Source organism: Benzoatithermus flavus (assembly GCF_037908215.1).
GTDB classification, from domain to species: domain Bacteria; phylum Pseudomonadota; class Alphaproteobacteria; order Geminicoccales; family Geminicoccaceae; genus Benzoatithermus; species Benzoatithermus flavus.
On record NZ_JBBLZC010000038.1, the window covers coordinates 1 to 43,201 of the forward strand.

Sequence of the window (43,201 nt, forward strand, 5' to 3'; positions counted from 1 at the left end):
ATCCTGGGCATCGCCAACCCGGTCTGGATGCTCGTCCTGCTCACGGCGCTGTTCGGGCTGATCTTCAACTTCTCGCCCTGGGGCCGCCACCTCTACGCCATCGGCGGCAACGAGAACGCGGCGCGGCTCACCGGCGTGCCGGTCGACCGGATCAAGCTCCAGGCCTACCTCGTCTCCGGCCTCACGGCGGCGATCGCCGCGATCATGATCGTGGGCTGGCAGGGCTCGGCGATCAACGCGCTGGGCCAGGGCTACGAGCTGCGGGTGATCGCCTCGACCGTGATCGGCGGCGCCAATCTGATCGGCGGCGAGGGCGGGGCCTACGGCGCCTTCATCGGCGCCGCACTGATCGAGGTGATCCGCAACAGTCTCCTGATGGCCGGCGTCGATGCCAACTGGCAGGGCACGTTCGTCGGCGTGTTCATCGTTCTCGCGGTCCTGCTCGAGCGGGTCCGTGGCAGGCGGTCGGGCTGAGCGAGACGCGAACGGCCGCCACATCGTCAGGTGCATGAAGGGAGGTCAAGGGAATGAGGAAGCTGTTCTGGGGTGGCGCTGCCGTGGCGCTGCTCGTCGCCTGCGGCGGCGCGCCTTCGCTCCAGGCCAAGGAGTACACCTTCGCGCTGGTGCCGAAGAACATGAACAACCCGTTCTTCGACCAGGCGCGCGACGGCTGCATGAAAGCGGAGAAGGAGGCCGCCGGCAAGTTCAAGTGCCTCTACATCGGCCCCGGCGAGCACGGCGGCGGCGAGGAGCAGGTCCAGGTCGTCAACGACCTGATCGCCAAGAAGGTCGACGGCATCGCCGTCTCGCCCTCCAACGCGGCCGCGATGGGCAAGGCCCTCGAGAAGGCCAAGGCCGCCGGCATCCCGGTGCTGACCTGGGACTCGGATCTTCTCGACAAGGACAAGGGCCTGCGGATCGCCTATGTCGGCACCAAGAACTACGACATCGGCGTCAACCTCGCCAAGCTGGTGCAGCAGATCAAGCCGAACGGCGGCACCATTTGCATCCAGTCCGGCGGTGCGGCGGCCGCGAACCACAACGAGCGCATGCAGGGTATTCGCGACACGCTCTCGGGCAAGAAGAGCGACAAGGCGCCGGGCGAGCGGCTCACCGGCCAGAACGGCTGGACCGAGGTGGACGGCTGCCCGCTCTACACCGACGACGACTTCCCGCGCGCGGTGCAGCAGATGGAGGACATTCTCGGCAAGTACCCCAAGCTCGACGCCTTCGTGCCGACCGGCGGCTTCCCGCAGTTCATCCCGCAGGCCTACGCCAAGGTGGCCGAGAAGCACAAGGCGCGGATCGAGGACAAGTCGCTGGCGCTGGTGGTGGCCGACACGCTGCCCGTGCAGATGGATCTCATGAAGAAGGGCCTGTCTCTGGGCCAGGTCGGCCAGCGGCCGTTCGAGATGGGCTACAAGAGCATGAACTTCCTCTACGAGATCGTGCACGACAAGAAGATGCCGGCCGATCCGACCTATACCGGCCTCGACGTCTGCACGCCCGAGACCGCCGACACCTGCATCGGCGGCTGAGCGCCCGCTTTTCAGCTTCTTCGCCCGACGCCTCCGGGGTCGCCCCGGAGGCGTCTTCTTTGGAGGACGACCGGTGGCGCCACGGACCTTGCGCGCTGGCGCGCTCGAGCTCGTGATCGACGCCGAGCGGGGCGGCTCGATCATGCGCTTGCGCGACGAAGACTTCGACCTGATGCGCGCCTGGGACGGGGTGACGGACAGCCCCCTCGCCTATGCCTGCTTCCCCCTCGTCCCGTTCTCCGGGCTCGTGGACCATGCCCGCTTCACCTTCGCCGGGCGCTGCCACGAGCTCGAGCCGGACCCGGCGCACCGCCCGCATGCGATCCACGGCGACGGCTGGACCTCGCCCTGGCGCCTCGTCGCGGCAGGCGCCGACCGTGCCGTGATCGAGCTCGTCCGGGATCGGCCGGGCTCCGCCTTCCGCTACCGTGCCGAGCAGCGCTTCGCCCTCCTCGCGGGCCGGCTCGAGGTCGGGCTTTCGGTCACCAACCGGGCGGAAGCGCCGATGCCGTTCGGGCTGGGTCTTCATCCCTGGTTCGACCGGCGGCCCGGCACCCTGCTCTCGGCCGAGGTCGGCGGCGTGTGGCAGCCCGATGCCGACAACCTGCCGCGCCGGCGCGAGCCCGTGCCGGTCCCCTGGGGCTTCCGCCTGCGCCGCCCCGTGGCCGAGCTCGCGCTCGATCACGAGTTCGAGGGCTGGAGCGGCACGGCCCGGATCGACTGGCCCGATGCCGGCCGCGCGCTCGAGATCGAGGCCAGCGGCCTCTTCCGCCACCTCGTCGTCTACGTGCCGCCCGCGGCTTCGTTCTTCTGCATCGAGCCCGTGAGCCACGTCGCCGACGGCTTCAACCTGATGGCTGCCGGATTTCCGGACACGGGCGTGCGGATCCTGGCCCCCGGCGAGACCATGAGCGGTCTGATCCGCTTCGTGCCCCTGCGCAAAAGCTGGAATCCGCTACTCATCGGATGAATCACGCGCGCAGTTTCTATCGTTGAGCGCAATCTTCCCTTCGCTTCGGATACCGGGTATGTCGTTCAACCAGAAGTAACATCCCGGATCGTCGAGCTCGAGAGGCCCGTCACCGCCGGGGTGAGAAGGGTCCAGGAAATGCCTCATCATCGTGCCGGAGCGGTCCGGCGCGGCGGGTCGGTGCTCGCCGTGATGCTCCTCCTCGCGACCGGAGCCTCGGCCGGGGAGACGAGCACTCCCGATCTCGCATCCTCCGCCTCGCCCGAGAGTGTCACCGTCGATCTGCGCCGGCTACCCGTTCCGTCCACCGTCCGGCCGGACACACCGCCGGTCGAGATCCTGCGCCGTATCGGGCCGAAAAGTGCTGCCACGGCGCCGGCGCAGCCGGCTTCATCGCCTCCGTCGGAGGCTGCCGCGTCCGGCCGGCTGCCGCTGGGTCCTTCGGCCTTGCGGGCCGGCGTGCAGGTCGACGGGTTCTCCTATACCGGTGTCACCCCGGCCGATCCGGTGAGCGCGGTGGGCCGGAACCACGTCGTGCACGCCGTCAATGCCCGGCACGGAGCGCTGATCGCCGTCCACGACAAGAAAGGCCGCCGTCTGGCCGGGCCTTTCCTGCTGTCGGAGCTGTTCCCGGACCGCTCGGCGGCCTGCGCCACCGCGACGATCGGCGACCCGGTGGTCGCCTACGATGGGCTCGCCGACCGCTGGGTGCTGAGCGAGGCCGCCGAACGCCGGCCCGGTGGCGCCTTGTGCATCTATGTCTCGCGGACGGGCGACCCGATCACGGGCGGGTGGCACGCTTACGCGTTCGCGATGCCGGAATTCCCGGACTTCGCGAAGCTCGCGGTCTGGCCCTCGGCCTACGTCGTGACCACGAACGAGGCGGCGCCCACCGTTTACGCTCTCGACCGGGCGCGGATGCTGCAGGGAAAGACCGCCGGCCTGCAGCGCTTCACCGTGCCCCGGCTGAGCGGCTTCTCGTTCCAGACCCTCACCCCGGCAGGCCTCTCCGGAACGACGGCGCCGCCCGTCGGCAGCCCGGCCTTTCTGATGCGCCAGCGCGACACCGAGGTGCTCGGCGGGGCTGACGCCCCCGGCAAGGATCTGCTCGAGCTCTGGGCGCTAGCACCGGACTTCTCGCGGCCGGCTCGGTCGAGCCTGCAGCCGCTCGCGCCGATTCCCGTGCCCGACTTCGACTCGGCGCTCTGCGGGCTCGAATCGTTCGCCTGCATCCCGCAGAAGGGCACGACGACGCGCCTCGACCCCTTGCGCGAGATGGTCATGTTCCCGCTGCACTATCGCCGCTTCGCCGATCACGAAGCGATCGTCGGCAGCTTTCAGGTCGATGCCGACGGCAAGGATCGTGCCGGCATCGCCTGGTTCGAGCTGCGCCGCGCCGGCACCGGCGGCTGGCGCCTGCACCAGAGCGGCATCCATGCCCCGGATGCGCTGAGCCGGTGGCTCGGCGCCATCGCCATCGATCGCATGGGCGGCATCGCCTTGGGCTTCAACGGCTCGGGCGCGACCGAGCTGCCGTCGATCAGGATCACCGGGCGGCTACCCGGCGATCCCCTCGGCCGGATGCGGGCCGAGCTCGTCCAGACGCGCAGCCTCTCCGCCCAGACCGGCAGCAGCCGCTGGGGCGATTATGCCGCCATGACGGTGGACCCGGCCGACGGCTGCACGTTCTGGCTCACGACGATCTACGTGGCCGCCGGCGGCAACTGGCGCACCCGGCTCGCGAGCTACCGCCTCTCCGCCTGCAAGGCCGCCTGACGGCAGGCCGGATACACGCGGTCGTGCCGTGCGCAGTCGGCTTGCTCCCGACATCCCGAAGAGCGAGGATCGTCCCGTTGCCGCTGGTCGCGCTTCGGGACGAAGACCATGGCGTTCGACATCGTCGGATCGGAACGGCACAGGCCGGACCGCTCGCCGAAGCACCCTGCCGTGCGGCAGGGCAAGGGTGCGCGACCGCCGCTCATCGAGCGGCGAGCCACCGAGGCGGCGGTCTACGACCGCCTGGCGCGGCTTCTCCTCCTTCTGGGGCTCGGCCTCGTCGTGCTCACCTTTCGTGACTACGGCGTCACCTGGGACGAGCCGGGCCTGCGCACCTACGGGCGGATGCTGGTCGACTGGTACGCATCCGGCTTCACCGACCAGCGTGCCTTCGAGTTCGCCAACCTGCGCTATTATGGTGGCGCCTTCGACATCGTCGCGACCCTGCTCGAGCCCGTGACACCGCTCGGGCCCTACCAGCTCCGCCATCTCCTGGGCGGACTGATCGGGCTTTTGGGCCTTGCCCTCACCTGGCGGCTCGCCCGCCGGCTGGGCGGGCCGCGGGCCGGGCTCCTGGCGCTCCTCCTGCTCGCCACGCTTCCCGGCTGGTGGGGGCACATGTTCTTCAACTCGAAGGATGTGCCGTTCGCGGTCGGGATGCTGGCCTCGGTGCTGGCCTGGGCACGTTGCCTCGAGGAATGGCCGCGGCCGCGCCTGCGCACCGCCCTCCTGCTCGGCCTCGCCGTCGGCCTCACCATGGGGATCAGGGTGGGCGGCGTGCTGCTCGGCGCCTATTTCGCCTTGCCGTTCCTGATCCTGACCGCCGTGGATGCGCGTCGGCTCGGGCCGGGAGCTGCGGCACGCCGGCTCGGCGGCGGCGTGGTCCGGCTCCTGCCGGCCGTGCCGGTGACGCTGCTCGTCCTCCTGCCGGCCTGGCCCTGGGTGATGCTGGACTGGCGCAACTTCTTCGCCGCGCTCGCCTATCTCGGTCACTTTCCCTATGGCGCCGACACCATCTTCGCCGGACGGCTCTATCCCGCCGAGGCCCTGCCGGCCCTCTACTGGCCGACCCTTCTCGTCCTGCAGCTCAGCGAGGTGGCGCTCGCCGGCCTGCTCGCGGCCTTCCTCCTGCTGCCGGCGGCGGCACGGGAGCAGGGGGGGCGCCGCCCTCTCGTGCTGCTCCTGATCGCGATCGCCGGCCTGTTTCCGCTGCTCTATGCCGTCCTGGCGCGGCCCACGGGCTACAACAACATCCGCCACTTCATCTTCGTCCTGCCGCCGCTCCTGGTGCTGGCAGCGCTCGGCCTCGACCGGGTCACGAGCCTCCTGCCGCACGGCCGGCGCCGACTCGCGGGTGCAGCCATAGCAGCGGGCCTTCTCCTGCCCGTGGCGCGGATCGTCCAGCTCCACCCTTACGAGTACGTCTACTTCAACGACCTGTCGGGCGGGGTGAAGGCGGCCGAAGGACGGTTCGAGCTCGACTACTGGGGCACCTCGTTCGGCGAGCTCGGCCGTCTGGTCGAGGCGAAGCTGCCGCACCTCTACGACCGGCTCGGTCTCCTGCCGGTCCCGGCCCGGATCTGCGGCCCGTTCGAGACCGCGCAGGAGGTGTTGCCGCCGAGCCTGCTCCCGGTCTACCACACCTCGCCGGGGAGGCTCGCCATCGCCGAGGCGATGTTCTTCTGCATCGAGCCGCCGCCGGAGCGGGAGATCGCCCGCGTCGAGCGGCTGGACGTCGTGCTCAGCCGTGCGTTCGTGGTGCGCGACGGCGAGGTGTTCACCCGCTTCAGGACCCCCTGACGGACGGCCTCACACCCAGCCGCCGTCGACGATGTAGCTCTGGTTGGTCATGGCGCTGCTGTCGTCGGCGGCGAGAAACAGCACGACCCGTGCGATGTCGTCGGGGTAGAGTTTGCGCTTCAGGCACTGGCGCGCCATCAGCTCCTTCTCACCCTCCGGCGTCAGCCATAGCTGCTGCTGGCGCTCGGTCATGATCCAGCCGGGCGCGATCGAGGTGACCCGGATGTTGTCCGGCCCCCAGTCGCGGGCGAGGCTGCGGGTGAGGCCCAGAACGGCCGACTTGGCGGCGGTGTAGGCCGCCATCCCGCCTTGGCCGATCATCCAGGAGGTCGAGCCCATGTTGATGATCGACCCGCCGCCCGCCTGCTTCATCATGGCGTGGACCGCCTGGGCAGCGAAGAACTGGTGCCTCAGATTCACGGCGAATCGCTCGTCCCAGTATTCCGGCGTCACGGTCTCGGCCGCGTGGCGGTCGTCGCGCGCGGCATTGTTGACGAGCACGGTGATCGGACCGTTGGCGTCGGCGGCCTCGCGGATCGCGGCGCGCAGGCGCTCGATGTCGCGCAGATCGCACGGGATGAACAAGGGCGCCGTCATCCCCTCGCCGGCGACCGCGTGCACCAGCGCCTCGCTGGCACTACGGTCGATGTCGACGAACGCCACCTTGCTGCCCTGCTCGCAGAACCGGCGCACGATCTGGGCGCCGATGCCCGACCCGCCGCCGGTGACGAACACGGATCGCCCTTTGAGGCTCGGATAGATCGCCCAACCCGTCATGCTGTTCCTCCCTGACGTCGTGCCCGAAGCGGCATACCCGTCCGCCAGCACCTCGACAAGCGGGCAGACACCATCCGGGTCGCCCCACCGGTCACGATGGTCGGGAAAGCTGCGGACACCGGGAACTTGTCGGAACTCTCCACGCAGAGGGCCGTTTTCTTGCCGGATGGCCAGAAAGAAGAGCGGGCAGGCCGCCTTGCCCGATCGGCCTGGGTGCGGAAGAGAACGGTGACGCCGCCTCGGCCCGGTCGCCTGGACGTTGCAGGACTCGTTCGGACGATGGATTCGTGTGTGGTCGATAAATTTTAGCGATTTTTTTATGGTAATTCTTATGTCGCACGTGCGCCGCCGTACAGCGCACGGCAGGTTACCGGAATGTTGACCATGCCGTGAATCCGAGCAATCGCTTATTGACGGCTTATCCAACTTTTCTAGACTACAGCAAGGCATGAAGGGGATGAGCATGCGCCGGTCGCGGAGCTCCAAGCGGCCGCCCCGGTGTGTGCTGTTGGGCAACGAGGATATCGGCATTCGCTGCTCCTGCCTGTTTTCCCTCTATCGGGGCTGTGCGCGAACCTTGGTTTGTGGCTTCAGCCTCATGAACCTTCGTTCACCCCTCGACGTTCTTTCTTGTAACAAATGGTTGGATCCGGGACAGGTGCCGCAGGCCGAAGGCGGCGCAGGCCCTCGGGTCGGATTTGTTCCTCGAGGTTAACGGCGAATTAGTAGGTCGCGCCGAAGATGCGGTAGTCCAAGGCCAAGGGAAGTGCTGCTGACGTCCACGCTAGCCAGCGAGGTTTGTGCGCATGCCGGGTGACCCGATCGATTTTGCCTCCATCATCGAGCAGGACCGCACGGAGCGGCAGAAGCTCGAATGGCAGGGGACGTTCCTGCAGTATCTCGATCTCGTGAAGGAGCGGCCGCAGCTCGCCGACCTCGCCCACAAGCGCATGTACGACATGCTGGTGGCGCCGGGCTTCACCGAGATCGACGTCGAAGCCGACCCGCGCGCCAAGCGCGTGTTCGGCGACGAGTCGGTGAAGATCTACAACTTCTTCAAGGACGAGTTCTTCGGAATGGAGCGCACGCTCGAGAAGATCGTGCGCTACTTCCACTCGGCGGCGATGGGCGGCGAGGAAGCGCGCCAGGTCCTCTACCTCATGGGCCCCGTGGGCTCGGGCAAGAGCTCGCTGGTCGAGCGCCTGAAGCGGGGCCTCGAGGAGCTCGACCCGATCTACGTGATCGAGGGCTGCCCGATCTTCGAGCAGCCCCTGCACCTGATCCCCCGGCACCTGCGCAAGGCCTTCGAGGACATGCTGGGCGTCAGGATCGAGGGCGACCTGTGCCCGGTCTGCCGCTGGCGTCTCATCAACGAGCACGCCGGCAAGTACGAGAACGTGCCCGTCCGTACCATGAGCTTCAGCAAGCGGGCGCGGCGCGGTATCGGCGTGGTGCCGCCGGTCGACCCCAACAACCAGGACACCTCGGTCCTGATCGGCTCGGAGGACATCAGCAAGCTCGACCGCTACAGCGAGGGGGATCCGCGCGTGCTCGAGCTCAACGGCGCCTTCAACGTCGGCAACCGCGGCATGGTGGAGTTCATCGAGGTCTTCAAGAACGAGACCGAGTATCTCCACACCATGATCACCGCGACCCAGGAGAAGTTCGTCCCCGCCCCCGGGCGCCACGGCACGGTCTACGTCGACACCTGCATCATCGCGCACAGCAACGAGGCGGAGTGGCAGAAGTTCAAGGCCGACCACACCAACGAGGCGATCCTGGATCGCATCGTCGTGGTGAAGGTGCCCTACAACCTCCGCCTGTCGGAGGAGGTGAAGATCTACAGGAAGTTCCTCGAGCGCTCGAAGTTCAACGCCAGGATCGCCCCGCACACGCTCGAGGTCGCCTCCATGTTCGCCGTGCTCTCGCGCCTCGAGCCCACGCCGAAGTGCGATCTCATGACCAAGCTCAAGATCTACAATGGCGAGGAGGTGCTCGAGAAGGGCCGGCCCAAGAAGCTCACCGTGCACGAGCTGCGCGAGGATGCCAAGCGCGAGGGCCTGTTCGGCATCAGCACGCGCTTCATCATGAAGGCGCTCGATACGGCGCTCACCCGGAACAACGGCTCGATCCACCCGATCAACGTCCGTGAGGCCCTGATCGGGATGGTCAAGGAAGCCGACATCGCCGAGGACACGAAGAAGCAGTATCTCGAGTTCCTGCAGGACACGCTGCACAAGGTCTATCTCGAGATGCTCGAGAAGGACATCACCAAGGCGTTCGTCTACAGCTTCCAGGGTCAGGCCGAGACGCTGTTCCACAACTATCTCGACCACGCCGAGGCCTACGTCACCAAGACCAAGGTGAAGGACCCGGTCACCCGCGACGAGATGCAGCCCGACGAGGCGTTCTTGAAGTCGATCGAGGAGCAGATCGCCATCATCGGCCCTGCCGCCGACGGTTTCCGCCAGGAGGTGATCGCCTATCTCTGGGCCGCGACGCGGCGCGGCGAGAAGGTCAGCTACGCGTCCTACGAGCCTCTGAAGGAAGCGATCGAGAAGAAGCTGATGAACTCGGTCCGCGACATCAGCCGAATCATCACCAAGGCACGCACCCGTGACGACGAGCAGCGTCAGAAGTACGATGCCATGGTGGAGAACCTGCTGGGGCAGGGCTATAATGAGGACAGCATCGACACGATCCTGAAGTATGCCGCCAACCACCTCTGGAAGGACTGAGGGGATGGCGGCCCGTCTCGGGGCCGCCCTTCCCGCCTGGGCATGAGCACGATCTTTCGACCCTATTCCGAGCAGGAGGCGCTGCGGTCGGACCGCAGCGCCGGGGACCGCAAGCGGCACCGGGAGAAGCTCCGGCGCTCGATCCGCGAGAACATCGCCGACGTGATCGCCGAGGAGAGCATCATCGGCCGCGACCGCGACCGCGTGATCAAGGTGCCGATCCGGGGCGTCAAGGAGTATCGGTTCATCTTCGGCGACAATGCCGGCGGGGTCGGCACGGGCGACGGCAGCACCGAGCCCGGCCAGGTCGTGGGCTCGGCGCGCGGACGCGGCGAGCGCGGCCAGGGTCCCGCCGGCAGCGACCCCGGCATGGACTATTACGAGACCGAGATCACGCTCGACGAACTGATCGACATCATGTTCGAGGACCTGGAGCTGCCGGACCTCGAGCGGAAGATCCTGAAGCAGGCCACTGCGGAGCGGGTAGCCAAGCGGCAGGGCTATCGCAAGGCCGGGATCCGCGTCCACCTCGACCGGCGGCGCACCGTGAAGGCCAAGCTGCGCCGCAAGATCGCCTCGGGCGTGCCGCTCTCGACGCTCGCGGAGGAGCCCGGCGAGGGCGAGGACGAGCGGCCGAAGTTTCCCTTCCGTAAGGAGGACCTGACCTACAAGCGTCTCGTCCTCGACGAGAAGGAGGAGAGCAACGCGGTCGTGATCTGCATCATGGACACCTCGGGGTCCATGGACCGGCTGAAGAAGTACCTCGCGCGCAGCTTCTTCTTCCTGCTCTACCAATTCCTGTGCACGAAGTACAAAGCGGTCGAGATCGTCTTCATCGCCCACCATACGCAGGCGAAGGAGGTGACCGAAGAGGAGTTCTTCCACAAAGGCGAGTCGGGCGGCACCTTGATCTCCTCGGGCTACAAGAAGGCGCTCGAGGTGATCCAGGCCCGCTACCACCCCGAGCACTGGAACATCTACGCCTTCCATTGCTCCGACGGCGACAATTTCGAATCCGACAACGAGGAGGCGATCAAGGCGGCGCGCGAGCTGTGCGAGATCTGCAATCTGTTCGGCTATGGCGAGATCAAGCCGATGGGCTCGCACTACTACGAGAGCTCGATGCTCGAGCGCTTCCGTCGCATCGACGCCGAGAACTTCCAGTCGGTGCTGATCGAGCGCCGCGAGGATATCTGGCCGTCGTTCAAGGCCTTCCTCTCCCGCGATCCGGCCGCGGTCGACTGATCGGCAGCGGCCGCTTTCAGCCGCCGCTACCCGCTGCGCCGGCGAGCCTCTTCACCAGAAAGTAACGCCGGTGGCCGTTCGGAAAACCGGTGAGCTCGCCGAACAGCTCGAAGCCGTGCCGCTCGTAGAACGGCCGGGCCTGAAAGTCGTAGGTATCGAGCCACGCCGAATGGCAGCCGCGGGCCACGGCTTCCGCCTCGGCGGCCGCGAGCAGCCGCGAGCCCAGCCCCTGTCTCCGCCAGCCCGCGTCGAGCCAGAACAGGTCCACGAACAGGAAGCCGCGCCCCGTCTCGCCGATCAGGCCGCCGACGAGATCACCCTCGCGGCGGGCGAGCACGGCGAGCTGCCGGAAGTCGGGCCGTCCGAGGAACGGCTCGTTGAACGCGACGAGGCCGCGCAGGAGGGTCTCGACATCGGCTGGTGCCGGCGCCTCGGTGACCTCGAGGACGGGCGCCGTCATGGCGCTCAGGTCACGGGCTGCGGGAGGGTGACGGCGTGGAGGCCGATACCGGCCTCGGCGAGCTCGAGCGCGTCGATCTGGACGATCTCGCGCTCCGGCCAGACCTGGGCGAGCATGCGGCAGGCAGCGCCGTCGGTCGCATCGCCGAAGCCGGGCACGATCACGGCACCGTTGACGAGGCAGCAGTCGAGATGCGAGGCCACGAGGCGGCGGCCGTCGCGGCCCTTCTGCGGTCTAGGCTGCGCCAGCGTGATCACCTCGAGCTGCCGCGATCGCGCGTCGGTGGCGGCCCGCAGCACGTCCAGGTTCTCGGCCAGCCGGTCGAAGTTGGCATCGCTTCGGTCGTCCGTCGCGAGCGCCAGCACCGTGCCGGGCCTCGCGAAGCGGACGACGCTCGCGAGCTGCCCGCCGGCCTCGGCATCGGCGAGACCGTGCGGAATCCAGATCACGCGCTCGACGCCCAGCATCTGCTGCAGCGCGCGCTCGGCTTCCTCACGGGTCAGGCCGGGATTGCGCCGGGGATCCAGCACCACGGCAGCGCCGGCGAGGCAGGTCCCCTCGCCGTCGACCGCCACCGCACCGCCTTCGAGCACGATGGGCCCATCGTAGCAGCGCGCTCCGACATGCTCGAGCAGCCGCCGCGCCAGCTGCGCGTCCTGACCGTGGTCGGGATGGAGCTCGCCCCAGCCGTTGAACTTCCAGGCCACACCGGCGAGAGCGCCTCTGCCGTCGGTCAGAAAGCTCGGGCCGACGTCCCGGATCCGGCCATCGTCCTGCGGCATGGGCCGCACGGTGATGCCCGGCCCGCACTGCAGCGAGGCCGTGGCGACGAGCTCGGGCCGGGCGATCACGGTCACCGGCTCGAAGCGGACAATCGCCTGCGCCACCTCCGCATAGATCCGGCGCAGCCCTTCCAGCCCGACGCCCGCCGCCGCACGACACGGCCAAGCCATCCAGCAGCGTGCGTGGGGCGCCCACTCGGGCGTTGCCGCGAAGCCGTCGTCGCGCGGTGTGCTCAAGGGCCGTTCCTCGTGTCGTGGAGCCGGTTGCGGGCGATGGGCCACGTCGCCCGGTAGCATCAGGGTGCGCGAATCGACAGCCCGAGGCAACCTGTCATCGCCGCATGGCGTGGGCGGCAACGGTGCTGGTCCTTCGTCGATCCCTGCCCTATCTTCGCCCCATCCAGGAGAAGCAGCGGGAGAAGCCCATCATGGCCACGTCGATCGCCGAACGTCTCGCCGAGCTCGGGATCGAACTGCCGACCCCTCCGGCGGCGGCGGCCAACTACGTGCCGGTGCGCCGGAGCGAGAACCTGCTCGTGGTCTCGGGCCAGCTACCGATGGAGGGCGGGCAGGTCCGCTACAAGGGCAAGCTCGGCGGCGGCGTCAGCCTCGAGGAAGGACAGGCCGCGGCCCGGCTCTGCGCCATCAACATCCTGGCCCAGGTCAAGGCACATTGCGGCGGCGACCTCGATCGGATCGTTTCCTGCGTGCGGCTCGGCGGTTTCGTCGCCTGCACGCCCGACTTCACCGACCACCCGAAGGTGGTGAACGGCGCTTCCGACCTCATGGTCGAGGTCCTGGGCGAGGCCGGCCGGCACGCCCGTGCCGCCGTCGGCGTGCCGAGCCTGCCGTTCGATGCGTCGGTCGAGGTCGAAGCCATGTTCGAGCTGCGGTGAAGCCATCCTGCGAGCGCACGCTGCAGGCGCGGACCGTCCGCAGCATCGGCGAGATCGCGGCCGACGACTGGGACCGGCTGGTTCCGCCCGACAATCCGTTCCTGTCGCATGCCTTCCTGCGCATCCTCGAGGCGAGCAACTCCGCCAGCGCCAGGACCGGCTGGCAGCCCTGCCATCTCGTCGTCGAGGACGAGGGCGGGCTCGTGGCCGCGGCCCCGCTCTATGCCAAGAGCCATTCCTACGGCGAGTACGTGTTCGACCATGGCTGGGCCGAGGGTTATCGCCGCGCCGGCGGGCGCTACTACCCGAAGCTGCAGGTGGCCGTGCCGTTCACGCCGGTGCCGGGTCCTCGCCTCCTCGCCCGCGACGACGCTGCGCGCATCGTCCTCGTCCGGAGCCTCGCGGCGCTCACCGACCAGCTCGGCCTGTCCTCGCTGCACGTCACGTTCTGCACCGAGAAGGATGCCGCCAGCTTGCGCGAGGCCGGCTTCCTCGAGCGTCGCGGCATCCAGTTCCACTGGCACAACGATGGCTATGGCAGCTTCGAAGACTGGCTCGGGCGCCTCAGGAGCGCCAAGCGCAAGATGGTCAGGAAGGAGCGCGAGCAGGTATGCGCCGCGGGGATCACGATCGAGACGCATCACGGCGCCGATCTCGACCCGGCACTGCTCGATGCCTTCTACCCGTTCTATCGCGCCACGGTCGACAAACGCTGGGGCAACGCCTATCTCACCCGCGACTTCTTCCGCCGCTTGGGCACGGAGCTCAAGGAGCGCGTGGTGCTGGTCGTGGCCCGGCACCGGGGCAGGATGGTGGCGGGCGCTCTCAACCTGATCGGCCAGGAGACCCTCTACGGGCGGCAGTGGGGCTGCCTCGAGGAATTCGCCTTCCTCCATTTCGAGGCCTGCTACTACCAGGCGATCGCGTTCGCGATCCGCCACGGCCTCTCCCGCGTCGAGGCGGGTGCTCAGGGCATCCACAAGCTGCATCGCGGCTACGCCCCGGTCTGGACGCATAGCGCCCATTACCTCCCGGATCCGGCGTTCCGCGATGCGGTCGCCCGCTTCCTTGCCGCCGAGCGCCGTCAGCAGGAGCTGGAGATGGAGGAATACCGCTCCCTTCTCCCCTACCGCCACGCGCCCTGAAGCGAGCGATCGTCGGAGCACCGCCCGAGGGCCGTGCTCGCGGCAGCGACCCGATGCGCATGCGCCGCGGTCACGGGATGGAGACGATCCCAGAACGGCGCCCCGTCGCAGCAGGGAGCGCCGAGGCAGGGATCCACGATGTCGCGAAAACCGGCGGCCGGATCCGCAAGCGGACGGTCGGCCAGCTCGAGCACGTCGAGGCGCACGATCCCGCCCCCGCTGCGCCGCTCCGCCACCGCGGCGAGCGCACGGCCGAGCATCTCGTTCGGAACCCGGGCGAGCCGTGGCGGCCCGGCATTCTCTGCTCCGGCTCAGCTCATGCGGCGCGTGCGCTTGAACGCGTATTCCTCGTCGGAGGCCGAGAGCTCGCCGACCCAGGGATAGCGCGCGCGCTCCTCGGGCGTGTAGCCCAGATTGTGGGTCGTCGGGCTGCGCGGCACGTCGCGCTGCCGGTCGTAGAGCGTGCCCAGAATGCGGTCCCAGAGATTGGTGGTGATGCCGTAATTGCCCTGCTCGCTGTGGAAATGGTGCGCAAGGTGCCGCCGCTTGATCTCGCGCAGCCAGCGATTCTGCGGCGTGAACGGCAGGTGCTGGACGCAGTGGCAGAACTCGTAGCCGGCGAAGGCGAGAAGGGCCGTGGCGAGCGCCGCGAAGGCGGCGGAAGCACCACCCACGAGCCAGCCGAGCGGCAGGCTCAAGAGGAAGATCGGCGGCAGCGTGGTGTAGAGCGCCCCGAACAGCACGGAGAGATCGTGCGGATTCTGGTGGTGGTCGTAGTGGATCCGCTTCCAGACCTTGGCCGTGAGCGGGTTCTTGTAGAGGAAGCGGGCGTGCAGCACCCATCGGTGGAGCGCGTACTCCGCGAACGGGTAGACCAGGAAGACGAGGCCCACGCCCAGGAGCGGCTGCCACCAGTTCGGCGCCACCCGCACCGCGAGCACGATCGCGATCACGGCCAACGCCAGATAGACCATGATCGAATAGTGCGTGAAATAGGCGATCACGAGCTCCCGCAAGGTCATCCGGTCCAGGCGGTATTCGCGTCCGGACCAGGAGCGGATCGATGCCAGCATGCGATGGTTTCCCCGAAAGTGCGAACCGGCTGAGCGTTCGACCTGGAGCCCGCCCGCCCCATCGGCGTGTAACGCCGGGCGACATGGAAGAGCGCCGTCGGGCTGCGGAACAAGCTAGAGCTAGTGTCGCCATGGCCGGGTGTCGAGACCCGGCAGCGCCGGCATGGCCGTGTGCGGCCTCGCTGATGCTGCGACACAACAGAGCAGGGCGGCCGAGGACCGGGCCCGCGGCACCCCGAGGCCATGGATCAGGCCGCTGCGCCTGCGTTCTTCGCCAGCATGAAGACGGCGACGGCGACGATGGCGGCGGCGAAGACCCAGTTCAAGGCGGCACGCCGCCTGGCGAGACGCTGGGCGACCGCCGCCCCGATCCAGCCGCCGGCCACCCCGCCGCCGATGAAGAGCAGCGCTATCCGCCATTCGACCAGGCCCGAGGCCGCGTAGTTGAGCGCGGTCGCGAGCCCGAACGAGCCGACCGAGACCAGGGACGTGCCGATCGCGTGGAGGATGTCCATGCCGGTGGCGAGGATCAGCCCCGGCACGATCAGGAAGCCGCCGCCGATCCCGAAGAACCCGGCCAGAAGCCCGGCAGCGCAGCCGATCAGCGCCAGACGGATCAGGCACACCCTGCCCTCGCAGACCGGTCCGGCCGCGGGCCGCTTCGGCCGCACCATCAAGAACGCTACCACCAGCATCAAGAGCGCGAACAGGCTCAGCAGGCGCTGTCCGTCGACCAGCTTGCCGGCGGTGGAGCCCAGGAGGGCGCCGATCACGCCCGCGGCGGCGAACACCACGGCCTGCCCCCAGCGCACGTTGCCGGCCCGGCTGTGCGGGACGAGGTTCGCGAACGCGTTGACCGCGACCGAAAGGGCGCTCGTCCCGATCGCGAGATGCGGGCTCTTCACGCCCACGACGTAGAGCAGGAGCGGCACGGCCAGGATCGAGCCGCCGCCGCCGATCAGCGCCAGCGAGAAGCCGACGAAGCTGCCGGAGAGCACGGCCAGGGCGTTCTGGGCATGAAGGGCGAGATCCATGGCTGCCATGTCCGAGCCTCAACGGGCCGACACGCCAGGGGGGCGGGACGGATCGAACGCGCAGGCCGCCTGCGCCTCGTGGGTACCCGGTGCATGCGGCAGGAGTTGCGGGCCGGCCAGCCACTCGTGGCCCTTCAGCATGAGCTCGAAGTAGATCGTCGGCAGGAGCTTCTCCTTGAGCAGCCAGGCGAGCCGGCTGGGCCTGGTCCCGTCCAGGAACGGGAAGGTCGGCAGGAGTTTGCCGCCATAGCCGAACTCGGCCAGCCCGATCTTGCCGCGCTCGACCGTCAAGGGGCACGAGCCGTAGCCGTCGTAGATCGCCCGCGGCGCCTCGCCGTCGAGGATGGCGAGCACGTTCGTGGCCACCACCGGCGCCTGCTTGCGCACGGCGGCCGCGGTCTTGGCGTTGGGCGCCGAGCAGGCGTCGCCGAGGCCGAAGATGTTGCCGAAGCGGACGTGCTGCAGCGTTTCCGGGCCGACCTCGACCCAGCCCGCCGCATCGGCGAGCGGACTCTCGCGGACGAAGCGGGGTGCCCGCTGCGGCGGGCAGACGTGGAGCATGTCGAACGAGCGCTCGACGATGCTCACCGCACCATCCGCCCCTTTCACCTCGAACCAGGCCTTCCTTGCCGGTCCGTCCACCGCTTTCAGGTTGGTGGTGAAGGCGAGCTTCGTCCCGTACTTCTCGACGTACGCCATCAGCGCCGGCACATAATCCTTGACGCCGAAGAGAACAGCGCCGGCGGTCAGGAACTCGACCTCGATGCCGGGCAGGACCCCGCGCCGCAGCCAGTGGTCGCAGGCGAGATACATGGCCTTCTGCGGCGCGCCGGCGCACTTGATCGGCATGGGCGGCTGGGTGAACAGCGCCCGGCCACCACCGCGCAGGCTCTGCACGAGCTCCCAGGTATAGGGCGCCATCTCGAAGAGATAGTTCGAGGTGACGCCGTTCTTGCCCAGGGTCTCGCGCAAGCCCTCGACGCCGGCCCAGTTCAACTCGATGCCGGGGCTGACGACGAGGCAGCGGTAGCCGAGCCGCTCGCCGTCCTCGAGCACGACCTGGTTGTGCTCGGGCTCGAAGCCGGCCACGGCCGTCTTCACCCACTTGACACCCTTCGGCATCACCTGCGCCATCGGCCGCTCGGTATCGGCGCGGCGGAACACGCCGCCGCCCACCAGCGTCCAGCCGGGCTGGTAGTAGTGCGCCTCACGCGGCTCGATCACCGCGATCCCGAGGCCGGGGCGCCGCTTCAGGAGGCTCGCCGCCGTGGCGAGCCCGCCCGCCCCGCCGCCGACGACGACCACGTCGAAGACGACACCGTATCTCTCTCGCACCTCGCCGCCGACCCTGGCGCTCACGGGCTCGGCGGCACGGCTGCTCGCCTCCAGCCGGGGCCGGAGTGCGGCGAGATCGTAGCCCGCCTCGGCCGCGGTGCGCAGGATGGCATCGGGATCGAGGTGCCAGGCCTCGCTCAGTGCCCAGAGCGTGGTCGAGCGGGTGCCGGTGCGGCAGAAGGCGAGCACGGGCCCCTTGAGCTCGCTCAATTCTTTGGCGAACGCCGCCACGTCCTCGTCGGTCACCCTGCCCGAGATCACCGGCAGGTGGCGGTAGGCGAGGCCCAGCCGGGCGGCCGCGGCCGCGAGCGCCTCGCTCGTGGGCTGACCCTCGCCCTCGCCGTCCGGGCGGTTGTTGACGACCGACTTGAAGCCCTGCGCCGCCAGCACGCCGAGATCGGCCTCGCTGATCTGCGGTGAGACGTGAAGGAACGGGGTGAGCTTCCTGATCTGCATCGGGCTCGTCTCCAGGACGTGCGGGACCGTGGCGCCCTGCGGCGCGAGCACGAGGCGCCGTGAGGCGCCCTCGCTCAGAGCATGTCGAGCGGGATCTTGAGGTAGCGCTGGCCGTTGTCCTCGGGCGGCGGCATCTGGCCCGCGCGCATGTTGACCTGCACCGAGGGCAGGATCAGGCGCGGCATGCCGAGCGTCCTGTCGCGTGCCGTGCGCATGGCGACGAACGCGTCTTCGCTGACACCCTCGTGCACGTGCACGTTGTAACGCTTCTCCTCGCCGACCGTGGTCTCCCAGCGATACTCGTCACGGCCCGGTGCTTTGTAGTCGTGGCACATGAACAGACGGGTCTCGTCGGGAAGGGCGAAGATCTTTCGGATCGAGCGGTAGAGCTGACGGGCATCGCCGCCCGGGAAGTCGCAACGCGCCGTGCCGTAGTCCGGCATGAACAGCGTGTCGCCGACGAAGGCGGCATCGCCGATGACGTAGGTCATGCAGGCCGGGGTATGGCCCGGCGTGTGCAGCGCCCTGGCCTCGATCGAGCCGAGACGGAAGGTCTCGCCATCCTCGAACAGGTGGTCGAACTGGCTGCCGTCGCGCTGGAACTCGGTGCCGGCGTTGAAGATCTTGCCGAACACGTTCTGCACGATGGTGATGTTCCTGCCGATGCCGAGCTTCCCGCCGAGCCGCTCCTTGAGATAGGGCGCGGCGGAGAGGTGATCGGCATGGACATGGGTCTCGAGAATCCATTCGACCTCGAGTCCGTGCTCCTGGACGAAGGCGATCATCCGGTCGGCCGAGTGCCGGTCGGTGCGGCCGGATGCGGGGTCGAAGTCGAGCACGGAATCGACGAGCGCACATTTGCGGGTAGCCGGATCGGCCACGACATAGCTCACCGTGTTGGTCGGCTCGTCGAAGAACGCGGTCACCTCGGGCTTCTGCACGACACCTCCTCCGAATGGCTGGGTTCTCTGGGACGAGGCTGTCCGAGGGCAACCAGCATACCGCAACCTGCATCTCCCGCCTCTTTTATTAGTTATATCTTATTTAGGTTTCGTGCAAGTATCGAGCCGCACGCGAGGTGTGGCAGTCCGTCGCACCGGCGCTTTCATCGGCCCGAAAGCAAGAAGCGCCGGAGGGACGGATCTCCCCTCCGGCGCTTCCTGGCGACAACGGCTCGGCGGCCGATGCTCAGCCGACCGGCTCGAGCATCTGCTCCTCGCCGGAATCCTCGTCCGAGAGCTCGTCCGGTGCCGCCAGCAGCGGCGTGTCGCCCACCGGGGCAATGTGGAAGGCGGGCTTGCCGTCGGCGATCGTGACGTAAACCTTGCCGCCCTTGGCGAGCCGGCCGAACAGGAGCTCGTCGGCGAGCGGCCGCTTGATCTCCTCCTGAATCACCCGGGCGAGCGGGCGGGCGCCGTAGAGCGGGTCGTAACCCTTCTCGGCGAGCCACAGCTTCGCCTCCTCGTCGAGCTCGATCGAGACCCGCTTGTCGGCGAGCTGCGCGCCCAGCTCCTTGATGAACTTGTCGACCACGTTGCGGATGATCTCGGGCGTGAGCCCGCGGAAGGCGATGACGGCGTCGAGCCGGTTGCGGAACTCCGGCGTGAACAGGCGCTTGATCGCCTCCGAATCGTCCCCCTCCCGCTGCACGGCCTTGCCGAAGCCCATGACGGGCCTGCTCATGTCCGACGCACCGGCGTTCGTGGTCATGATCAGGACGACGTTCCGGAAATCGACCGTCTTGCCGTTGTTGTCGGTGAGCTTCCCGTAGTCCATCACCTGGAGCAGGATGTTGAACACGTCGGGATGCGCCTTCTCGATCTCGTCGAGCAGGAGCACGCAGTGGCGGTGCTGATCGATCGCATCGGTCAGAAGGCCGCCCTGGTCGAAGCCGACATAACCCGGGGGTGCGCCGATCAGGCGGGAGACGGCGTGCCGCTCCATGTACTCCGACATGTCGAAGCGGATCAGCTCCACCCCCATCACCTTGGCGAGCTGCTTCGCGACCTCGGTCTTGCCGACACCGGTGGGGCCGGAGAAGAGATAGCAGCCGATCGGCTTCTGCGGGTCGCGCAGGCCCGCCCGGCTGAGCTTGATCGCCGAGGCCAGGGCGTCGATCGCCGCGTCCTGGCCGAACACGACCGCTTTCAGGTCCTCGTCGAGAGTCCGGAGCGCCTCCTTGTCCCGCGCCGTCACGGTCTTGATCGGCACACGGGTCATCTTGGCGACGATCTCCTCGATGTCCTTGGCCTTGATCGTCTTCTTGCGGAGATGGACCGGCCGCAGCATCTGCGCCGCACCCACCTCGTCGATCACGTCGATCGCCTTGTCCGGCAGCTTGCGGTCGTGGATGTAGCGGGTCGAGAGCTTGACCGCGGCTTCCAGAGCACCGCCCGTATAGCGGACCTGATGGTGCGCCTCGAAGCTGGGGCGCAGGCCCTCCAGGATCTTGATCGCCTCGTCCTCGGTGGGCTCGGGGATGTCGATCTTCTGGAAGCGGCGGACGAGCGCCCGGTCCTTCTCGAAGTAGTTGCGGAACTCCTTGTAGGTTGTCGAGCCGATGCAGCGGAGATCGCCGCTGGCGAGCGCCGGCTTGAGGATGTTCGAGGCATCGAGCGAGCCGCCGCTCGTCGCGCCCGCGCCGATCACGGTATGGATCTCGTCGATGAAGAGGATCGCGTTCTTGTTGGCCTCCAGTTCGGAGAGCACGGCCTTGAGGCGCTCCTCGAAATCGCCGCGATAGCGCGTGCCGGCGAGAAGAGCACCCATGTCGAGCGCGTAGATGACGGCGTTCTTCAGGATGTCGGGCACCTCGCCCTGGACGATGCGCAGGGCCAGCCCCTCGGCGATCGCGGTCTTGCCGACCCCGGGATCGCCCACGAACAGAGGATTGTTCTTCGAGCGCCGGCAGAGGATCTGGATCGTGCGCTCGATCTCGGCCTCGCGGCCGACCAGGACGTCGATCCGGCCGTCGCGCGCCTTCTGGTTCAGGTTCGTGCAGTAGGCCGAGAGCGCCTCCGTGCCCTCGCGCTTCTCCTGCCCTTCGGGCTCGTCCGCACCGCGCACGCGACGCTCCTCACTCATACCGGGCTTCTTGGCGATCCCGTGCGCGATGTAGTTGACCGCATCGAGCCGCGTCATGTTCTGCTCCTGCAGGAAGAACACGGCGTGCGATTCGCGCTCGGAGAACAGGGCGACGAGGACGTTGGCGCCGGTGACCTCCTGCCGGCCGCTCGACTGGACGTGGATCGCAGCGCGCTGGATCACGCGCTGGAAGCCGGCGGTGGGCTTGGCGTCGACCGCGCCCTCGACCGCGAGCCCGGAGAGGTCGTGGTCGAGGAAGTCCATGAGGCTCGTTCGCAGCCGCTCGACGTCGACCGCGCAGGCTTTGAGCACGGCTAGAGCGTCCTGATCCTCGGTCAGCGCCATGAGCAGATGCTCGAGGGTCGCGTACTCATGCTGGCGGGCATTGGCGAGCGCCAAGGCCCGGCGCAGCGTCTTCTCGAGTGTCCTCGAAAGCATCGGCATCACCTGTCGTCCTCGAGAGAAGCCAAGCTCGTGGTCCCTGCCATCGGCGTGCGGCCGGTCACTCCTTCTCCATCATGCATTGCAGCGGGTGCTGGTGCTGGCGGGCGAACTCGATCACCTGCGCCACCTTGGTCTCGGCGACCTCGAACGTGTAGACGCCGCAGACGCCGACCCCGGTGTGATGCACGTGGAGCATGATCCGAACGGCATCCTCGTGATTCTTGTTGAAGAACCGCTGGAGCACCGTGACCACGAATTCCATCGGTGTGTAGTCGTCGTTGAGCAGCAGGACCTTGTACAATGAAGGTCGCTGCGTTTTCGTCCGGGTCTTCGTGACCACCTCGCCTTTCGGCGCGTCGCCCCGGAAGGTCGGCTTGTCACTCATGTGCAACCCACGCAACCCCGACATCTCACCGATATCCGGAATCATAGTGCAATCGGGCATCTGAACAAATCCCAAATTCCCGCGCCGCACGGCCGTGCGACCACCCGATCGGGCCGTCCCCGCAAGGCTCGGCAACCGTATCGCCGGCCGACCGCTCGCCCTCGGCGACAAAGACGCGTATCCAAAGATGCCCTTCTGCACCATAACCGGGCTCGCCCACTGCTCGGAAGATCAACAGAATGCGCCTCGAACGGATCCTTGCCTTCTCGCTGGCACCGATCGTCGTCGCCGCGCCGGCGCAGGCCGCCGAGCCGGGTTATCATCTCGACGGTGCCGCCCTCGGCCTCGGCTGGGTGCTGCCGTTCGCAGCCGTCCTGCTCTCGATCGCCGTGGGCCCGCTCGCTGTCCCCGCCCTGTGGCACCGCCACTACGGCAAGATCTGCGCCGGCTGGGCCGCCTGCTACCTCCTGCCGCTCGCGGCCCTGCACGGCTTCGAGGCCGCTCTCTACCAGGTGGCCCACACCGTCCTCCTCGAATACCTGCCCTTCATCGTCCTCCTGCTGGCATTGTTCACGGTCACGGGCGGCCTCGCGGTGGCGCTGGACCGCCCGGCCACGCCCGCCTTCAACACCGGGCTCCTCGCCACCGGCACGCTGCTCGCGAGCTGGATGGGCACCACGGGTGCCGCCATGGTCTTGATCCGCCCCTTGCTCCGCGCCAATGCCTGGCGGCGGCGGCGCGCCCACGTCGTCGTGTTCTTCATCTTCCTCGTCGCCAACATCGGCGGTGCCTTGACCCCGCTCGGCGATCCGCCTCTGTTCCTGGGCTTCCTCAAGGGCGTCCCGTTCTTCTGGCCGACACGGCACCTGCTGCTGCCGACGGCGCTGACGGCAGGGCTGGTCCTCGCCGCCTTCTTCGTCGTCGACAGCTTCATCTACCGCAAGGAGCCGGGGCCGGCACCGGCGGCACGGGAGCGCAGCGGCGAGCCGCACATCACGGGCGCGGTCAACATTCTTCTTCTCGCCGGGATCGTGGCGGTCGTGCTCGCGAGCGGGATCTGGCACCCCGGCGTGAGCCTCGAACTCTTCCACGCCGCTCTGCCGCTCGAGGATCTCGTCCGCGACCTGCTCCTCCTCGCGATAACGCTCCTCTCCTGGCTGCTGACGCCCGTGGCGACGCGGCGCGCCAACGGGTTCGGCTGGGGCCCTATCGTCGAGGTGGCGAAGGTCTTCGCCGCGATCTTCGTCACGATAGCGCCCGCCATCGCCATCCTCCGGGCCGGGTCGCGAGGCGCCCTCGCGGCCGTGGTCGATCTCGTCACGGCACCGGACGGCACCCCCTTGAACGCCATGTATTTCTGGGCGACGGGCATCCTCTCGAGCTTCCTCGACAACGCGCCCACCTACCTCGTGTTCTTCAGCATGGCCGGGGGCGATCCCGCCGTGCTCACCGACCCACTCGCCACGACGCTCGCGGCGATCTCGACTGGTGCGGTGTTCATGGGGGCCAACACCTACATCGGCAACGCACCGAACTTCATGGTGCGCGCCATCGCCGAGGAATCGGGCGTGCGCATGCCGCACTTCTTCGGCTACATGGCATGGTCGGGCGCGGTGTTGATCCCGATCTTCCTGCTCGTGACCTGGATGTTCTTCCGCTGATCCGGCCACCTTTCAGTGCGAGACCAGGACGGGTGCTTTCACCCGGTCGAGCAGGAGCGTCGTCGTGGCGCCGAACAGCCAGTCGCGCCAGGAGCGGCGCCCGTAGGCGCCCATCACGACGAGCGCAGGCTCCAGCGTCGCGAACGCCTGCAGCAGCGCCTCGCCGACCTCCGCCACGCCGGCCACGAGGCCGTGCGCCTCGGCGGCGACGCCATAGCGGGCCGCGAGCGCGACCGCGATCCCGGCCGTGCGCGAGGCCTCCTCCTCGCTCGCCGCCACGCTCACCACGTGCAGCGGCCGGTCCTGGGCGAGGCCGAGCTCGAGCAGCGCGTGCAGAGCCCGCGCGGCACCGGGACTCGCATCGTAGGCGACGGCCACGGCCCCCGTCGGACGCAAGGGCTCGCTGTCGGCGAGCAGGATCGGGCCGGGCACGGTCTCGATCAGGTGATCGAGACGCAAGGCGTAGTCGAGCTCGACCGCGTCCTCGTCGCGCCGTCGCCTGAGGGCGGAGGACAAAACGAGCAGATCGTGCTGCTGCGCCTCGAGCGCCACCTCCTGCTCGGCATCACCTTCGCGCACGTCGAGCTCGCACACGATGCCGGCGGCAGCGAAAGCCTGCTCCACCTCCGGGCGGATCGCCGCGAGCGCACCCCGCAGCTTTCCGAGCAGCGCCTCCTCGAGATGGGCATGATGGGCGACGCCACCGACCCCGACCGCCTCGGGCTCGGCCACCCGCGCGGCGTCGACCGTGAGCAGCACCTTCACCGCACAACCATGCCGCTCGGCCAGCATGATCGCGCTGACGACCGCCGCCCGATGATCGCTGATGCCATCGAGCGCCAGAAGAAGACTCTTCAACATCGGGCCGTCCCGCGGAGCCTGTTGCGTCCGTCGACGGCTCAGCCGTCCGCGTCGGAGGCCACCTGACGCAGTGGCTTCAGCCGCAGTCGCTCGCGGCGGGGTCCCGTGCCGGCCGCAGGGGTCGTGCCGCCGGCCATGGCCGGCTCGTCAGCGGACCGCGAGACGCGAAGCCGCAGGCGCGGACGCGCGCCGTTCTCGCGTTCCTCGGCGCCTTCGTCGGCAAGGGACGCCCGCGCGGCCGCACGCTGCTCCTCCTGCTCCTGCTCCATGATCTGCGCCACCTGGAGCGGCGGTGGCGGCAGCGGACCCGGCTCCGGCGTGGCGGAGGCGGCCGCAAGCCGGAGCGCCACCTCGCGCAGCCGGTCGACGCCCACGACCTCGACCGGCTTCACCTGCACCTCAGTGCGCGGCTCGGGCGAGAGACCGGCCTCCTCGGCATCGGCGATCGTGAGCTTCAGGCGGGCGAGCTGCTCGAAGAACTCCTCGCGCTGCGCCGGCGGCAGCCGGTCGACCATGCGCTCGTCCACGAGACGGTTGGCCTGGGCGAGGATGTTGCGGGCATGGACGAGCTGGCCCGACATCTTGGTGTTGCCGGCGAGCACCTGAGCCAGGGCCTTGGTGGTCGGCTGCAGCATCGGCAGGAGCTCGGCGGCCGAGCCCGGCACGCGACGGCCGGCGCCGTTGCCGCCTCCCTCGTGGTGGCGTCTGCCACCACCGCCCTTGCCACGCTTCTTCGGACCGTTGCGGCGATAGGGAAACATCGATTGGTTCTTCATCCAGCAGCTAGACCTCACGGCGACGTCGGCGCGACACGCATGATCGGATGCAGCGCCCGCACGGGGTGCGCCACAAGCAGGCTGAACGGCGGATGTCGCTCGCTCACGCGACTGCCCAACCCCGCGGGAACAAAAGGTGGTTCAGACCGCTACGTCGACCCGGCATCGACCTGGCCGCCGCCCCGAGCCGTCCCGATTGCAGGCCAGCGGCAGTGCGACGAATGTGCACGGCAGTTGCTCGTTGTTGTAGCAGGAGTACCGTTGAACGCCGGAAAATCAACAAAAAAGTTTCACAGACCTCGTCCGGCGGGCGATCCGACCCGGGATCCCGCCGAACGTCTCGCGCGAAAGGCGATCTGATCCCATCCTGGAAGCCTATGCCTCCCCGGCTCCTGTCACGACCCACGCGCGGGACCAACGGATCGCGACGATTCCCGGTTCCCTCAGGCGCAGCTCGCCTCCCTGGCGAGCCGCCATGCGCTGGGCCAGCTCGATCGCGAGCAGGCCGACGCCATCGGCTCCCCTCATGTCATCATGCCCCAGCTCGAGTTCAAGCCCCCCGTCGGCGGGACGCGCGGCGGCCGCGAGCGGCCGTGCCGCGACGGCATCGGGCCAGATCAGATAGGTCCGGCAGAGCGCTCCCACCTGCCGCCAGGCCGCGGGCCGGCCGAGCACGACCGGCGGCGCACCCCCTGCTCCTCGCAGCTCGAACCCGAGCCCGCGCAGCAACCTGCCGAGATCGACCGCCTCGACGCTGCCGGCCGCCTCCGGCGCCGCGAGCTCCAGCAGCAGCCGGCAGACCTGCTCCAGAGCACGGCCGGCGCGGGCGATCTCGCGCACATGGCCCAGCGCCTCTGTGCTCAACGGGCAGGCTCCCCCTGTCAGCAGCAGCTCGGAGAAGCCCTGGATGGCATGAAGCGGCGTCCTGATCTCGTGCACGAGCAGCCGCAGCAGCCGGCCGGGATCCTCCTCCGGCGACAGGATCGGCGGCAGGTGCTGCTGTCGGTCGGCAGTGGTCTCGCGGCTCAAGGAGCGGCTCCTCTCCTCCTCACGGCTCCTCCTCACGGCAGCGAAACGCCCATGGACGAGGCGGGCCGCCGGCCGGCACGCTCCCCGATTGCCCGCTGCCAGCGGGACGGGCACTATTCTCGCGACGCCGTGGGGCGACCTTGCCCGACCAAGCTTGGCGAGGCGTAAATGTCGATCGATCGTGCCCGGCAACGGCCGGATTCCGCGCCGCTCGCCTTACCGAAGGATGCCGTCGAGCTCGCCTACCGCAAGCCGTCGCTGCTCGCCGATTACCTGCGCGCGATCGGCGGGCTCGTCCTGACGCTCCTGCCGCTGGCGCTGTTCGACCCGCCCTGGCCGGTGCGGCTCGGCCTCGTGGCCCTGGCGGCGCTGTTCACGGCGTTTCTCGTCCAAACCCGGCAGCGCCACCAGACGCGGCTGCGCCTGACGCCCGAAGGCATCGCACGCGTGGGTCGGCCGCGGCAGCAGGTGACGTGGCAGGAGCTCGACCATCTGCGGCTGCGCTGGTTCGGCCCGCGCCGCGCGGGCGGCAACGGCGGCTGGCTCGAGCTCGAGCTGCGCGGTGGCAGCAAGCGCCTCGTGATCACCTCCGCGCTCGACCGGTTCGAGGACGTCCTGGCCGATGCGGTCGATGCCGCGGCGCGCAAAGGCCTCCCGCTCGAGCCCGCCACCCGCGCCAACGTCGTGGCCGCTCTCGGCCGGGTGGCCTGAGCCGCCCGCGGCCCGCCCTCAGAGCTCCTGGCGGTAGTTCGGCGCTTCCCGCGTGATCGAGACGTCGTGCACGTGGCCCTCGCGCCAGCCGGCCTGGCTCACCCGCAAGAAACGGCAGCCCGTCTGCATGGCGCGGATGTCGGCGTTGCCGGTATAGCCCATGGCGGCCCTGAGCCCACCCACGAGCTGGTGGATGATGTTGGCGACCGGGCCGCGATAGGGCACCCGGCCCTCGATCCCCTCGGGTACCAGCTTCAGGGCGTCGCGCACCTCCTGCTGGAAATAGCGGTCGGCCGAGCCGCGCGCCATGGCACCGAGCGAGCCCATGCCGCGATAGGCCTTGTAGGAGCGGCCCTGGTAGAGGAACACCTCGCCCGGCGCTTCGTCGGTCCCTGCGAACATCGAGCCCAGCATGGCGCAGTCCGCTCCCGCCGCCACCGCCTTGGCGAGGTCGCCCGAGGAGCGAATGCCGCCGTCGGCGATCACCGGCACCCCCTTCGTCCGGCACGCCGCGACCACGTTCCAGATCGCGGTGAGCTGCGGCACGCCCACGCCCGCCACGACGCGCGTGGTGCAGATCGAGCCCGGGCCGATGCCGACCTTGATCGCGTCCGCCCCGGCTTCGACCAGCGCCTGCGCCGCAGCACCCGTGGCGACGTTGCCGGCGATGATCTGCACCGCGTTCGAGAGCCGCCGGATCGCGGCCACACCGTCGATCACCCCCTTCGAGTGCCCGTGCGCCGTGTCGACCACGATCACGTCGGCCCCGGCCGTGATCAGCGCTTCGGCGCGTTCGAGCCCGGCGGGGCCGGTGCCGGTCGCGGCACCCACCCGAAGGCGCCCCTGCTCGTCCTTGCAGGCGTTGGGATAGCGCTGCGACTTCTCGATGTCCTTGACGGTGATGAGTCCGACCAGGCGGTAGCCCTCGTCGACGACGAGGAGCTTTTCGATCCGGTGCTCGTGCAGGAGCCGCATGGCCTCGGTCCGGCCCACACCTTCCCGCGCCGTGACCAGGCCGTCCGCAGTCATGAGCTCGCGCACGGGCCGGTCGCTCCTCGGCACGAAGCGCACGTCGCGGTTGGTGAGAATCCCGGCCAGCCGCCCGCTCGGCCCTTCGACTACCGGCAGACCCGAGATGCCGTGCCGGTCCATGAGGTCGAGCGCCTCGGAGAGCGGCGTCTCGGGCCGGATCGTGAGCGGGTTCACGACCATGCCGGCCTCGAACTTCTTGACCTGCAGGACCTGGTTCGCCTGCTCCTCGATGCCGAGATTCTTGTGGATGATGCCGAGCCCGCCGTGCTGCGCCATGGCGATCGCCATGGGTGCTTCGGTCACCGTGTCCATGGCCGCCGAGATCAGGGGGATTCCGAGCTCGATCGCGCGCGTGAGCCGGGTCCGCACGTCGACCTGGGCCGGCAGGATCTCGGAATAGCTGGGCTCCAGCAGGACATCGTCGAAGGTCAGGGCTTCGACCATGGCGGGGCGCAGGTCGCTGGTCATGGACTCACCTCGAGGGAGGTTACTTGGCTGGCGCCCCTATAGCGCCGGGCGAGGCCGCGGGCCAAGCCCGGCCGACATACGCGCGGGCTCGTGAGCGTGCGGCCAAATTGACGTTTACGTAAAGGTAAGCGATAACCAGGAAACGCAGCCCCGTGCCGCCCGGATCGGCGCGAGGCTCGGGCGAGACGGGCCGGCCCGTCGGGGCGCGCCCACGATCAGGAGGGCGGGACATGGCGATGCGTGCGCGTGTCGTTGAGCCGGAGCCGGCTCTGCCGCGGCCGGATCCCGAAGTCGACCTCGTGAGCGCGATCGAGCCCAGGCCGGTCACGACGCTCCTCCACGCTTCGGTCGCACGGTTCCCCGACCGGCCGTGCCTCGACTTTCTCGGCCGCCGCTACCGCTACCGCGACGTGGCCGACCTCGTCGCCCATGCCGCCAAAGGGCTGCACGGGCTCGGCGTCACCAAGGGCACGCGTGTGGGCCTGTTCCTGCCCAACTGCCCCTACTTCGTCATTCTCTATTATGCGGTGCTCGAGGCCGGCGGAATCGTGGTCAACGTCAACCCGCTGCTCGCCGAACGCGAAATCGAGCAGCAGCTCGCGGACAGCGCGGTCGAGATCATCGCCACCCTCGATCTCGCCGCCCTCTACGGCAAGCTCGCGCGCGTTCTCGAGCACCGGCCCGTGCGCCACGTCCTGGTCTGCCGGATGCGCGACATCCTGCCGATGCCGACCCGCCAGCTCTTCGCCGTGATGCGGCGCAAGGAGGTGGCGCACATCCCGGCCGACGAGCGCCACGTCCCCTTCCAGCGCCTGATCGACAACGATGGCCGGCCGCCCAAGGTCAGCATCGATCCCACCCGGGACATCGCGCTGCTGCAATATACCGGCGGCACCACCGGCACACCCAAGGGAGCGGAACTCACCCATGCCAACCTCTACGTCAACACCGTCCAGACCGGCCGCTGGTTCCAGCATCGGATAACGCCCGGTCAGGAGCGCATCCTGGGCGTCCTACCGCTGTTCCACGTCTTCGGCATGGCGACGGTGATGAACGTGGGGCTTCTGATCGGGGCCGAGATCGTCCTCCTGCCGCGCTTCGAGATCGGCCAGCTCATGCAGGTGATCCATAAAAAACGTCCGACGATCTTCCCGGCCGTGCCCACCATGTTCACGGCGATCATGCGCTACGACCAGCTCGAGCGCTACGATCTCTCCTCGATCAACGTCTGCGTCTCGGGCGGGGCGCCGCTGCCGGCCGAGGTCAAGGAGAGCTTCGAGCGGATCACGGGCTGCGTCATCGTCGAGGGCTACGGGCTCACCGAGGCTTCGCCCGTGGTGTGCATCAACCCCGTGGGCGGCGTGCACAAGACGGGCTCGATCGGCCTGCCGCTCCCGCTCACCGAGGTCGAGATCGTCTCGCTCGCCGACGGGCGCACTCTCCTGGGCCCCGGCGAGCGCGGCGAGCTGTGCGTGAAGGGCCCGCAGGTGATGCGCGGCTATGCCGGCAGGCCCGAGGAGACCAGGCAGGCGCTCGCGGGCGGGCACCTGCACACGGGCGACGTCGCCTATCGCGACGCGGACGGCTACGTCTTCATCGTCGACCGGATCAAGGACGTGATCCTGGCCGGCGGCTTCAACGTCTATCCCCGGAACGTCGAGGAGGCGATCTATCTCCACCCGGCGGTCGAGGAGTGCATCGTCGCCGGCGTGCCCGATCCCTATCGCGGCCAGACCGTGAAGGCCTGGATCAAGCTGGCACCCGGCCAGCAGCTCGACGAGAAAAGCCTGCGCGCCTTCCTCGAGGACAAGCTGAGCCACATCGAGATGCCGCGCCAGATCGAGTTCCGCGACACGCCGCTGCCCAAGACCCTGATCGGCAAGCTGTCCAGAAAGGACCTGCTCGCCGAGCACCAGGCCCGCGGCGCCACGGGAGAGCCTTCGTGAAGGACATCGTGATCGCGGGCTATGCCCGCTCTCCGTTCCAGCCGGCCACCAGGGGCGCTCTCGCCAAGGTGCGTCCCGACGAGCTCGCGGCCCAGGTCGTGGCAGCCCTGATCGAGCGCACCGGCGTCGATCCGGCGACGATCGAGGACGTGATCGTCGGCTGCGCCTTCCCCGAGGGCGAGCAGGGCCTCAACGTCGCCCGCCTGATCGGCTTCCTGGCGCACCTGCCCGAGAGCGCTGCGGCCACCACGGTGAACCGCTTCTGCGGCTCCTCGATGCAGGCGATCCACATGGCCGCGGGGGCGATCGCCATGAATGCCGGCGAGGCCTTCGTCTGCGCGGGCGTGGAATCGATGACCCGCGTGCCGATCATGGGCTTCAACCCCATGCCCAACCCGAGGCTCGCGAAGGAGTACCCGGAAGCTTACGTCTCGATGGGCGAGACCGCCGAGAACCTCGCCCGCCTGCACCAGATCCCGCGCGCAGCGCAGGAAGCCTTCGCAGTCCGGAGCCACCGCAAGGCCGCCGCCGCCGAGGCCGAAGGCCGGCTCGCGGCCGAGCTCGTGCCGATCGCGACCAAGGCCGGCACGGTCGAGCGCGACGGCGGCATCCGCCCCGACACCACGGCGGAGCAGCTCGCCGGCCTGAAGCCCGCCTTCGATGCCCAAGGCACGGTCACGGCCGGCACGAGCTCGCCGCTCACCGACGGGGCCGCCGCCGTCCTCGTCACCTCGGGCGACTTCGCCCGCGCGCACGGCCTCCCGGTCCTGGCCCGGATCCGGAGCATCGCGGTTGCCGGCTGCGCGCCCGGGCTCATGGGGCTCGGTCCGGTGCCGGCGACGCAGAAGGCCCTGGAGCGGGCCGGTCTCACGCTCGCCGACATCGACGTCATCGAGCTCAACGAGGCCTTCGCCGCCCAGGCGCTCGCCGTCGTCCAGCGGCTCGGCATCGACGAGGCGAAGCTCAACCTCGACGGTGGCGCCCTGGCGCTCGGTCATCCTCTGGGCGCCAGCGGGGCGCGCATCACCGGCAAGGCCGCGAGTCTCCTGAAACGCGAGGGCAAGGATCTCGCGCTCGCCACCATGTGCATCGGCGGCGGCCAGGGCATCGCCACGGTGCTGGAAGCGGCCTGAGCGAAGGGAGCCGCCGTCATGGAGATCAGGCAGGCCGCCGTGATCGGTGCCGGCGTCATGGGCAGCGGCATCGCTGCGCATCTCGCCAACGCCGGCATTCCGGTGCTGTTGCTCGACATCGTGCCCGAGGGTGCCAAGGACCGCAGCGTGCTCGCGCGCACGGCCCTGGAGCGCATGGGCAAGGCCGATCCGGCGCCGTTCATGTCGCCCGAGGCGGCGAAGCTCGTGGCACCCGGCAATCTCGAGGACGATCTCGACCGGCTCGAAGCCGCCGACTGGATCGTGGAAGCCATCGTCGAGGAGCCCGAGGCCAAACGGCAGCTCTACCACCGGCTGGAGGCCGTGCGCCGCAAGGGCTCGATCGTCTCCTCCAACACCTCGACCATCCCGCTCGCTTATCTCGTCGAGGGCCTGCCCGAGAGCTTCGCGCGCGACTTCCTGATCACCCACTTCTTCAACCCGCCACGCTACATGCGCCTTCTGGAGCTCGTCGCCGGCCCGCTCACCCGGCCCGAAGCGGCCGCAGTTTTACGCGACTTCGCCGACCGCCGGCTCGGCAAGGGCGTGGTCCTCGCCAAGGACACGCCGGGCTTCATCGCCAATCGGATCGGCGGCTTCTGGCTGCGCACGGCGATCCACGAGGCGGCGCGGCTCGGCCTCACGGTCGAGGAGGCGGATGCGGTGATGAGCGGGCCGGTCGGCATCCCGAAGACCGGCGTGTTCGGGCTCTTGGATCTCGTCGGCATCGACCTCGTCCCCAAGGTCGCGGCCAGCATGGGCCGCCTCCTGCCGCCGGGCGACCGCTACCGCGAGCAGGCCTTCGATCTGCCGCTGATCGAGCGCATGATCGCCGAGGGCCGTACCGGCCGCAAAGGCAAGGGCGGCTTCTACCGCCTGCGCGAGGAGGGCGGTCGGAAGGTGAAGGAGGCGATCGACCTCGCGACCGGCCGATATCGCCGCAGCGAGCGTGCCCGGCCCGAGAGCATCGAGGCAGCCAAAACCCAGGGCCTGCGTGCGCTCCTGACCTACCCCGACCGCACCGGCCGCTATGCCTGGGCGGTCCTGTCCGAGACCCTGGCCTATGCCGCGGAACTGGTGCCCGCCATCAGCGATACGATCCAGGGTGTCGATGAGGCGATGCGCCTCGGCTACAACTGGAAGTACGGCCCGTTCGAGCTGATCGACCGGCTGGGTACGGGCTGGCTCGCGGAGCAGCTCCAGGCCGCCGGCCGGCCCGTCCCGCCGCTCCTGGCGCTCGCCGCCGGCCGCCCGTTCTACCGCAGCGAAGCCGGCGGTCTCGAGCAGCTGGGGCCCGACGGCGCCTACCATCCGGTGACCCGGCCCGAGGGCGTGTTGCTTCTCGCCGACATCAAGCGCACCACGGAACCGATCCTGAAGAACGGCTCCGCCGCCTTGTGGGACATCGGCGACGGTGTCGCCTGCTTCGAGTTCACGTCGAAGATGAACGCGCTCGACGGCGACACGCTCGACCTCCTCGCCCGCGCGATCCCGCTCGTGGCCGAGCGCTACCGGGCGATGGTGATCTACAACGAGGGCACGAACTTCTCGGTCGGCGCCAATCTCGGCCTTGCCCTGTTCGCGCTCAACGTGGGCTTGTGGTCCGAGATCGAAGCACTCGTGCAGAAGGGCCAGGAGACCTACCGGGCGCTGAAATACGCCTCCTTCCCGGTGGTCGGCGCACCCTCGGGCCTGGCGCTGGGCGGCGGCTGCGAGATCCTCCTGCACTGCGCCGCCGTCCAGGCCCACGCCGAGAGCTATCTCGGCCTCGTCGAGACGGGGGTGGGCATCGTTCCGGCCTGGGGTGGCTGCAAGGAGATGCTGCTCCGGCACATGACGAACCCCCATCGTCCGGGCGGGCCGATGCCGCCGATCGCCAGGGTGTTCGAGCTGATCGGGCTCGCCACCGTCGCGAAATCCGCGGCCGAGGCGAAACAGCATCTCTATCTCCGTCCCGAGGACGGCATCACCATGAACCGCGACCGGCTCCTCGCCGATGCCAAGGCCAGAGCGCTCGCCATGGTCGAAGCCGGCTGGCGCCCGCCCGCGCCGCCGGCCGGGATCCACCTGCCCGGCCCGACCGCACGCACCGCGCTCGAGCTCGTCCTGAACGGCTATGTCCGCCTCGGCAAGGCCACGCCGCACGACCGGGTGGTGGCGGGCGCCTTGGCCGAAGTTCTCTCCGGCGGCGATACCGATATCACCGAGCCCCTCGCCGAGGCCGACCTCCTCGCCCTCGAGCGCCGCGCCTTCGCGCGGCTCGTGCGCCACCCGGCCAGCATCGCCCGCATCGAGCACATGCTCGAGACCGGCAAGCCCTTGCGCAACTGAACGAACCCGGGAGCAGGCCCATGCACGGCTATAGCACCCCTCTGCGCGACATGCGCTTCGTCCTCCACGAGCTCCTGGGTGCCGAGCGCTTGAGCGGGCTTCCCGGCTACGCGGATGCCACGCCCGAGACCATCGACGCCGTGCTCGAGGAAGCGGCGAAGCTCGCCGAGAACGTGCTGGCCCCCTTGAACCGCTCCGGCGACGAGGAGGGCTGCGTTTACGAGAACGGCGTCGTCCGCACGCCGCGCGGCTTCAAGGAGGCCTACGCGCGCTTCCGCGAAGGCGGCTGGACCGGCGTGTCGGCAGCACCCGAGCATGGCGGCCAGGGCCTGCCCAAGCTCGTCAACTTCGTGCTCGAGGAGATGTTCTCGAGCGCCAACTTCGCCTTCGCGATCTATCCCGGCCTGAGCCAGGGGGCCTACAACGCGATTCAGCTCCACGCCGAAGAGGGCTTGCAGCGGATCTACCTGCCGAAGCTCGCCGACGGCTCCTGGTCCGGCACCATGTGCCTCACCGAGCCGCAATGCGGCACCGATCTCGGCCTGATCCACACCCGCGCCGTCCCGGCAGAGGACGGCAGCTATCGCCTCACCGGCACCAAGATCTTCATCAGCGCCGGCGAGCACGATCTGACCTCGAACATCGTCCATCTGGTGCTCGCCCGCCTGCCCGATGCCCCTACGGGTACTCGCGGCATCAGCCTGTTCGTCGTGCCGAAATTCCTGCCCGTGCGGCGGAACGGCGGCTGGGAGGCGGGCGCGCGCAACGGTGTGCGCTGTGCCGGCATCGAGCACAAGATGGGGATCAAGGCCTCCTCCACCTGCACGATGCAGTTCGAGGACGCGGTCGGCTGGCTCGTGGGCGAGCCGCACAAAGGCATGCGCGCCATGTTCACCATGATGAACGGCGCGCGGCTCGCCGTCGGCCTTCAGGGCCTCGCCGCCGCCGAAGCCGCCTACCAGAAGGCACGCGCTTACGCGCGGGAGCGCCTGCAGGGCCGCTCGCTCAAGGGGGCCGCGATGCCGGGCGAGCCCGCCGATCCCATCATCGTCCATCCCGACGTGCGCAGGAATCTGCTCACCATCAAGGCCTTCGTCGAGGGTGCGCGGGCGCTGGCCTACTGGGTCGGCTACCATCTCGACCTGCAGGCGCGCCACCCCGACCCGGCCGAGCGCGCGGCTGCCGACGATCTCGCCGCGCTCATGACCCCCATCGTCAAGGCCTTCCTTACCGACCAGGGCTTCACCGCCACCAACCTCGCCATGCAGGTCTTCGGCGGCCACGGCTATATCCGCGAGACCGGCGTGGAGCAGCACGTGCGCGACGTGCGCATCGCCCAGATCTACGAGGGTGCGAACGGCATCCAGGCGCTCGACCTCGTCGGCCGCAAGCTCGGCCAGAACACGGGCCGCCTCCTGCGCCGCTTCTTCCATCCCATGGCCGCCTTCCTCGAGGAGCACGGGAAAGACCCGACCCTGGCCGAGCTCCTGGCACCGCTCGCCAGGGCCTTCGGCCGCCTGCAGCAGGCGACCGTCCTGATCGCGCAGAAAGGCCTGAAGGACCCCGAGGAGGCCGCCGCCGCGGCTTCCGATTATCTCCAGCTCTTCGGCTACGTGGCGCTGGGCTGGATGTGGGCGCGCATGGCCGTGGTGGCACGAGAGAAACTGCCGCGTGCCAACGGCGAGGCCTCCTTCTACGATGCCAAGCTCCAGACCGCCCACTTCTACATGCAGCGTACCCTGCCCCATGCCACGGCCCACTTCGCGGCGCTTGCCGCCGGCAAGGACAGCCTGATGGTACTTCCGGCAGACGCGTTCTGAGCCGGCTGCGGGCACACCGGCTTGCCCGATGCGTCGGCGCCGATGCTATCCTGCCCGAGCCATGCCGACGCGTCAGGAGACGAGCTTGCCCACGACGACGCCCCGACGAAGCCGGCCTCGCGACGGCGGAAGGCTCGCGAAGCTGCTCGCCACGGCGCTTCCCGCCTTCCTGCTCGCCGGCTGCGCCGATCCTTCCACCGGAGAGCAGCCGGCAGGCCTGGGCGAGCGGTTCGCATCCCTGGTCGGGCTCGCCGTTCCGGCCGAGCCCGACGCCGTCGAGACGGCCTCGCGCTCGATCTGGGGGGTCGTGCCCGAAGCGCCGCGCCACAAGGCGGAGCTGCGCCCCGAGCTGATCAAGGGCTCGGCGGTCGCGATAGCGTCGGACACGCTGCTCGCGAGCTGCCGCGTGGTCGGCGATCGTGCCAGCGTCGGGCTCGTCCGTCACAACAAATACCGCATCGCCCGGGTCACGGCAGCCGATGCCGGGCGCAGCATCTGCACGCTGCGCGTGGCGCAGGGACCTCTTATCCCCGCCCACGGCTATCGCCGCCTCGCCGACCTGCGGCCGGGCGAGCCCGTGTTCGCCCTCACGAGCCGCACCAACGCCGATCTCGCCCTCTCGCGCGGCATCCTCGCCAGCACCAGCGCGGGCAGCGATCCCTTCCTCGAGACCACTCTCGTCCTGCCGGCGAGCGCCGAGAGCGCCGTCCTGTTCGACGCCGAAGGCAACCTGATCGGCCTCGGCTCGGCAGGCCCGACGCGAGACAGCCTGGTACTCGCGACCCCGGTGAGCGGCCGCCTGGCGCCGCAGCTCGCGAGCCGTGCTTCCGGACCGGCCAGGAGCCCGCTCGCGGCCTTCTGGCTGCGCCTGCGCGAGAGCGACCGCGAACCGCCCTCCCTGTTCCGCACGAGCCCGAGCGACGACGGCGAAGCCGCCACGACCGATACCGGTGCACCTGCCACCCGGGCCGGTCTCGGGGGGACTACCATCCCGCCCGAGCCCGCAGCCGGGCCGGTCCGCGAGCAGCCGACGCCCGCAGCCTCCGTCCCCGCATCGAGCCCGCCGGACGCGCAACGCAGCCCGACCCGGCACGCGACCCGTGATCGGGGCGATCTCGACAAGGAAGGCCGGACCGCGGGTGCCAAGGACGGCAAGAGCCGCGACGAGCCGGGACGGGGCGACGATGCCCTTGGCCAGAATGGACCCGAGCGTGGCGGACGAGGCCGTGGCGACGATCGGGACCAAGAGGATCGCGGCCGGCGCGACGATGGCGGCGACGACCACGGCAAGGGGGGCGGACGCGACTGAGCCCTGCCGACCGGCCGCTTGACGGACGGAGGCAGGCGGGCTTCAACACCCGACGCCGGAACCCGCCCGCGTGGCGGCGGCCAAGCGAAGGGGGTCAGGGATGACGGAGCAGGGCAAGCGCCGGTTGCGCAGCCAGGATTGGTGGGACAACCCGCTCGAGCCGGACATGACGGCGCTCTATCTCGAGCGCTACCTCAATTTCGGCCTCACCCGCGCCGAGCTGCAGTCCGGCCGGCCGATCATCGGCATCGCCCAGACCGGCTCCGATCTGGCCCCGTGCAACCGGCATTTCCTCGACCTCGCCAGCCGCATCCGCGACGGCATCCGCGATGCCGGCGGCATCCCGATCGAGTTTCCGGTCCACCCGATCCAGGAGACCGGCAAACGGCCGACCGCCAATCTCGACCGCAACCTGCAATATCTCTCCTTGGTCGAGATCCTCTACGGCTACCCGATCGACGGCGTGGTGCTGACCACGGGCTGCGACAAGACCACGCCCGCCCTCCTCATGGGGGCGGCCACCGTCGACATACCGGCGATCGTGCTCTCGGGCGGACCGATGCTGAACGGCTATCATAAAGGGGAGTACGCCGGCTCCGGCACGGTGGTCTGGCACGCCCGCCAGCTCATGGCCAAGGGCGAGATCGACTACGACGAGTTCATGGACATGGTGTGCGACTCGGCCCCCTCGGTCGGCCACTGCAACACCATGGGCACCGCCTCCTCGATGAACGCGATGGCCGAAGCGCTCGGCATGTCGCTGCCGGGCTGTGCTGCCATCCCTGCTCCCTACCGCGAGCGCGGCCAGATGGCCTATGCCACCGGCAAGCGCATCGTCGAGATGGTCTGGGAGGACCTGCGGCCTTCCAAGATCATGACCCGGAAGGCGTTCGAGAACGCGATCTTCGCCGCGGCCGCGATCGGCGCCTCCACCAACTGTCCGCCGCACCTGGTGGCGATCGCCCGGCACATGGGAGTCGAGCTCGACGTCAAGGACTGGGAGATGGGCTACGACATCCCGCTCCTCGTCGACATGCAGCCCGCCGGCAAGTATCTGGGCGAGGACTATTACCGTGCGGGGGGCCTGCCCGCCGTCGTCAGGGAGCTGATGGAAAAGGGCCGCTTCCACGAGGACGCGCTCACCGTCACCGGCAAGACCTACGGCGAGAACATCCGCGCGATGAGGATCGAGGTCGACCGCCGGGTGATCCGCCCTTACGACGACCCGCTCAAGCCCGAGGCCGGCTTCCTCATCATCAGCGGCAACATCTTCGACAGCGCGGTGATGAAGACCTCGGTCATCACCGATCAGTTCCGCCAACGTTATCTCGAGCATCCCGACCATCCCGGCATCTTCGAGGGCCGGGCGATCGTGTTCGAGGGGCCCGAGGACTATCACGAGCGCATCGACGATCCCTCGCTCGAGATCGACGAGAACTGCTTCCTGTTCATCCGCAACTGCGGTCCGGTCGGCTATCCGGGCGCACCCGAGGTCGTCAACATGCGCCCGCCGGCGGCGCTCATCAAAAAGGGCATCAAGGCCCTCCCTTGCATTGGTGACGGCCGGCAGAGCGGCACGTCGGAGAGCCCCTCGATCCTGAACGCTTCGCCCGAATCGGCGGTCGGCGGCAATCTCGCGATCTTGAAGACCAACGACCGTGTGCGCTTCGACCTCCACAAGCGCCGCCTCGACGTCCTGATCCCGGAGGACGAACTTCGCGCCCGGCAGGAGGAGCTGAAGCGCAACCCGCCGAAGATCCCGCCTTCGCAGACCCCCTGGCAGGAGATCTACCGCAGCCTCGTGGGCCAGCTCGCGACGGGTGCCTGCCTCGAGCCCGCGGTCATGCATCTTCGGATCGTCGAGAAGCACGGCTCGCCACGCCGCAACCATTGAGGGCGGCCCGTGCGCCTCGCCCGTTTCCTCGCCCTGCCCGCGATCCTGGCGCTCCTTGCCGGGCCGATCGCGGCGGAGGAGCCGGGCGAGGCATGGGCGCGCCTCGCCGAGGCGGGTGTCGCGGCCGCGAGCCAGGGCCGGCTCGCCGAGGCGGAGGCCGATTTCCGCATCGCGCGCGAGCTTGCGCAGAAGCTGCCGCCGGACGATCCGCGCCGGGCCATCAGCGCCAACAATCTGGGCTTCGCGCTCTACGCCCAAGGCCGCGTCGCGGCGGCGCTGCCGCTCTACCGGGAAGCGCTGAGTTCACGGGAAGCGAGCCTCGGCCGCTCTCATCCCGCGACCGCGCAGAGCCTCGCCAACCTCGCCGAGGCGCTGCGCGCGCAAGGAAACCATGTCGAAGCCGAGGCGCTGCAACGGCGCGCGCTCGAAATCCGGCGAGCAAGGCTGCCCGCGAATCATCCCGATCTCGCCCAGAGCCTGAACGATCTGGGCGTGCTCCTCACCGATCTCGGCCGCTTCGCGGAAGCCGAGCCGCTCTATCGCGAGGCGCTCGCGATCCGCACTGCCGTCTTCGGGCAGCGCCACCCCGCCGTGGCCGAAACGCTCGGCCATCTCGGCGCCCTCGCCTTCGCGCGGGCACGGCTCGCCGAGGCCGAGCAGCATTACCGGCAGGCGCTCGCCATCGAGGAAGAGATCTACGGCAGGGACGATCCGGCCACAGCGGTGACGGCGGGCAATCTCGCCACCGTGCTGCTGCAGGCCGGCAGAGCCGCGGACGCCGCGGCTTTGCGCGAGCGCGTCCTCGCCTTGCGCATCGCCGCTTTCGGCACGGACGGGCTCGAGGCGGCAACTGCCCGCGAGGCGCTGGCCCAGGCTCTGCTCCGCCAGGGCGAGACCGAGCGCGCCCGCTCCCTCCTCGAAGCGAGCCTCGCCGCGCGCGAGCGGCTGCAGGGGCCGTCCCATCCCGAGCTGGCACCCGTCCTGATGGTGCTCGCGGGTATCCGGCGCGCCGCCGGCGACCGTATGGCGGCGCTGGCGCTCGTGACCCGCGCGGTCGCGATCCAGGAGCAGGCGTTCGGCGCGAACGACCCGCGACTCGCCGCGGGCCTCAACGATCTCGCCCTCCTCGCGGCCGAGCGCGGTGCCTTGAGCGAGGCGGAATCCTTGCTGCAGCGCGCCTTGCGGATCGAGCAGGAAGTCTTGGGCAAGAACAGCCCGGCGCTCGTCGTGACGCTGCGGAACCGGGCCGAGCTGCTGGCCGCCCTCGGCCGGCCGGAGGCGGCCGAAGCGGCCCGGCAGCGCGCCCGGACGATCGAGGCCGCGGCAGCACCGCCTGCTCCTCAGTGAGCGAGGCTGCGGTCGAGGGCGGCGAGGCCGCGATCGGCGAGCTGGCGCTCGGTGTCGCGCAGAAGGCGCGCCAGCGCATCGGCTTCGCGCGCCGGCATGGTCACGAGCCCCTCGCCGCCGCCCTGCACCAGCGAGAACCAGGGCAGCTCGCCCTTGGCGCAGGAGACGGTGGCGTCGATGTCGCCGTCCTCGGCGAGCAGCATCATGTCGCCCCAGGCCAGCACCAGGCCCGGCACCAGGATGGCGGCGTCCTCGGCCAGGCGCCGCACCCGCGGCAAGGAGGCGAGATCGAGCCGGACCGGCTTATAGGCCGGATGCACGCCCTCTTCGTCCACCGGCCGGCGGCCGAGCTCGACGGCGTACCCGTCCTCCGTGGCTACCAGCGAGGCCATCAGGAGCGATTCACAAGCCAGAAGCGGCTCACTGGCCAGATCGACGATCTCCGTTCTCGGTTGCTCGACGATGTTGTCCATGACTGCCACTCACCGTGAAGGCACTGCTTCCTGCAAGGCCATGCAGCTCGTTCGCCGTGGCCGACCATTGCTCCCCGCAGTGACCCGCTGCCTTTCCGGCAGCCGCCGACTATGGCTCTTTTAACGAGCCGTTCTCTTTCCCGCAGTGATCAAAATCACGAAATTTCTTTTCTTCGGTCGTCGACCATCTCGTCTCGGCGAGGATTTAGGACGACCTTACGTGACGGACTCTACGGGGAACCGGGTCCGCCCGACAGCCGGAGGATTGGCGCAGGCCACTCTGTCGCGGTCTCGCCCCGGGAACCGTTGGAATCCGGTGATTTCCGGCACCCGATCGGCGCACCGCAGCCGACGATGCGCACGAACCACCGGTGCGGGAGGAGGCTCCTAAGGGATGGCCACGTCCCGACAGAGCTCGGCCACGGAGAGGCCGATGCCGGGCCCCGGCAGGTCGATCACGGCATCGAGCCCCGCCAGCTCCCGTGGCTCGGCGTCTGCCCCCTGCTCCGGCGCGTAGAGACGGGCCCGGGGCTCGTCCTGCCAGAGATAGAGCACGTGCCACAGGCCCGGCGTGCGCAGATGGTTCTGCAGCTTCGGCCCGAGGTCCTCACGCTGCGTGCCGGGCGAGAGCACCTCGACGATCAGCACCGACCGGTCGGTGAAGTCCCGCGTCTCGCCGCGGGCGACGCTCACGTCCGGGCAGTACCGGTTCCTGCGGTTCACCTCGACCAGGAAGTCGGTCACGATCACATGGGCGCCCTCATCAGCGAGGCGCGTGCAGATCGCCGAGCCGATGCCGCCGCCACCGCCGGTCACCATAGCCACCTTGTCCCGAAAGCGCGTCATAGCTTCCTCATTTTCTCTCGCCGCGCGGCATGCGCCATCAGCGGATGTAGCTGCCGCCATTGACGTCGAGCGTCGCCCCGGTGAGCGACCGCTGCGACGGTCGCAGGACGAAGGCGACGAGCTCGGCGATTTCCTTGGGCTCGGCCATCGCACCGATGGGAATGTCGCCCGTCGCCGCCTGCGTGCCGAACGGTGCGACGCAGTTCTCCGCCATGGCGGTGCGCACCCAACCCGGCGCTATGGCGACCGCCGTGACCCCGTCACCGCCGAAGCTCCGGGTGATCGACTTGGTGAGGTTGACGAGCGCTGCCTTCGTCACCCCATAGGGCATGAAGTCTGCCGCATAGCCGCGCTGGCCCGCCCGGCTCGCCATGTTCACGATCTGCCCGCCGCCATGCTGCCGAAAATGCAGCACGGCCGCCCGGCAGAGGTCCACGGCGGCGAAGAAGTTCACCTGGAATTCCCGCTGCCAGGCCGCATGCCATACGTCCAGATCGGCATCGATCGCGATCTCCGTGCGGATCCCCGCATTGTTGACGAGGCCATGGATCCGGCCGGCCAGCGCCGTTGCCCGATCCCAGAGCTCGGTCGGGCCGGCCGGGTCGGCGAGATCGGCCTGCACCGTCCAGCCAGCCCCGCCGCTGCCCTCCAGGAGGGCATCGGCACCGGCGGCATCGTGTCCGGAGTGGATGAGCGGCCGCGCGCCTTCGCGCGCGAGCCGCTTGACGATGGCGGCTCCGATCCCGCCGGATGCACCGGTGACGAGAATGGCTCGATCGGCAAGCGGTTGGTCGAAATGCGTCATCTGCGAGCAGCCGTGCTCAACCGAGGAGGTCGGGTTGGAGTCTCCAGGTGCCCGAAAGGGCGAACCCGCTTGGGAAGGGGTCGTTTGCATCGATGCGAAATTCCTGCTCTCGGCTGGCGCTTGATGCAGAGTTCAAACCGTGGTCATCCACGTGTCGGCCACCGTAAAACCCTCGGGGTAAGGGTCCGTCGGGCCCATGCCCATCTGATACGAGCCGGTGATCCATGCCTGACCGGCGATTGCCGGTATGACAGCGCTATACGGCCCGACGGTTGCTAGACCGTCGATGGTGCAGGTGAAGCGGCTGCCGGTGATCGACTCATGGATGAAGGTCGCGCCGGGCGTTATGAGACCCTTGGCATGGAGCAGCGCCAGTCTGGCCGACGAGCCGGTGCCGCATGGTGATCGATCGCATCGGCCCGGCGAGACGACCACGCAGTTCTTTGCGATCAGCTAGCCATTGTCCCGTCGAAGCGGCCCCATGAACTGCGTGTTCGTTATGCCCGGTATGGCGGGGTTCTCCGGATGCTCGACGGCAAGCTGTTGCGCTGCCGCGAATTTGATTTTTTGCCCGACCTCGCACAGCTCACGTGCTTCCGAAGGCTCAATCGAAAATCCAAGATCAGCGGCGTCGACCATCGCGTAAGTCATTCCGCCATGGACGATGTCGACCTTGGCGGTGCCGAGACCATCTACTTCAATAATTCTGTCGGTATGATAGCAAAACCTGATTAGCCGTGACCCTCATCCAGCGACGAGGACCCGATAGGGCATAGGCTTGGTGCGGGCGGCGCTGTGGACGA

The 43,201-nt window shown here is 69.0% G+C and carries 35 protein-coding genes and 1 pseudogene; 18 read left to right on the forward strand and 18 right to left on the reverse strand.

Annotation, left to right across the window (positions count from 1 at the left end; all coding sequences use genetic code 11):
- The 5 genes from U1T56_RS22505 to U1T56_RS22525 all read left to right on the forward strand — a co-directional run.
- The coding region (locus tag U1T56_RS22505; RefSeq protein ID WP_418161758.1) for an ABC transporter permease at nt 1-474 on the forward strand (474 nt) is incomplete at its 5' end.
- Nucleotides 475-527: 53 nt separating this feature from the next.
- The gene (locus U1T56_RS22510; RefSeq protein WP_418161759.1) at nt 528-1,538 is read left to right on the forward strand and encodes a sugar-binding protein; all 1,011 of its coding nucleotides are present in this window, start codon (nt 528-530) and stop codon (nt 1,536-1,538) included.
- A 73-nt stretch (nt 1,539-1,611) separates the two neighbouring features.
- Nucleotides 1,612-2,508 (forward strand): aldose 1-epimerase, encoded by an 897-nt coding sequence (locus tag U1T56_RS22515; RefSeq protein WP_418161760.1) that lies wholly within the window; start codon nt 1,612-1,614, stop codon nt 2,506-2,508.
- Nucleotides 2,509-2,646: 138 nt separating this feature from the next.
- Complete coding sequence (locus tag U1T56_RS22520) at nt 2,647-4,284, forward strand: hypothetical protein (protein ID WP_418161761.1); 1,638 nt, start codon at nt 2,647-2,649, stop codon at nt 4,282-4,284.
- Between the two features lie 108 nt (nt 4,285-4,392).
- The gene (locus U1T56_RS22525; RefSeq protein ID WP_418161762.1) at nt 4,393-6,084 is read left to right on the forward strand and encodes a glycosyltransferase family 39 protein; all 1,692 of its coding nucleotides are present in this window, start codon (nt 4,393-4,395) and stop codon (nt 6,082-6,084) included.
- Between the two features lie 9 nt (nt 6,085-6,093).
- Here U1T56_RS22525 and U1T56_RS22530 read toward each other — a convergent pair whose 3' ends face one another.
- A complete protein-coding gene (locus U1T56_RS22530; RefSeq protein ID WP_418161763.1) occupies nt 6,094-6,861 on the reverse strand; it encodes an SDR family NAD(P)-dependent oxidoreductase in 768 nt (255 codons plus the stop codon).
- Nucleotides 6,862-7,667: 806 nt separating this feature from the next.
- Here U1T56_RS22530 and U1T56_RS22535 point away from each other — a divergent pair.
- Nucleotides 7,668-9,599, forward strand: a complete 1,932-nt coding sequence (locus U1T56_RS22535; protein WP_418161764.1) for a serine protein kinase — start codon at nt 7,668-7,670, stop codon at nt 9,597-9,599.
- 42 nt (nt 9,600-9,641) lie between these two features.
- On the forward strand, nt 9,642-10,844 hold the full coding sequence (yhbH, locus tag U1T56_RS22540; protein WP_418161765.1) for a sporulation protein YhbH: 1,203 nt from the start codon (nt 9,642-9,644) through the stop codon (nt 10,842-10,844).
- 16 nt (nt 10,845-10,860) lie between these two features.
- Here the strand turns inward: yhbH and U1T56_RS22545 are convergent, their stop codons facing one another.
- Nucleotides 10,861-11,304, reverse strand: coding sequence for a GNAT family N-acetyltransferase (locus U1T56_RS22545; RefSeq protein WP_418161766.1), 444 nt, complete (start codon nt 11,302-11,304; stop codon nt 10,861-10,863).
- Between the two features lie 5 nt (nt 11,305-11,309).
- Nucleotides 11,310-12,323, reverse strand: a complete 1,014-nt coding sequence (locus U1T56_RS22550) for an agmatine deiminase family protein (RefSeq protein WP_418161767.1) — start codon at nt 12,321-12,323, stop codon at nt 11,310-11,312.
- Nucleotides 12,324-12,514: 191 nt separating this feature from the next.
- On the opposite strand from U1T56_RS22550, the gene U1T56_RS22555 reads away from it, so the two are divergent.
- Both U1T56_RS22555 and U1T56_RS22560 read left to right on the forward strand, forming a co-directional pair.
- On the forward strand, nt 12,515-12,982 hold the full coding sequence (locus U1T56_RS22555; protein ID WP_418161768.1) for a RidA family protein: 468 nt from the start codon (nt 12,515-12,517) through the stop codon (nt 12,980-12,982).
- Nucleotides 12,979-14,127, forward strand: a complete 1,149-nt coding sequence (locus tag U1T56_RS22560) for a GNAT family N-acetyltransferase (protein ID WP_418161769.1) — start codon at nt 12,979-12,981, stop codon at nt 14,125-14,127. Before U1T56_RS22555 ends, U1T56_RS22560 begins: the two co-directional genes overlap by 4 nt.
- On the opposite strand, the gene U1T56_RS22565 is transcribed toward U1T56_RS22560, so the two are convergent.
- From U1T56_RS22565 to clpS, 7 genes are all read right to left on the reverse strand, one after another.
- Complete coding sequence (locus tag U1T56_RS22565; protein WP_418161770.1) at nt 14,109-14,387, reverse strand: hypothetical protein; 279 nt, start codon at nt 14,385-14,387, stop codon at nt 14,109-14,111. The two genes, U1T56_RS22560 and U1T56_RS22565, sit on opposite strands and share 19 nt — an antisense overlap.
- 51 nt (nt 14,388-14,438) lie before the next feature.
- Nucleotides 14,439-15,200, reverse strand: coding sequence for a sterol desaturase family protein (locus U1T56_RS22570; RefSeq protein ID WP_418161771.1), 762 nt, complete (start codon nt 15,198-15,200; stop codon nt 14,439-14,441).
- A gap of 248 nt (nt 15,201-15,448) precedes the next feature.
- The gene (locus U1T56_RS22575) at nt 15,449-16,234 is read right to left on the reverse strand and encodes a sulfite exporter TauE/SafE family protein (protein WP_418161791.1); all 786 of its coding nucleotides are present in this window, start codon (nt 16,232-16,234) and stop codon (nt 15,449-15,451) included.
- Between the two features lie 18 nt (nt 16,235-16,252).
- Nucleotides 16,253-18,025 (reverse strand): bifunctional protein tyrosine phosphatase family protein/NAD(P)/FAD-dependent oxidoreductase, encoded by a 1,773-nt coding sequence (locus U1T56_RS22580; RefSeq protein WP_418161772.1) that lies wholly within the window; start codon nt 18,023-18,025, stop codon nt 16,253-16,255.
- A 74-nt stretch (nt 18,026-18,099) separates the two neighbouring features.
- Nucleotides 18,100-18,966, reverse strand: a complete 867-nt coding sequence (locus U1T56_RS22585; protein ID WP_418161773.1) for an MBL fold metallo-hydrolase — start codon at nt 18,964-18,966, stop codon at nt 18,100-18,102.
- 247 nt (nt 18,967-19,213) lie between these two features.
- Nucleotides 19,214-21,547, reverse strand: coding sequence for an ATP-dependent Clp protease ATP-binding subunit ClpA (gene clpA, locus U1T56_RS22590; protein ID WP_418161792.1), 2,334 nt, complete (start codon nt 21,545-21,547; stop codon nt 19,214-19,216).
- A 64-nt stretch (nt 21,548-21,611) separates the two neighbouring features.
- The gene (clpS, locus tag U1T56_RS22595) at nt 21,612-21,938 is read right to left on the reverse strand and encodes an ATP-dependent Clp protease adapter ClpS (protein ID WP_418161774.1); all 327 of its coding nucleotides are present in this window, start codon (nt 21,936-21,938) and stop codon (nt 21,612-21,614) included.
- Nucleotides 21,939-22,177: 239 nt separating this feature from the next.
- Here clpS and U1T56_RS22600 point away from each other — a divergent pair, with 239 nt between their 5' ends.
- Complete coding sequence (locus U1T56_RS22600; protein WP_418161775.1) at nt 22,178-23,599, forward strand: sodium:proton antiporter; 1,422 nt, start codon at nt 22,178-22,180, stop codon at nt 23,597-23,599.
- Nucleotides 23,600-23,611: 12 nt separating this feature from the next.
- Here U1T56_RS22600 and U1T56_RS22605 read toward each other — a convergent pair whose 3' ends face one another.
- The 3 genes from U1T56_RS22605 to U1T56_RS22615 all read right to left on the reverse strand — a co-directional run bounded on the left by U1T56_RS22605 (nt 23,612) and on the right by U1T56_RS22615 (nt 26,265).
- A complete protein-coding gene (locus U1T56_RS22605; RefSeq protein ID WP_418161776.1) occupies nt 23,612-24,460 on the reverse strand; it encodes a universal stress protein in 849 nt (282 codons plus the stop codon).
- A gap of 38 nt (nt 24,461-24,498) precedes the next feature.
- Nucleotides 24,499-25,221 (reverse strand): hypothetical protein, encoded by a 723-nt coding sequence (locus tag U1T56_RS22610; protein WP_418161777.1) that lies wholly within the window; start codon nt 25,219-25,221, stop codon nt 24,499-24,501.
- Between the two features lie 390 nt (nt 25,222-25,611).
- Entirely contained in the window at nt 25,612-26,265 is a 654-nt protein-coding gene (locus U1T56_RS22615; RefSeq protein ID WP_418161778.1) for a histidine kinase dimerization/phospho-acceptor domain-containing protein, read from the reverse strand.
- Between the two features lie 168 nt (nt 26,266-26,433).
- Here U1T56_RS22615 and U1T56_RS22620 point away from each other — a divergent pair, with 168 nt between their 5' ends.
- A complete protein-coding gene (locus U1T56_RS22620; protein ID WP_418161779.1) occupies nt 26,434-26,976 on the forward strand; it encodes a hypothetical protein in 543 nt (180 codons plus the stop codon).
- 18 nt (nt 26,977-26,994) lie between these two features.
- On the opposite strand, the gene guaB is transcribed toward U1T56_RS22620, so the two are convergent.
- Nucleotides 26,995-28,476 (reverse strand): IMP dehydrogenase, encoded by a 1,482-nt coding sequence (guaB, locus tag U1T56_RS22625; protein ID WP_418161780.1) that lies wholly within the window; start codon nt 28,474-28,476, stop codon nt 26,995-26,997.
- 230 nt (nt 28,477-28,706) lie between these two features.
- Here guaB and U1T56_RS22630 point away from each other — a divergent pair, with 230 nt between their 5' ends.
- From U1T56_RS22630 to U1T56_RS22660, 7 genes are all read left to right on the forward strand, one after another.
- Nucleotides 28,707-30,422: a long-chain-fatty-acid--CoA ligase gene (locus tag U1T56_RS22630; protein ID WP_418161781.1), complete on the forward strand. Its 1,716-nt coding sequence runs from the start codon at nt 28,707-28,709 to the stop codon at nt 30,420-30,422.
- On the forward strand, nt 30,419-31,555 hold the full coding sequence (locus tag U1T56_RS22635; RefSeq protein WP_418161782.1) for a thiolase family protein: 1,137 nt from the start codon (nt 30,419-30,421) through the stop codon (nt 31,553-31,555). Before U1T56_RS22630 ends, U1T56_RS22635 begins: the two co-directional genes overlap by 4 nt.
- Before the next feature lie 18 nt (nt 31,556-31,573).
- Nucleotides 31,574-33,904 (forward strand): 3-hydroxyacyl-CoA dehydrogenase/enoyl-CoA hydratase family protein, encoded by a 2,331-nt coding sequence (locus tag U1T56_RS22640; protein ID WP_418161783.1) that lies wholly within the window; start codon nt 31,574-31,576, stop codon nt 33,902-33,904.
- A 20-nt stretch (nt 33,905-33,924) separates the two neighbouring features.
- Nucleotides 33,925-35,724, forward strand: a complete 1,800-nt coding sequence (locus U1T56_RS22645) for an acyl-CoA dehydrogenase C-terminal domain-containing protein (protein ID WP_418161784.1) — start codon at nt 33,925-33,927, stop codon at nt 35,722-35,724.
- A gap of 85 nt (nt 35,725-35,809) precedes the next feature.
- Entirely contained in the window at nt 35,810-37,033 is a 1,224-nt protein-coding gene (locus tag U1T56_RS22650; RefSeq protein ID WP_418161785.1) for a S1 family peptidase, read from the forward strand.
- Nucleotides 37,034-37,133: 100 nt separating this feature from the next.
- Nucleotides 37,134-38,927 carry an IlvD/Edd family dehydratase gene (locus U1T56_RS22655; RefSeq protein WP_418161786.1) on the forward strand — a complete coding sequence of 598 codons (1,794 nt, stop codon included), beginning with the start codon at nt 37,134-37,136 and terminating at the stop codon, nt 38,925-38,927.
- 9 nt (nt 38,928-38,936) lie between these two features.
- Nucleotides 38,937-40,274: a tetratricopeptide repeat protein gene (locus U1T56_RS22660; protein WP_418161787.1), complete on the forward strand. Its 1,338-nt coding sequence runs from the start codon at nt 38,937-38,939 to the stop codon at nt 40,272-40,274.
- Here U1T56_RS22660 and U1T56_RS22665 read toward each other — a convergent pair.
- The 4 genes and pseudogenes from U1T56_RS22665 to U1T56_RS22680 form a co-directional block, all read right to left on the reverse strand.
- Nucleotides 40,268-40,747: a hypothetical protein gene (locus U1T56_RS22665; protein ID WP_418161788.1), complete on the reverse strand. Its 480-nt coding sequence runs from the start codon at nt 40,745-40,747 to the stop codon at nt 40,268-40,270. The genes U1T56_RS22660 and U1T56_RS22665 overlap by 7 nt on opposite strands.
- A 387-nt stretch (nt 40,748-41,134) precedes the next feature.
- Complete coding sequence (locus tag U1T56_RS22670) at nt 41,135-41,593, reverse strand: Uma2 family endonuclease (RefSeq protein WP_418161789.1); 459 nt, start codon at nt 41,591-41,593, stop codon at nt 41,135-41,137.
- A 37-nt stretch (nt 41,594-41,630) separates the two neighbouring features.
- The gene (locus U1T56_RS22675; protein ID WP_418161790.1) at nt 41,631-42,398 is read right to left on the reverse strand and encodes an SDR family NAD(P)-dependent oxidoreductase; all 768 of its coding nucleotides are present in this window, start codon (nt 42,396-42,398) and stop codon (nt 41,631-41,633) included.
- Nucleotides 42,399-42,530: 132 nt separating this feature from the next.
- Nucleotides 42,531-43,130, reverse strand: a pseudogene (locus U1T56_RS22680) (proline racemase family protein).
- Nucleotides 43,131-43,201: the final 71 nt, after the last annotated feature.

What these genes read in the sequence shown, in the direction of transcription:
- U1T56_RS22535 (WP_418161764.1), top strand. Translation starts at nt 7,668, where the DNA reads ATGCCGGGTGACCCGATCGATTTTGCCTCCATCATCGAGCAGGACCGC.
- U1T56_RS22570 (WP_418161771.1), bottom strand. Translation starts at nt 15,200, where the DNA reads ATGCTGGCATCGATCCGCTCCTGGTCCGGACGCGAATACCGCCTGGAC.
- yhbH (WP_418161765.1), top strand. Translation starts at nt 9,642, where the DNA reads ATGAGCACGATCTTTCGACCCTATTCCGAGCAGGAGGCGCTGCGGTCG.
- U1T56_RS22675 (WP_418161790.1), bottom strand. Translation starts at nt 42,398, where the DNA reads ATGACGCATTTCGACCAACCGCTTGCCGATCGAGCCATTCTCGTCACC.
- U1T56_RS22600 (WP_418161775.1), top strand. Translation starts at nt 22,178, where the DNA reads ATGCGCCTCGAACGGATCCTTGCCTTCTCGCTGGCACCGATCGTCGTC.
- U1T56_RS22655 (WP_418161786.1), top strand. Translation starts at nt 37,134, where the DNA reads ATGACGGAGCAGGGCAAGCGCCGGTTGCGCAGCCAGGATTGGTGGGAC.
- U1T56_RS22580 (WP_418161772.1), bottom strand. Translation starts at nt 18,025, where the DNA reads ATGCAGATCAGGAAGCTCACCCCGTTCCTTCACGTCTCACCGCAGATC.
- U1T56_RS22645 (WP_418161784.1), top strand. Translation starts at nt 33,925, where the DNA reads ATGCACGGCTATAGCACCCCTCTGCGCGACATGCGCTTCGTCCTCCAC.
- U1T56_RS22630 (WP_418161781.1), top strand. Translation starts at nt 28,707, where the DNA reads ATGGCGATGCGTGCGCGTGTCGTTGAGCCGGAGCCGGCTCTGCCGCGG.
- U1T56_RS22665 (WP_418161788.1), bottom strand. Translation starts at nt 40,747, where the DNA reads ATGGACAACATCGTCGAGCAACCGAGAACGGAGATCGTCGATCTGGCC.
- U1T56_RS22605 (WP_418161776.1), bottom strand. Translation starts at nt 24,460, where the DNA reads ATGTTGAAGAGTCTTCTTCTGGCGCTCGATGGCATCAGCGATCATCGG.
- U1T56_RS22530 (WP_418161763.1), bottom strand. Translation starts at nt 6,861, where the DNA reads ATGACGGGTTGGGCGATCTATCCGAGCCTCAAAGGGCGATCCGTGTTC.
- U1T56_RS22620 (WP_418161779.1), top strand. Translation starts at nt 26,434, where the DNA reads ATGTCGATCGATCGTGCCCGGCAACGGCCGGATTCCGCGCCGCTCGCC.
- U1T56_RS22610 (WP_418161777.1), bottom strand. Translation starts at nt 25,221, where the DNA reads ATGTTTCCCTATCGCCGCAACGGTCCGAAGAAGCGTGGCAAGGGCGGT.
- U1T56_RS22670 (WP_418161789.1), bottom strand. Translation starts at nt 41,593, where the DNA reads ATGACGCGCTTTCGGGACAAGGTGGCTATGGTGACCGGCGGTGGCGGC.
- clpA (WP_418161792.1), bottom strand. Translation starts at nt 21,547, where the DNA reads ATGCTTTCGAGGACACTCGAGAAGACGCTGCGCCGGGCCTTGGCGCTC.
- U1T56_RS22640 (WP_418161783.1), top strand. Translation starts at nt 31,574, where the DNA reads ATGGAGATCAGGCAGGCCGCCGTGATCGGTGCCGGCGTCATGGGCAGC.
- U1T56_RS22555 (WP_418161768.1), top strand. Translation starts at nt 12,515, where the DNA reads ATGGCCACGTCGATCGCCGAACGTCTCGCCGAGCTCGGGATCGAACTG.
- clpS (WP_418161774.1), bottom strand. Translation starts at nt 21,938, where the DNA reads ATGAGTGACAAGCCGACCTTCCGGGGCGACGCGCCGAAAGGCGAGGTG.
- guaB (WP_418161780.1), bottom strand. Translation starts at nt 28,476, where the DNA reads ATGACCAGCGACCTGCGCCCCGCCATGGTCGAAGCCCTGACCTTCGAC.
- U1T56_RS22545 (WP_418161766.1), bottom strand. Translation starts at nt 11,304, where the DNA reads ATGACGGCGCCCGTCCTCGAGGTCACCGAGGCGCCGGCACCAGCCGAT.
- U1T56_RS22525 (WP_418161762.1), top strand. Translation starts at nt 4,393, where the DNA reads ATGGCGTTCGACATCGTCGGATCGGAACGGCACAGGCCGGACCGCTCG.
- U1T56_RS22575 (WP_418161791.1), bottom strand. Translation starts at nt 16,234, where the DNA reads ATGGATCTCGCCCTTCATGCCCAGAACGCCCTGGCCGTGCTCTCCGGC.
- U1T56_RS22520 (WP_418161761.1), top strand. Translation starts at nt 2,647, where the DNA reads ATGCCTCATCATCGTGCCGGAGCGGTCCGGCGCGGCGGGTCGGTGCTC.
- U1T56_RS22510 (WP_418161759.1), top strand. Translation starts at nt 528, where the DNA reads ATGAGGAAGCTGTTCTGGGGTGGCGCTGCCGTGGCGCTGCTCGTCGCC.
- U1T56_RS22565 (WP_418161770.1), bottom strand. Translation starts at nt 14,387, where the DNA reads ATGCTCGGCCGTGCGCTCGCCGCGGTGGCGGAGCGGCGCAGCGGGGGC.